This is a genomic window from Enterococcus ureasiticus (assembly GCF_001730285.1).
GTDB classification, from domain to species: domain Bacteria; phylum Bacillota; class Bacilli; order Lactobacillales; family Enterococcaceae; genus Enterococcus_L; species Enterococcus_L ureasiticus.
In genome coordinates this window covers 288,357-341,167 of sequence record NZ_MIJZ01000016.1, presented here as the reverse complement: position 1 = coordinate 341,167, position 52,811 = coordinate 288,357, and the positions used below count along the sequence as shown (strand labels likewise).

General features: G+C 35.0%; 46 protein-coding genes and 1 pseudogene (1 of these 47 only partly in view). 31 read left to right on the top strand and 16 right to left on the bottom strand.

Annotation, left to right across the window (positions count from 1 at the left end):
• Positions 1-600 precede the first annotated feature (600 nt).
• The 4 genes from BCR21_RS15750 (at position 601) to BCR21_RS15735 (ending at position 8,130) form a co-directional block, all read left to right on the top strand.
• Positions 601-1,176, top strand: coding sequence for a TetR/AcrR family transcriptional regulator (locus tag BCR21_RS15750; RefSeq protein WP_069647409.1), 576 nt, complete (start codon positions 601-603; stop codon positions 1,174-1,176).
• A 108-nt stretch (positions 1,177-1,284) separates the two neighbouring features.
• A complete protein-coding gene (locus BCR21_RS15745; protein ID WP_069647408.1) occupies positions 1,285-2,979 on the top strand; it encodes an oleate hydratase in 1,695 nt (564 codons plus the stop codon).
• A gap of 252 nt (positions 2,980-3,231) precedes the next feature.
• Positions 3,232-6,237, top strand: a complete 3,006-nt coding sequence (locus BCR21_RS15740; RefSeq protein WP_069647407.1) for a hypothetical protein — start codon at positions 3,232-3,234, stop codon at positions 6,235-6,237.
• A gap of 366 nt (positions 6,238-6,603) precedes the next feature.
• Positions 6,604-8,130: a helix-turn-helix domain-containing protein gene (locus BCR21_RS15735; protein ID WP_069647406.1), complete on the top strand. Its 1,527-nt coding sequence runs from the start codon at positions 6,604-6,606 to the stop codon at positions 8,128-8,130.
• 16 nt (positions 8,131-8,146) lie between these two features.
• Here BCR21_RS15735 and BCR21_RS15730 read toward each other — a convergent pair whose 3' ends face one another.
• Positions 8,147-9,625, bottom strand: a complete 1,479-nt coding sequence (locus BCR21_RS15730) for a helix-turn-helix domain-containing protein (RefSeq protein ID WP_240488105.1) — start codon at positions 9,623-9,625, stop codon at positions 8,147-8,149.
• Positions 9,626-10,036: 411 nt separating this feature from the next.
• Here BCR21_RS15730 and BCR21_RS15725 point away from each other — a divergent pair, with 411 nt between their 5' ends.
• The 15 genes from BCR21_RS15725 to BCR21_RS15655 all read left to right on the top strand — a co-directional run bounded on the left by BCR21_RS15725 (position 10,037) and on the right by BCR21_RS15655 (position 29,256).
• Positions 10,037-13,219, top strand: coding sequence for an L-type lectin family protein (locus BCR21_RS15725; RefSeq protein ID WP_069647404.1), 3,183 nt, complete (start codon positions 10,037-10,039; stop codon positions 13,217-13,219).
• A 385-nt stretch (positions 13,220-13,604) separates the two neighbouring features.
• Positions 13,605-14,321, top strand: coding sequence for a winged helix-turn-helix domain-containing protein (locus tag BCR21_RS15720; protein WP_069647403.1), 717 nt, complete (start codon positions 13,605-13,607; stop codon positions 14,319-14,321).
• 16 nt (positions 14,322-14,337) lie between these two features.
• Positions 14,338-17,466: an L-type lectin-domain containing protein gene (locus BCR21_RS15715; RefSeq protein ID WP_069647402.1), complete on the top strand. Its 3,129-nt coding sequence runs from the start codon at positions 14,338-14,340 to the stop codon at positions 17,464-17,466.
• Positions 17,467-17,481: 15 nt separating this feature from the next.
• The gene (locus BCR21_RS15710; RefSeq protein WP_069647401.1) at positions 17,482-17,874 is read left to right on the top strand and encodes an LPXTG cell wall anchor domain-containing protein; all 393 of its coding nucleotides are present in this window, start codon (positions 17,482-17,484) and stop codon (positions 17,872-17,874) included.
• Between the two features lie 3 nt (positions 17,875-17,877).
• Positions 17,878-18,684: a WxL domain-containing protein gene (locus tag BCR21_RS15705; RefSeq protein WP_069647400.1), complete on the top strand. Its 807-nt coding sequence runs from the start codon at positions 17,878-17,880 to the stop codon at positions 18,682-18,684.
• Between the two features lie 30 nt (positions 18,685-18,714).
• Complete coding sequence (locus BCR21_RS15700; RefSeq protein ID WP_069647399.1) at positions 18,715-19,461, top strand: WxL domain-containing protein; 747 nt, start codon at positions 18,715-18,717, stop codon at positions 19,459-19,461.
• Between the two features lie 80 nt (positions 19,462-19,541).
• Positions 19,542-20,612 carry a WxLIP family cell surface protein gene (locus tag BCR21_RS15695; RefSeq protein ID WP_069647398.1) on the top strand — a complete coding sequence of 357 codons (1,071 nt, stop codon included), beginning with the start codon at positions 19,542-19,544 and terminating at the stop codon, positions 20,610-20,612.
• Positions 20,613-20,633: 21 nt separating this feature from the next.
• A complete protein-coding gene (locus tag BCR21_RS15690; protein WP_069647397.1) occupies positions 20,634-21,302 on the top strand; it encodes a hypothetical protein in 669 nt (222 codons plus the stop codon).
• A 21-nt stretch (positions 21,303-21,323) separates the two neighbouring features.
• Positions 21,324-22,016, top strand: coding sequence for a signal peptidase I (gene lepB, locus BCR21_RS15685; RefSeq protein WP_069647396.1), 693 nt, complete (start codon positions 21,324-21,326; stop codon positions 22,014-22,016).
• 28 nt (positions 22,017-22,044) lie between these two features.
• On the top strand, positions 22,045-22,680 hold the full coding sequence (gene lepB, locus BCR21_RS15680) for a signal peptidase I (RefSeq protein WP_069647395.1): 636 nt from the start codon (positions 22,045-22,047) through the stop codon (positions 22,678-22,680).
• Positions 22,681-22,707: 27 nt separating this feature from the next.
• Entirely contained in the window at positions 22,708-25,302 is a 2,595-nt protein-coding gene (locus BCR21_RS15675; protein ID WP_069647394.1) for a YfhO family protein, read from the top strand.
• Complete coding sequence (locus BCR21_RS15670; RefSeq protein WP_069647393.1) at positions 25,299-26,276, top strand: DUF5067 domain-containing protein; 978 nt, start codon at positions 25,299-25,301, stop codon at positions 26,274-26,276. Before BCR21_RS15675 ends, BCR21_RS15670 begins: the two co-directional genes overlap by 4 nt.
• The gene (locus BCR21_RS15665) at positions 26,273-27,022 is read left to right on the top strand and encodes a hypothetical protein (RefSeq protein WP_069647392.1); all 750 of its coding nucleotides are present in this window, start codon (positions 26,273-26,275) and stop codon (positions 27,020-27,022) included. Before BCR21_RS15670 ends, BCR21_RS15665 begins: the two co-directional genes overlap by 4 nt.
• A 104-nt stretch (positions 27,023-27,126) precedes the next feature.
• Positions 27,127-28,812 (top strand): glycosyltransferase family protein, encoded by a 1,686-nt coding sequence (locus tag BCR21_RS15660; protein WP_069647391.1) that lies wholly within the window; start codon positions 27,127-27,129, stop codon positions 28,810-28,812.
• A gap of 222 nt (positions 28,813-29,034) precedes the next feature.
• Entirely contained in the window at positions 29,035-29,256 is a 222-nt protein-coding gene (locus BCR21_RS15655) for a hypothetical protein (RefSeq protein ID WP_069647390.1), read from the top strand.
• Positions 29,257-29,317: 61 nt separating this feature from the next.
• Here BCR21_RS15655 and BCR21_RS15650 read toward each other — a convergent pair whose 3' ends face one another.
• Positions 29,318-30,055, bottom strand: a complete 738-nt coding sequence (locus BCR21_RS15650) for a class A sortase (protein ID WP_069647389.1) — start codon at positions 30,053-30,055, stop codon at positions 29,318-29,320.
• Positions 30,056-30,322: 267 nt separating this feature from the next.
• On the opposite strand from BCR21_RS15650, the gene BCR21_RS15645 reads away from it, so the two are divergent.
• Entirely contained in the window at positions 30,323-31,105 is a 783-nt protein-coding gene (locus BCR21_RS15645) for a hypothetical protein (protein ID WP_139125680.1), read from the top strand.
• A 69-nt stretch (positions 31,106-31,174) separates the two neighbouring features.
• Here BCR21_RS15645 and BCR21_RS15640 read toward each other — a convergent pair whose 3' ends face one another.
• Positions 31,175-31,942 carry a MurR/RpiR family transcriptional regulator gene (locus BCR21_RS15640; RefSeq protein WP_069647387.1) on the bottom strand — a complete coding sequence of 256 codons (768 nt, stop codon included), beginning with the start codon at positions 31,940-31,942 and terminating at the stop codon, positions 31,175-31,177.
• Between the two features lie 200 nt (positions 31,943-32,142).
• Here BCR21_RS15640 and BCR21_RS15635 point away from each other — a divergent pair, with 200 nt between their 5' ends.
• The 3 genes from BCR21_RS15635 to BCR21_RS15625 are packed head-to-tail and all read left to right on the top strand — an operon-like array spanning position 32,143 to position 35,129.
• Positions 32,143-33,525: a glycoside hydrolase family 1 protein gene (locus BCR21_RS15635; protein ID WP_069647386.1), complete on the top strand. Its 1,383-nt coding sequence runs from the start codon at positions 32,143-32,145 to the stop codon at positions 33,523-33,525.
• A 23-nt stretch (positions 33,526-33,548) separates the two neighbouring features.
• Positions 33,549-34,874, top strand: coding sequence for a PTS sugar transporter subunit IIC (locus BCR21_RS15630; RefSeq protein ID WP_069647428.1), 1,326 nt, complete (start codon positions 33,549-33,551; stop codon positions 34,872-34,874).
• Between the two features lie 12 nt (positions 34,875-34,886).
• Positions 34,887-35,129 carry a hypothetical protein gene (locus tag BCR21_RS15625; protein ID WP_069647385.1) on the top strand — a complete coding sequence of 81 codons (243 nt, stop codon included), beginning with the start codon at positions 34,887-34,889 and terminating at the stop codon, positions 35,127-35,129.
• 23 nt (positions 35,130-35,152) lie between these two features.
• Here BCR21_RS15625 and BCR21_RS15620 read toward each other — a convergent pair whose 3' ends face one another.
• The 5 genes from BCR21_RS15620 to BCR21_RS15600 all read right to left on the bottom strand — a co-directional run bounded on the left by BCR21_RS15620 (position 35,153) and on the right by BCR21_RS15600 (position 38,169).
• Positions 35,153-35,551 carry a DUF1622 domain-containing protein gene (locus tag BCR21_RS15620; protein ID WP_069647384.1) on the bottom strand — a complete coding sequence of 133 codons (399 nt, stop codon included), beginning with the start codon at positions 35,549-35,551 and terminating at the stop codon, positions 35,153-35,155.
• Positions 35,552-35,867: 316 nt separating this feature from the next.
• Positions 35,868-36,602: a class I SAM-dependent methyltransferase gene (locus tag BCR21_RS15615; protein WP_069647383.1), complete on the bottom strand. Its 735-nt coding sequence runs from the start codon at positions 36,600-36,602 to the stop codon at positions 35,868-35,870.
• A gap of 141 nt (positions 36,603-36,743) precedes the next feature.
• Positions 36,744-37,127, bottom strand: coding sequence for an ACT domain-containing protein (locus tag BCR21_RS15610; protein ID WP_069647382.1), 384 nt, complete (start codon positions 37,125-37,127; stop codon positions 36,744-36,746).
• Between the two features lie 23 nt (positions 37,128-37,150).
• A complete protein-coding gene (locus BCR21_RS15605; protein WP_069647381.1) occupies positions 37,151-37,618 on the bottom strand; it encodes a GNAT family N-acetyltransferase in 468 nt (155 codons plus the stop codon).
• 74 nt (positions 37,619-37,692) lie between these two features.
• Positions 37,693-38,169, bottom strand: coding sequence for a GNAT family N-acetyltransferase (locus tag BCR21_RS15600; RefSeq protein ID WP_069647380.1), 477 nt, complete (start codon positions 38,167-38,169; stop codon positions 37,693-37,695).
• Positions 38,170-38,499: 330 nt separating this feature from the next.
• Here BCR21_RS15600 and BCR21_RS16755 point away from each other — a divergent pair.
• A pseudogene (locus BCR21_RS16755) lies at positions 38,500-38,688 on the top strand (transposase); the annotation flags it as partial.
• 92 nt (positions 38,689-38,780) lie between these two features.
• Here the strand turns inward: BCR21_RS16755 and BCR21_RS15595 are convergent.
• On the bottom strand, positions 38,781-39,146 hold the full coding sequence (locus tag BCR21_RS15595) for a hypothetical protein (protein ID WP_069647379.1): 366 nt from the start codon (positions 39,144-39,146) through the stop codon (positions 38,781-38,783).
• Between the two features lie 241 nt (positions 39,147-39,387).
• On the opposite strand from BCR21_RS15595, the gene BCR21_RS15590 reads away from it, so the two are divergent.
• The 3 genes from BCR21_RS15590 (at position 39,388) to BCR21_RS15580 (ending at position 41,781) form a co-directional block, all read left to right on the top strand.
• Positions 39,388-40,152: a C39 family peptidase gene (locus BCR21_RS15590; RefSeq protein ID WP_069647378.1), complete on the top strand. Its 765-nt coding sequence runs from the start codon at positions 39,388-39,390 to the stop codon at positions 40,150-40,152.
• 243 nt (positions 40,153-40,395) lie between these two features.
• Entirely contained in the window at positions 40,396-41,094 is a 699-nt protein-coding gene (locus BCR21_RS15585) for a glucosamine-6-phosphate deaminase (RefSeq protein WP_069647377.1), read from the top strand.
• 111 nt (positions 41,095-41,205) lie between these two features.
• A complete protein-coding gene (locus BCR21_RS15580) occupies positions 41,206-41,781 on the top strand; it encodes a DNA-3-methyladenine glycosylase I (protein WP_069647376.1) in 576 nt (191 codons plus the stop codon).
• 50 nt (positions 41,782-41,831) lie between these two features.
• Here BCR21_RS15580 and BCR21_RS15575 read toward each other — a convergent pair whose 3' ends face one another.
• Positions 41,832-42,371, bottom strand: coding sequence for a DUF4865 family protein (locus BCR21_RS15575; RefSeq protein ID WP_069647375.1), 540 nt, complete (start codon positions 42,369-42,371; stop codon positions 41,832-41,834).
• A 103-nt stretch (positions 42,372-42,474) separates the two neighbouring features.
• On the opposite strand from BCR21_RS15575, the gene BCR21_RS15570 reads away from it, so the two are divergent.
• Positions 42,475-43,287: a LysR family transcriptional regulator gene (locus BCR21_RS15570; RefSeq protein WP_240488104.1), complete on the top strand. Its 813-nt coding sequence runs from the start codon at positions 42,475-42,477 to the stop codon at positions 43,285-43,287.
• A complete protein-coding gene (locus tag BCR21_RS15565) occupies positions 43,280-44,038 on the top strand; it encodes a MurR/RpiR family transcriptional regulator (protein ID WP_069647373.1) in 759 nt (252 codons plus the stop codon). Before BCR21_RS15570 ends, BCR21_RS15565 begins: the two co-directional genes overlap by 8 nt.
• A gap of 129 nt (positions 44,039-44,167) precedes the next feature.
• On the opposite strand, the gene BCR21_RS15560 is transcribed toward BCR21_RS15565, so the two are convergent.
• The gene (locus BCR21_RS15560) at positions 44,168-45,631 is read right to left on the bottom strand and encodes an AcpB/EbpR/MafR family transcriptional regulator (protein ID WP_069647372.1); all 1,464 of its coding nucleotides are present in this window, start codon (positions 45,629-45,631) and stop codon (positions 44,168-44,170) included.
• 389 nt (positions 45,632-46,020) lie between these two features.
• Between BCR21_RS15560 and BCR21_RS15555 the strand changes: the two genes are divergently transcribed.
• A complete protein-coding gene (locus BCR21_RS15555; RefSeq protein WP_069647371.1) occupies positions 46,021-47,499 on the top strand; it encodes a lytic polysaccharide monooxygenase in 1,479 nt (492 codons plus the stop codon).
• A 95-nt stretch (positions 47,500-47,594) separates the two neighbouring features.
• Here BCR21_RS15555 and BCR21_RS15550 read toward each other — a convergent pair whose 3' ends face one another.
• Positions 47,595-47,945 (bottom strand): DUF4260 domain-containing protein, encoded by a 351-nt coding sequence (locus BCR21_RS15550; RefSeq protein WP_069647370.1) that lies wholly within the window; start codon positions 47,943-47,945, stop codon positions 47,595-47,597.
• Between the two features lie 2 nt (positions 47,946-47,947).
• The gene (locus BCR21_RS15545) at positions 47,948-48,370 is read right to left on the bottom strand and encodes a MerR family transcriptional regulator (RefSeq protein WP_069647369.1); all 423 of its coding nucleotides are present in this window, start codon (positions 48,368-48,370) and stop codon (positions 47,948-47,950) included.
• A 138-nt stretch (positions 48,371-48,508) separates the two neighbouring features.
• Between BCR21_RS15545 and BCR21_RS15540 the strand changes: the two genes are divergently transcribed.
• Positions 48,509-49,129: a GyrI-like domain-containing protein gene (locus BCR21_RS15540; protein ID WP_069647368.1), complete on the top strand. Its 621-nt coding sequence runs from the start codon at positions 48,509-48,511 to the stop codon at positions 49,127-49,129.
• A gap of 60 nt (positions 49,130-49,189) precedes the next feature.
• On the opposite strand, the gene BCR21_RS15535 is transcribed toward BCR21_RS15540, so the two are convergent.
• The 3 genes in view from BCR21_RS15535 to BCR21_RS15525 are tightly spaced (at most 55 nt apart) and all read right to left on the bottom strand, a layout consistent with a single transcriptional unit that may run on beyond the window.
• A complete protein-coding gene (locus tag BCR21_RS15535) occupies positions 49,190-50,863 on the bottom strand; it encodes a glycoside hydrolase family 13 protein (protein WP_069647367.1) in 1,674 nt (557 codons plus the stop codon).
• A gap of 55 nt (positions 50,864-50,918) precedes the next feature.
• Complete coding sequence (locus BCR21_RS15530) at positions 50,919-52,568, bottom strand: glycoside hydrolase family 13 protein (RefSeq protein ID WP_069647366.1); 1,650 nt, start codon at positions 52,566-52,568, stop codon at positions 50,919-50,921.
• Positions 52,489-52,811: the final stretch of a glycoside hydrolase family 13 protein gene (locus BCR21_RS15525; protein WP_069647365.1), read on the bottom strand. It continues 1,543 nt past the right edge of the window; 323 of the gene's 1,866 nt are visible here — the last part of the coding sequence; its start codon lies off the right edge, out of view; the stop codon is at positions 52,489-52,491. The genes BCR21_RS15530 and BCR21_RS15525 overlap by 80 nt, the downstream gene beginning before the upstream one ends.

Sequence of the window (52,811 nt, the reverse complement as noted above, 5' to 3'; positions counted from 1 at the left end):
AAAAATGGACAAACAATAAAACAGGATTAGAATTAAGCGTGTATTCCCACAAAGTCTATCAAACAGGAAAATACACGGCCTCTATTTTATGGCAAGTAGAAACAACGCCTTAAAGTAAATCCAAAAAGAAAAAAATGATTGGGAGAAATTTTTCTCTCAATCATTTTTTTCTTACTATTATATGTACAGAAATCACGCTTGTTTTTAACTTAGAATATAAGAAATAGAACGAAAATAAAAAGGCACTCTACTAGAAGATTGGACGTCCTCTCACGGAGCCTCAATGATCATATAATGGGATGCTATCTACCAGAATAACATAGCATTCAAGTGAAGAAGATGATCCAAGGCGACTGGTTCTCTGTTATTATTTTAGTAAGATATTTAGGAAAAATCAAGCTTTATTTAAACTACGTTCCGCTAAAAATTCGAACGAAAAATACGTTATTGTCGTTATCATTTCATAATAAATAGGTGAGGAAAAAATGAATACCGCCACGTCACCAACCATTAACAATCCCTAAAAATCTCTCAAAACCTTATATTTCCTCCCGATTTTTTGGTATGATGTACCTAACTAAAAAAAGCGAGGCAAAAACCATGAGCGAAGCACAAATAACCAAAAAGGCAATTTCATCCGCATTGATCGAATTATGTGATCGAAAACTATTCAGTAAAATCAGCGTTCAAGATATCACAAAAGAAGTTGGCCTAAACCGCCAAACCTTCTACTATCACTTTACCGACAAACAAGATCTCTTACGCTGGATCTATACCCATGATGCATTGATTTACCTAGATTCACCAGATGTCAGCATCGATAATTGGGAAGAACAAGCTTTAAAAATGTTAAAAGCGATCCAATCCAAAAGTGATTTCTACTATAATACAGTCACTTCAGATTCAGATATCTTAAGGAAATGTTTTTCAGCGATCACCAATAAACTCTTCATTAATTTATTCGATCAAATGGACAAAGAAAACCAGCTACTTCCAGAAGATAAAATATTTTATGCACGTTTTTTTTCATACGGATGCAGTGGTGTCTTGATTGATTGGATTCTCGGCGGTTATAAAGAATCACCGCTAGAAATCGCCACACAGCTATTCCGTTTAGCAAAAGACACTGAATTTTTCTCTTATCGTCTATATGCGCAAGAAAATGAACTATTGTGACAAATTGTCCATAGTGTCTAAAAAGAAGACGGAATGGTAATGCTATCACAAGACATTTACATGGAATCATTGTACGCTAGATTCATAAATTGAATCGGGGGGATTTTCATGAAAAAAAGACATATTGGATTAGCCACAGCAGGAGCATTAGGTGCAGCTTATCTTGCTAAAAAAGTAGCTGCTGAAAAGAAAGTAGAAAAAGTAGCTGAAATAGAAGAAGAAATCAACAGCCGATATTACGGAGACAAACAGGTCTACCTTATCGGTGGCGGCATTGCGACTATGGCAGCAGCAGCTTACTTGATTCGTGATGCAAATTTCAGTGGTAAAAATATCCATGTGATCGAAGGTATGAAAATTCTCGGCGGAAGCAATGACGGAATCGGTACAAATGAAAAAGGCTTTGTCGCACGTGGCGGCCGGATGTTAAATGAAGAAACCTATGAAAATTTTTGGGAATTATTCAATAGCATCCCTTCTCTTGAGTGGCCAAATCACAGCGTAACAGAAGAAATTCTAAATTTTGATCACTTACACCCTACCCATGCACAAGCGCGCTTGGTCACAAAAGACCAAGAAATCCTTGATGCACATACAATGGGCTTTGATAATGAAGATCGTCTAGCGATGACAAAATTATTAGCCGCTTCTGAAGAAAGCTTGGATGATGTAACCATCGAGGAATGGTTTGGTCCGCATTTTTTTGAAACAAACTTCTGGTATATGTGGCAAACAACCTTTGCTTTCCAAAAGTGGAGTAGTGTGTTTGAATTGCGCCGTTATATGAACCGAATGATTTTAGAATTTTCTCGCATCGATACCTTAGAAGGCGTAACGCGAACAGCCTTGAATCAGTACGATAGTGTAATTCTACCGTTGAAATCATTTTTAGAAAAACATGGAGTAGACTTTACTTTAAATGAGGATGTCGTCGATTTAGATTTCAAACCAGGATCTGAAATCACTGTAACGGCGATGAAACTTGGCAATGGTGAAACAATCGAGTTGAGTGAAGAAGATATCGTGATCATGACCAATGGAACGATGACCGACAGCTCTACAGAAGGTGACTGGAGCACTCCTGCACCGGCGGTTACAGAAGAATCACGTTCTGCTAGACTTTGGCGTAATATTGCAAAGAAAAAAGTTGGACTAGGGAATCCCGAACCATTCTTTGGCAATGAAACGCAAACCAATTGGGAAAGTTTCACAGTAACGTGCCACGGTGATAAATTGTTAAAACGAATCGAAGAATTTTCAGGTAATATTCCAGGTTCAGGTGCTTTGATGACCTTAAAAGATTCAAGCTGGCTGATGAGTACTGTTGTTGCAGCACAACCTCATTTTAAAAATCAAGATCCGGATACCACTATTTTCTGGGGCTACGGTATTTATACAGATAAAGTCGGTGATTATGTGAAAAAACCAATGCGTGATTGTACAGGTGAAGAAATTTTATATGAATGGATCTGTCAAATGGGTTGGCAAGCGGATTGGGATGAAATAATTAAAGATGTTGTGAATGTGATCCCTGCTTATATGCCTTATATCGATGCTCAGTTCCAACCGCGTAAAATGACGCATCGTCCTCAAGTTGTTCCTGAAAACAGTACTAATTTTGCGATGGTCAGCCAATTTGTGGAAATACCTAAAGATATGGTTTTTACAGAAGAGTACTCTGTACGTGCGGCTAGAATTGCTGTTTATAAACTATTCGACATTAATAAAGAAATTGCTCCTGTGACACCATATAATCGTGATCCAAAAGTTTTAGCAAAAGCTGCGCAAACCATGTTTAGGTAAGAATTATTGTCATAGGAAAGCTAAGAAAAGTTAATAGAAAAACAAGACCTTCGGGGATTTCATGAAAACCGCACAATACGTATTGTGCGTTTTTTAGTTTTTTCAAAATAGTTCTTATAATAAGTAAAAAATGGCGTTATAATGTCTATGTTATTGAAAAAATTACTATATAATTAAAATAGATTGTACGCATACAAATGCAAAAAATATATTGATTACAGTAAATAAAAATTGAAATGGGAGTATTATGATATGAAGAATAAAATAAGAATATTTTTTACTGGATGTATAATTTTATCAGGATTTTTATATACATACTCACAAAGTACTGCTATAAAAGCTAAAGAAAAAATCAATCAAGATGTCAGCGTAAAAGAGATACCAAAAGAGACGAATTCTACAATAAAAAAAGTGCAAGGTCCTAAAAATAAAGCAAGCTCAAGTTATAGAAGAGATGTATTTACTGAACAATTAGACAGTCTTGATTGGGTAGGGAGGTCTAAAAAGGATATAGTACGTAGTATTTCCGACAAAGCGATCTTAACTGGTGGATATGGAAGAGTAGCAGAACAGTCGGACAGGTTTCATACAGCAAACTCAGCTCCCGATAAACCATATTACGCAACATATCGCAGTTATAAGCCTAATGTGAGTCTGATAATGAGTAAAGTCGGAATTGGCTTTAATAAAAACCCTCAAGGTCCCATATACAGAGGGGTTGAACAGAATGAAGGTCCTGAATGGCAAAGAGATGACTTTGAAACAATGTCGCCGCTCATTATTTCTCAGACATCTGAGTCAGGCACTAAAGTAATTGATGTTCTTAACATGTATGGGCTAGGAGGGGAAAAAGATCCTGAAACGCCACCATCACTTATAGAACCGGGTGCAAGCTGGTATGGCATAATGGCTCCAAATGAAATTCCTGTTAGATTTCTTTGGTCAAAAATCGTATACAATGTAAGAAATAATCCTGATGCACATTCTGAAAATGCATTTGATTACTATTTGAGAGTAGAATATCTAATAGGAATGGACTCAAACACTGCTGGTAGCGTAATCACTGGAATTCGAGTAACGAATATCGGAGAAGAGACACTGACTGGATTTTCTATAGGTGGTCGATATAGTATTGCCTTTAAAAATATTCCTGAAAGTATGTACCCAACGAACAAGCGCCCTGTAAAATATATTGGTGGGAATAGAGGGCTAATTTTTTATAGTCAAAATCAGGATCCAGACTCGGATGTCGCAACACGATTTTCTTTTGACTCACCATCTAGGCCTGATAACTGGTCGGCAGGACAAATTACTGAATTGGGACACCCAGAACAATTTTTCGATCCCAAATATACCAGCTTCAGTGGTCCAAATTCTAGTGGACAAGAAAAAAATAATGCTGCGTACGGAGAAATAGCCTATTCAGAAGACAGTTATAAAGAAAACGGATTTACTAAGCCATATACCACGGGTTTATATGTTAAAAATACACCAAAAGACTTAGCACCAAACGAATCCACTGTATATAGTTTCAATCTAGGACCTTCTGGGGTGATATCACTTAGACCAGAAATAATGTTGGATGAAAACGAAGTTTCTTATGAAGGAGGCCCTCATACTGTTACAGGGCATGTCTTGCAATATAGTGAAAATAGTAAAGAATTTAGCCTACAGTATTCGTTTAAAGAATCAGGTCCCTATACTGACGCTACGAAGGTTTTAAATAAACCGGGGGAAGAAGTCCCATGGTCATTCGAAATACCTGAAGAAAAACTTCAGCAAGGCGTTACGCAAGATATCTATGTTAGAGCAAGAGATACTGGTACTGATGCTATTTCAGTACCGCTGCGTCAAACGTTGATCTACAATTTGAAACCAGTAATCACAGTTGAAAAGCCTAGTTGGTTCTTTACGGGTTCAGGATATACAATAAATGGGACTTGGAAGGAATCAGAAGGTGAGACCGTCTCCCTGTACTATTCACTTGATAACGGACCTCGAAAACTAATCGGGAAAGATTTAGCGAATACGCCAGTAAATACAGAGATAAACTTTAGTAAAGAAATTCCTGCAACGGAGCTAGGAAGTAGCAGTCACGAACTAGCGGTTTGGGCAGAAGATGTGCGTGGCGGATTATCTAAAGAGGAGATTTGGTCTATAGGTCCCCATAATAAACCAGTTATATCAGCTGACTTAACCATTGATAAACCAGAAATTGATGAAGGAGGAACCGTTTTATTTACCTCCACATTCAAGAATACTTCAACACATTCATTATGGGATAAGGTTATTTATGAGACAACAAATGCATTTCCGAAGAATGTGTCAGTAGATACTAGTTCAGTGAAGCTAGTCGCTGATGGTGTTGCTGTTATACCTGATAAGGTTGAGTTTGGCGTAGACAGGAAGCTTAAAATAGAATTGGGAATGGTGAAAGAACAAACTGAAATGAAACTAACGTATAATGTTGTTTCAGAAAATGGGACACCACCAATCAAAACACCAATAAATGTGGAGCAATCCTATAAATTAAGTGGGCAAACTGCGGATACAATTTTAGTAGAAAGTAAGTCAAATCTTCAGTCATTTACAATTAAACCAAGAATTGCTTCTGTAGAAATTCTCTTTTTGGAGGCTGGAACAGAACTACCGCTAAGAGAAAAAGTGACACTTCCATTGGGAATAATTGGAGATTTAACACCAGATGTTTCAAGTGAAGTAATTGAAGGTTACGAGCTGACTCAACTTTACTTTGATTCTGTTCAGCAGACACCTCTTCCGACAAAACCATTCCAAGTGGAGTATGGCAAGGTGGAACAAGTAAAGTTCTACTATAGCGGAAGATTAAGTTTCAAGACAGTTCCAACTTCATTTGACTTTGGTATTCAATACGCCGGAGTAAACAGGAAACGTTTCAAACCAGAAATCAAAGGTTCCAATTTAGTAGTTTCTGATATGCGTAATGAAAAATCTGGATGGTCTTTGAAGGTTAAAGTCACCAATCCCTTGAAAAATGCCGACGGGATAATTATACCTGATGTTATCAAATATAATAATGGCAGCGATGAATTAGTTTTAAATGAAATGGATACAATGATCTTCCAACGTAAAGATAACACCAAAAATGAGTATGATCTGACAAAGGAAAAATGGAATAAAGACGAAGAAGGATTTATCCTTGATTTTCCTTCAGGTTCTGTAAAAGCCTTAGGAAAATATCATGGAGAATTAGAGTTTACACTGGAAGATGCTAAGTAAATAAAAAAACATTTTTTCGGTCGAACTCCAAGTGACTAATATATGACTATTTCAGTCGTGTATTAGTCACTTTTTTTTGGAATTAAAGTAAAAAAATAAGAGAAAATATTAGTTTGTGAAAAAAGCACTAAAAGAAGGGTAGATCAATGTTTATAATTTTTATCTTTTTTTGATAAAAAAAATTCTAAAAAAGAGTAAAAAAAACAGGAAAAATCTTGCATAATAACTCTTGTCAATAAAAACAATTTCAAAAATTAACGAAAAAAAAGTAAAAAAAGAGATTTAAAAGAGAATATAAACGATATATTTATAAAATGGAGTTATTTTAGGAGAAGAACTGAGATGTAATTTGTTTAGGAGGCAATAATGAGAGTATTTTTAGATGAAACTTATGATAGAAAATTGAAAGTGCTAAGCTACATAGACAATAAAGAAAATGTTGTTAGTGTAAAAGAAATATCTGAGAGTATAGATCTTTCTGAAAAAACAGTCTTACAAATTATTCGACAATTTGAGCAAGAATTTTCTTTTTCATCTGAGCAATTCCAAATCTTTTATGCAAATAAAACAATTAAAGGAATATTTGCAGAAAATCTAGATTTAATGACGATTGCATCAGGATACTTAAAAGAATCAATTCTATATAAAATTATTTATAATATTTTTTTATATGAAAAAGTGGATGTAAAGAAGTTTTGTGAACAGGAATATATGAGTCCATCAACATTTTCGCGCTACCGTCAAAAATTAGCCTTATTGTTAAAAAAATTTGATTTAAAATTATCTCGAAATAATAAAATTTATGGTGATGAATTAAAAATAAGAAATTTTTTCTTTTTGTTTTTTTCTCAAGTATCAAATGAATGGGTATTTAAAATGGAAGAGTACAGAGAAATTGAAGCGTATATTTTTAAATACGTTAAAAAATGGTCTTTACTAAATGAAGTAAAACAAAGAAAAATCTGTTTGTTAATCTTTATGAGTAACATACGTTCTTCTAGAAAACACAATTGTGACACTGGGGTCTTAATGCAATTGGCCAAAGAATCTGACTTCGAGTATAAGGAAGTTTTGCTTGATTATTTTCGTTCCAGAAAAAACCGATCATTGGATCAAGTCTGGCAAGAACTAAGCTTTATTCAATTTTTTATGTATAAAGAAGATATAGTTACAGAAAAAATCCAATATGATCAATATCTTTCTTATTTTAATGAGGACAATTTTTCGTTCATTAGTGCGAGCAACATATTAACGGGAAAAGTCATCGATACATTTTTTCCAAATGCTATTAATGACTCGTCCAGATTATTTCTTAGAGTGAGACAAGAAATAGACAAAATGCACTTAGTTTTATCTACCTGTTACATTAATATAGATGTGTTCAAATATGTTTATGATTCAGAAAACTTCTATTATAAGGATGAAGCAGAACTAAAAATAAATGAGCAGATTAAAACCATTATTGATGAATTACTACTATCTACTGAGTATAAACTGTTGTGGCTTGAAATGAAAAAAAATACAAACAAAACTAAATTTATTGAATATATTTACCTAGTAGTATATATGCTATTAAATGAAATTCAAGAATATACCTATCCATCTGTAAAAGTAATGGTTCAAAATTCTAAAATATTTGAAGAAACAATCATTATCAACAAAATATCTTTAATGTTCTCTGATCAAATAAAATTAGTATCAGACTTCCGTGATAAACCAGATATACTACTTACGGATGTTCCACTACCAGAGACAACAGTAGATACAAAAGTGGTGTATGTAAATTCCTTCTCAGATTTTTGCGATTTCAAAAAAGCTGTTAATGGAGTGAAAAAAGAAGTTTTTAAAAAATACAATAAACGAACCGTCGTGCCTAAGTTAATTAAAATTTGATGGAAAACTTGTACTTTTAAAACGTAACATTATATAGTTTAGAATTCACAAAAGCAAAGAGTGCTCGCCAAGTGTGTCGATCAAAAGCATTATCAAAATAGAAGAATTTTTCATTATCAATAGGACCTTCATAACAATCCGAAATCACCAGATCAGCCTCATGGATCGTTTCTGCATAACGGATAACTTTACTACCGAAGATAGTCAACAGATTACTTTTAATTTCATTAACGGTATAAAAATTTTTAGAATATTGACAAAAGATAGTTAAAGGTTGGATTTTTTTAGAGCTATCTACAATACAGAAGAGTACGTTGGTCATATAATTCACTAAGTTATCTGGTAAATCTATTTTAAGACTGTCTTCATTTTTTCCGAAAGAGCGAATCAGTGTATTAAGTTCCTGTTCCATTGTATAAAAATATTTCTTTTCGACATCCAGTAAGGATAGATGTTTTTCGTATTCTGAAATAGAGTCATGATCGATACCAATATATTTTACGTAAAGAAAAGCAATCATTAAATCGTAAAAGAAAATAAGATAATCATCTTCATCTATTACTAAATTATATTTTTCTTTCAATAACGTAAGCAGATGTTGACCGCTGTTAGCTAATGGTAAATTAGATTCAATGAACAACTGGGCGGTTCGCTTTTTCATCTCTTTTGTATCAATGTCAGCTATAAAAAATCTTGCCAAAAAACTAAAGTAAGCTTGCTCTGTCATAATTTCATCAGGAGATAAGGTGCTTTTCAAATCTAAAGTGAATACTGTTGGATTTACTTCATTCAAAATCATCAAATAAGTAAGGAAATCTTCATCAATTGATACTTGTTCTTGTAAGTATAAGATTCGCCAATAGGTAATATTTTGGAAATAGCGAAGTCGAGTATGTTGCGACGGTGATAAAGCAGTCGAGATCGGAATTGGTAAATTTTTGAAATGCTTAGGAGATCGGTTGAATGGCCAAACTAAGCCTTTAAGAATATCCCAATAAGCAAAAAATAATAAAAAACGAATGTCAGATTCGGCACCATAAATATTTGTTTTTTTGCTAGGGTCACCAAATGCGGTCTTTATTTTAAAAGGTTTTAGTAATGCATTTAAAGATTTTATGTTTTTATAAGTATACGATGGACTTAGGTTAATGCTTTGGGCAAGGGATTCCGAAGAACTAAAATTTTTATCTGCTGCAGCAGAAAAAACAGCATATTCAGGAGACACGGTAATATAGTAGAATCTTAAAAAATCAATGACATAGGCAAAACTCATTGTTTCTGGAATGGAAACATACAATAGTGATTTTGTTTGCTGGATTGTGAGCGTTTCTTCTGGGAATGCAAGCGCAAGGTCTTCATTTATCTGTTGAACGTATCGATAGAGGGTACTTTTAGAATCATTGCACTGAGGAATGATTTCTTGTATTCGGATACCATTCTCACTAAAAAGAATTTTTTTAAATAAATCAAATTTATTCGCTTCATTTTTTTTCATAAACTTCTTATTCATATAGAAAAGTACTCCTTTTTTTAGCTAAGTAGAAAACGAAAATGTACACAAATTCATCTAATAGAAATATAACACGAAACTACATAAAAGTTAAAAAAAATAGCTGGACGCTCTTTTTTTAAAATTATTTTTCAATTTTTTCCGAAAAAAAAGGAAATTTAGGGAATGGAAAATATATATAAAATATATAATTAAGTTGGTTATCTAGTTGGAAGTCAACTCTAATTAAGGAGTGAAGTCTAAATAAATGCTACTTAATTGGTGAAGAGAGGGAAGAATAACTAGTTTGGCAACAAATTACTTTAGAAGTAATGCTAGGATATTATAGTTAAGCAGCATTTTCTTACGGAGTATGTATTGGTAACATAAAAAACGCAAGTAAGTTGGGAGAGAAAAATGAAAAAAATACTATTATTTGCTGGGTTAGCATTGTTTTTAACACCGGTAACTGCTAAAGCAGATCAAACATTTGTGGATCCAAAAGGGATTCCTTTGACGGATATTTTAAGTATACCGGATGGTTCAGATACTATAGTTGAAAATGGTGAAGTAAAATTAACATCCTTTGGTGAAAACTTTGAAAAAAAAAATCAAGCCGGTGCAATATTTTCCAATGAGGAGAATAAGCTAGATTTAAGAAGAGACTTCTACTCTGAAATGTATGTTTATATGTGGGGACGTGGAGAAGGGGTGACATTTGTCCTGCATAATGACCCTGCATCGATTAAGCAATTTTCAGGTCTGTGGGGACCATCACTGGGCATTTATGGAGACAAATTCATTAATGAAAATGGTAAATGGAAGCTTGATCCTAATGGCCCGCAATTAAAGAAAAGTTTTGCAATAGAGATGGATATTTTATGGCAAGGTACTGGGCTTGATCAAAAAGAAGGCTGGGCACTTAATGTGGGGCATATGGCACATACTTTCCCCGACAAGACGTCTACCTATTCTAATGACGATGGGAAGAATCCAATAGGCCCTGAAGTTAGATATGTAAACCATTTGAATGTGGCCAACCCACCATTACACACATGGTATTTCGGAGATGGAAAATGGCGAGTGTTGAAGGTCAAATGGAAATCGTGGGATGCTTCAAATAATGGGAAATTAACATATCAGTATGGAGATATGCCACCTGTTACAGCTACTATAAATAGAGATACATTTGGCACTGACAATGTCTATTGGGGCTTTACTGCTACTACTGGAGATAAGCATGATGAACTTACGACTATTCTTGAATCTAAAGCCATGTTCAAGACAGTTCCTGGATTAGTGTACTATGATGATCAATTAGAAATTTTAAACAAAAATGGAGATGTTATAGAAAGCACGAAACAAAACTCTGAGGTAACCATTCAATACAAAGGTAAGTATTCAGGTGGTAAACAAGATTTGTTGAATCCAACATACAAGTTTACATTATCACCAAAACAAAAATATCAGACGGGAACCTTTTATTTAAACAACCAACCCGTTACACCCACAATTAGTGGGAATGATATAAGTATCCCTTTGAAAAAAAATCTAACGTTGCAAGACAGTGAAATTGATATCAAGTTTAACGTAAAAGATAGCGGTATAACTGCAGATACTGAGTTGCCAGTAAATATGAATTTGGCGGGTGATAATTTCATATCAGATGCATCAACCTCTTATAACATAAAGTATACAACAGACAATACAGCACCAACTGGAACAGGAAAATTAACATTTGTAGATAAAGGTGACACGGATGTTTTGGAGAAAGCACTGGATTATAAGAGCTTCTTAACAAGCTATCAGGATAATGTCACTCCAAAAGATAAAATTAAGGTTACTTTGAAAAAAGGGCAAGACTTCGCTACTATTGTGGGTTCCTTAGGACCTAGTAGTTTCGATGTGATATTGACGGATGAAGCGGGTAATTTCCAAACTGTAACAGTCCCTTTGTTTATCCAAAATAGTCAGGTCGCTAAAAGCAGCCAGTACTTGATATATGGAGAAGATTTTAGTGTTACCGAGAAAGAGTATCCTAAAACAGAAGCCGCACTTCTCACCATGATTAGAGAAAAATCTGGTTTGAAACTGTGGTCTTATACGGAACAGGCCGTAACCGTAATGGATAATAAATTAGCGGATGTAACGTTAGAGAAGTTGCCGAGTCCAGTTGCTTCTGGCGTATACGAAGTGACTGTTTCTTATGGACAAAGTACAGCAAAAGTAGAGAAAAAAATCAATATTACGATTAGTCAAAGCTTCGCTACGGTGAAAGTACTACATTTAATCGATGGTGGAATCGGAATAGAAGTACCAGGTGTGACCAATCCACCAACTGTGACAGGTGAATTTGGAGAAGCCTACTCAATACCTAAATTTGATAGTCCAGATTATTTATTAAGTAAGGTTACAGTTGATGGAGTGGAACAACCAACATCTAACGTTCCAGTTACAGGAATATACGGCGATACCAAAGAAGTAATCTTCTATTATCAGAATAAACCGAAATTGTCTGCAAGTTTAGCAATTTCTAAACCGAGTATTTTAGAAGGTGAAAAAGTAACCTTCACCTCTCAAATTAAAAATACCGCTGAAGATCCATCACTATTGACTAACGTTGTCTATACGACAACTAACGCCTTTCCTGAGAACGTGAATGTGAATCTAGACACCGTTAAAGTGAATGATAAACCCATTACAGCTGGTAAAGCTAAATTGGGTACAGATAGAAAACTGACTATCGACTTAGGGGATTTAACTCCAATGACGGACTATAAAGTTACCTACGAGGTTGAATCTAAAAAGAAGGTCCCTCCATTGACTACAACGGTAAAAGTCGAACAAGCATACACACTCAAAGGAGAAAGTATCGGTGGTACGGAGGTTACAGGCGATTCTGGAGCAGTAAAATCCTTTACAATCAACCCTGGAAAAGCCATTCTTGATGTTTTCTATTATGAAGAGACAGATAACGATATCGAATACATTGACCAAGATGATACTAGAGAAGCTACAGCAGGGGAGAAAGTGACGATTTATCCCAAAGATATGCCAGGGTATAGGATGACGAAGGTAGTCATTAATAATGAAAAAACGATTCTTGCCGAAGATTTACCTGTGACTAAAGAAGTAGAGGTGGAGTATGGTAAAGCTACTTTAGTTGAGTATTATTATGTCGGTTTACTGGAATTCAAGTCAGCTCCAACCATGTATGATTTTGGGGTAGTAGAAGGCAGCATACAAAAATCTAAATTCCAACCACAGTCAGTTGAGGGCTCGTTAATTGTTTCTGACTCACGAACCGATAAACAACCATGGACTCTGAAAGCTAAAGTAACAACGCCGCTACATCACACTGAAAAAGAAAATCTTATTTTACCAGAAGCAATCAAGTATAAAAATGTGGATGATGTTGTCGCTCTAAATGACAGTAGTAGAGCAATCATTCAGCAACAAAACACGTCCAAAGAGTATGATGTTACGAAGGAGCGTTGGACAAAAGGAGAAGGGTTTTTCCTTGAGTTTTCTGCTGGTGAATTAAAATCTCATGGAAAGTATCAGGCAGAGATAGAAATCACGCTAGAAAATGCAAAATGACGCAATAAAATAATCAAGAAAATATTTTATTTTTAAAGTAGAGTTTTCTGGAAATCGAGTAAATAATTCCTTCAAAGGTGATGCAATAACACATGTTTCATCTTTGAAGGACACTATACTCGTGTATGTAATTATGCTATAAAAAGAGAAAAATAATAATAAAACTAAAAAATATAGAGTAGAAAAGTTTTTTTATTATAAAAAAACGAATGATTTAAATAGAACGTAAAACGCTGAATATATCTAGATATATCGAAAAAAATTTCAATATTTGCGGAAAAAAACGTAATATCCGAAAAAAATAATGAGATATAAAATATATAATTAGGAATGTAGCAGAAAGATAAATATGAAAATAATCAATTAAAAGAGAGGATAAGTAAGTATGTACAACATAGGAATAATATCAGCTAGTGAACACCAAAATAATACATATGTACAGCGACTAAAAAAAACTACTTATCAAGTATATACATTAGACAAAGATGAGGTGGTTACCAAAGCATCTCAGATGGATGCCTTAGTAATTGAGGAAACTTCAGAACTCAGCTTGCAGAGTACCTGCGAGATAATCTTAGAACTTAGAAAAAGTGTTAAAGGACTAATTTGGGTGTTGTCTGAGAATCTTTCTAAGACAAGCAAACTAATTTACCTTCAATTAGGTGCAGATGGTGTAACGGATAAAGAAGAAGAACAAGAAGAATTTATCTTGCAACTTTCAAATATATTGAAGAGAGTAAAAGAAGAAAAATTACCAATAAGTAACCCAAATTCCATTTTTGAACAGAAGATTTCTGAAAGTTCTTTAGAATTGATTCCTAATAACTTGAGTGTTTTGCTTGAAGGAGAGTCCGAAATAAACTTAACTAAATTAGAGTTTCAGACAATTTCATTTTTAGTTAAGCATACTGGTCAAGCTGTTACATATGAAGAGATTTATCAAAATGTATGGAAGGATGATTTTAATAACTGTGAAGAAGGCAACAAACAGTATCGTGTAAGCAATCTGATTTTTCATTTAAGAAAAAAATTAGAAACAGATACGACTAAGCCTAAGTATATCAAAACAATTCGTTCAAAGGGGTATATGCTGGCAATGTAGAGGAGTATATGTACAAATGAAAAACGTAAAAAGTATAATTGTTGTTTTGGGAATATTAGTATGCTGTGCGCCGCTGACAGCAGATGCGATTGACGCGCCGCAAAGTGTGCCATTGGATGGTATCTTTGCTACACCAAGTGGTGCAAATAGTAAGGTTGATGGGAATAGCGTGATCATAACTGAAAAAAAGGCAACCCAAGTAGGTGCTATCTTTTCAACTGAAGCTAACAAGATGGATTTGACGAAAAATTTCCGTTCTGAAATGTATATTAATATTGATGGTGATGCAGATGGTGTGGTTTTTGTCATGCACAATCACCCAGAAAAAACGATCACTTTTAGCGGGAATCAAGGTAAGGGATTAGGTATATATGCGGATAGATTGTATGGATCAGGTAATAATTGGATTGTAGATCCTGGGGGAGATCAATTGAAAAAAAGTTTCGCTATTGAATTCGATCCCTATCATAACGGAGATAATTATGATGAGAATGTCTCGAAAAATGATGACAAAGGTCATGTAGCTTATGCCTTTCCAGATAAAGCTAGCACTTATACGCGTTCTAGTAGCACGGGAGCAATAAGAAACGTGATCCATTCAGGCGTTCAGTACCCATCCTTTAGACTTGGAGATGGGAAGTGGCGGTTGTTGAAACTTGACTGGGAATCTTGGGATGCTTCGAAAAATGGAACGTTGACGTATGAATATGGGGATTTGGGTCCAGTCAAAGTTACTATTAATAGAGATACATTCGCAACAGATAATGTCTACTGGGGTTTTACTGGTTCTACTGGTGCTTCAATGGAACAAGCTGTCGTTGCCTTTAAGTCTGTTCCAGGTTTAGTAAACTATGACGAATCTATAGAATTTTTAGATGCTGGTGGAGAAGTTGTTGAAAGTACGAAACAAGATTCTGAGGTTACTGTTCATTATGCTGGTAAATATATAAGTGGAAAGCAAAACTTCTTGACGCCAACATTTAAATTTACATTACCACCAAACCAAAAATATCAAACAAATACATTCTATTTAAATAATCAACTTGTCACACCAACTGTTGTTGGCAATACGTTATCAGTACCATTAGGAAAAGATTTATCGTTACTTGATAGTAAAGTTGATATTAAGTTTAAAGTGAAAGATATTAATGTTACTGGGGACATGACACTGCCCGTAAATGCTGAAGTAGCTGGATTGAATTTTATATCAAATCTATCAGGTTCTTACAATATAGATTATGTAAAAGATACTGAAGCGCCAACTGGAATTGGAAAAGTAACATTTGTAGATAAAGGAGATACTTTTGCAATAGAACATGCGCTTGATGATAGGGATTTTCTACTAGAGTATCAAGACGATATATCACCAACAGAAAAGATAAAAATTGATGTAAAAAAAGGACAAAACTTCGCTGCCATTGTTGGAACTGTTGGACCTAGCAGCTTTAATGTAACATTAACGGATGAAGTTGGGAATGCTCGAGATATAACAATACCGTTGTTTATCATAGACACTCAAGTTGCTTTAGGAACTGATTACTTGATATATGGGCAAGACTTTAGTGTCATCGAGAAAGAGTATCCTAAAACAGAATCAGAATTGCTCACCATGATCAGAGAAAAATCTGCTTTGAAACTCTGGTCATATACGGACCGAGCTGTAACAACAATGGATAATAAATTAGCGGATTTAGATATAAAATTATTGCCGAATCCTATTCTCCCTGGGGTCTATAAAGTAGGAGCTTCTTACGGACTAGGAACGAAAAAAGTTGAGAGAAAAGTTAATGCTACCATTATTCAAAGCTTCGCTACGGTGAAAGTACTACATTTAATCGATGATGGAATCGGGGTAGAAGTACCAGGTGTGACCAATCCACCAACTGTGACTGGTGAACTTGGAGAAGCCTACTCAATACCTAAATTTGATAGTCCAGACTATTTATTAAGTAAGGTTACAGTTGATGGGGTGGAACAACCAACATCTAACGTTCCAGTTACAGGAATATACGGCGATACCAAAGAAGTAATCTTCTATTATCAGAATAAACCGAAATTGTCTGCAAGTTTAGCAATTTCTAAACCGAGTATTTTAGAAGGTGAAAAAGTAACCTTCACCTCTCAAATTAAAAATACCGCTGAAGATCCATCACTATTGACTAACGTTGTCTATACGACAACTAACGCCTTTCCTGAGAACGTGAATGTGAATCTAGACACCGTTAAAGTGAATGATAAACCCATTACAGCTGGTAAAGCTAAATTGGGTACAGATAGAAAACTGACTATCGACTTAGGGGATTTAACTCCAATGACGGACTATAAAGTTACCTACGAGGTTGAATCTAAAAAGAAGGTCCCTCCATTGACTACAACGGTAAAAGTCGAACAAGCATACACACTCAAAGGAGAAAGTATCGGTGGTACGGAGGTTACAGGCGATTCTGGAGCAGTAAAATCCTTTACAATCAACCCTGGAAAAGCCATTCTTGATGTTTTCTATTATGAAGAGACAGATAACGATATCGAATACATTGACCAAGATGATACTAGAGAAGCTACAGCAGGGGAGAAAGTGACGATTTATCCCAAAGATATGCCAGGGTATAAGATGACGAAGGTAGTCATTAATAATGAAAAAACGATTCTTGCCGAAGATTTACCTGTGACTAAAGAAGTAGAGGTGGAGTATGGTAGAACTACTTTAGTTGAGTATTATTATGTCGGTTTACTGGAATTCAAGTCAGCTCCATCTATGTATGACTTTGGTGTAGTAGAAGGCAGCGTACAAAAATCTAAATTCCAACCACAGTCAGTTGAGGGCTCGTTAGTTGTTTCTGATTCACGAACCGATAAACAGCCATGGACTCTGAAAGCTAAAGTAACAACACCACTACATCACACTGAAAAAGAAAATGTTATTTTACCAGAAGCAATCAAGTATAAAAATGCGGACGGTGTTGTCGCTCTAAATGACAGTAGTAGAGCGGTCGTTCAGCATAAAAATACGGAAAAAGATTATGATGTGACGAGTGAAGAATGGTCAAAAGGAGAAGGTTTTTTCCTTGAAATATCCGATGGAAAGCTAAGCTCTCTTGGAAGGTATAATGCGGAGATAGAAATTACGCTAGAGAATGCTAAATAATAAGGAGGAGGGGAAATGATGAAAAAAAAGGGTTGGATGATTCATTTCACACTATCATTTGTTTTGATTGGAGCATTTTTGCTAATAAGCAATGAAAAAATGAATGCTGCCGATGGAGGAGAAGCTCCGACACAAGGAGAAATTATCTTATTCGATGATGATTCTTCGAACGACTCTAAACCAAGTGAGACATCCGACAGTCGTGAAGTACCAAAAACATCAGGAGGGGCAACCAATACCCCTGATGCACCTACTCCTACAAAACCTAAAGGACGATTACCTTCAACTGGTGACTTAGTGAAGGCTGGTATATCAGTTGGAGGACTTGCTCTCATTGCCACAGTGTTCATTTTCTTTCTTATTAAAAAAAGAAAAACAGCACATGAAAATGGTGGGGAAGGAGAATAACAAATGAAAAATAAATGTTGGATGCCCGCAGCGTTAATCCTCATAACTGCATCACTGAATATGTCTGTCATATCAGATGCAAAAGAAGATTCAGCTACTGGCGATATGGATATAAATCTTAAAATAACCGACCCTAATCTCGGTGTATTGGATCCTGAAAACCCAAGCGAAGAATTACCCCTTCAAGAAGGGACTTATGGTAAGACTAGTGGTCCATTACGTATCGATTTTGTTCCTAATCTTGGGTTTAACAGCAATAAGATTTCGGCTAAAGATATTAGTTATTCTGCTGATGCACTTCTTTTTAAAGGGCAAATCGCTCCCCGAGGAAGCTTTATACAAGTCTCCGATTACAGAGGGAATGCGAACGGTTGGACATTACAAGTTCGTCAAGAAACACAATTTAAAAATCAGAATAAAGAGAACAGCCAACTAAATGGTGCTGTCATCTCTTTAGATAAATCTTGGATCAATACCTCTAATGGTATGGGCCAGACCCCAGATATCTCAAAAGAAGTGATTCATTTGAATAATATCGGTGAAACGTACACATTGGCAGAAGCAAAAAAAGGAACGGGGACAGGAACATGGAGCATCATCTTTGGTGCATCACCTGATAATCAAGTGGGTCAGAACTCCACTTTGAATCCTAGATTGGACAATGAAGGAAAACCAGTAACAAACCCTTCATTAGATAACCAAGCCGTTTACATGAATGATGCGGTTAGCCTAACTATCCCAGGATCTACTAAAAAAGACCCAGGGACTTACTCAACGGTGTTAACTTGGATTATATCTGAGTTGCCATAAATAAAAACATATTCTTAGGAGGAAACACAAATGAAATTAACACACAAATTATGCGGAGCAGCTTTATTAGCAGCCGTAGGAGTATCTTTAGCTATTCCAAGTACTACGAAAGCTTTGGAAGATACAAACAAAGGCGGAATGGATATTCAATTCGCTCGTAAAACAACTGGAGATATTGATCCAGGTCATTCTGAAGAAGTGGTTTCATCTGGAAAAACAATGTCAATTCCTGGTGGAACATACAAAGAATTTGGAGTTGAAGGTGTTACACCTTTAAGCTTTGGTGAAGTAACTCTTGCAGCAAATGCACGTACTTTCTGGGCGAAAAACTGGACACAAGAGGGCGTGGGTTCTTCTGCAAACTACGTACTAATCAACGATGAGCGTTTAACAGAAGATCATAACTATTCAGTATCAGGACAAATTACTGGTAAATTAAAAGCTGGTGAAAAAGAACTTTCTGGATCAACACTTATGTATTCAAATATCCACTTGCAAAGCAAAGCTGATGCAAGTATTGCCTTACCTGAATCAGCAGTTGCTGACGGCAAAACTGTAACAATTACAGAAGGCGAAACTACACCAATCATCAATAGCAGAGCAGACGCTGATAAAGCAAAAGGACAAGGTAGAACACACATTACCTTTGGTTACATTAAAGCAACAGATGCAACTGCTTCTGATAAATCTGTAGCATTATCAATCGGTAATGACCAAACAGTTACACAAGGTGACTATACAGGCGAAATTACTTGGACTATGTCTACTACAAAATAAAAGTATAGAGTAATTTTTCACCGATCCGCTTTAATGGTGGATCGGTGCTTATTTTATCGATGAAGAGAAGGGAAAATAATATGAAACAATATTACAAAGCAGTGGTTATTTTAATTTTTTACATAACTTGTATGGTAGTAGCTCCACAAGTATCATACGCAAACGAAGTGCCAAGTAAGGCAGATGTTGGTTTTAGTTACTACATAAAACGACCCGCAAATCAAAATAATGATGCCGGATATTTTGATTTGCGCATGGAACCAAATCAAAAACAAATGGTAGAAATAGAGTTATATAATGATTCAGATCAAGATATGGTCATTAATTTAGCCGTCAATAGTGCGAAAACAAATAGTAATGGTGTTGTTGAATATGGTCCAACAGAACTAAAAAATGATTCATCTTTAAAATATGATATTAAAGATATTGTAAAAATTCCTGAAAAAACTACTATACCTGCTAAGGGGCAAGTAAATGTTCCTGTAGAGATTGCTATGCCAAGCGAAAAGTATGATGGTTATGTGTCAGGTGGTATCTATATGCAAAAAGAAGAGACGAAAGAAGAAAAAGAAGCAAATGAAAAAGCAAAAGGAGTAGTAAATAAGTATAGCTTTTTAGTAGGTGTCTTGTTAAGTGAAACCGATCAAAAAGTTCAGCCAGAACTGAAATTAAATAAAATTTCCGCAGGATTAACAAACTATAGAAATGCGATTGTAGTGAATTTTTCTAATACAGAAATGGAATATTTAGAAGCAATGTCTGTAGATGCTCAGATATTTAAAAAAGGTTCAGATGAAGTAATCTATGAATCGAAGAAAGCTAATTATCGAATGGCGCCAACATCTTATATAAACTTTCCTGTGAACTTAAATGGTGAAGCGATTGAAGCTGGGAATTATGTTGGTCACGTGTTAGTGACATCAGGCGATAAAAAATGGGAATGGAAAGAAGATTTTACAATAACCCAAGAAGAAGCAGATAAATACAATTCCCAAGATGTTTCATTGATTCAAGAAAGAGGAATCAATTGGAAATTAATTGCTGTGATTGTCGGCGGAGTATTAGTTGTATTTATTGGATTGTTTGTTCTTGTTCGTGTTTTATCTAAAAAGAAAAAAAAGAAGAAAAAAAAATCTAAAAAGAAGAAATAAGATTAAAGGAGGCTAGTGGATATGAGCGTATTGGAGTGGGTTTTTGTTGGGAGCTTATCATTAGCATTTCTTACATTTTTGTTATTTATAGTATGTATTATTTTGTTTTTTAGTACAAATAATCAATTGAAAAAGATGAAACAAAAACGACCTAAAAATAAAACCAAAAAAAAGCGTTGGTTAAAGATGCGTCGACAATTAGACAAGAAAAAAAAGAAGTATCTTGGTAGAACTTTTATTTTACTAGTTATATCTGGAATTTCTGTCGCTAGTGGAGCCTATACACGTTATTATCAAATGACTAATTTAACTACAGAAGATGGCAACACATTGATTCAAAGCTATTTCTTAACAGATGAAGTAGAAAAAAGCTTAGTAAATCTTCAAGAGGGTGCTGATCCTGAAAAGACTAAAAAAACATTGGATGATCGTACCTCGTTACTTGCTTCTTATGCTGCAGGTGTTGGGCCATCTAATGGGTTATCAAAAGAAGGACAAAAGTTATTAGTACGTTATTATGCAAGAATTCGTGATTTTAGTATAAATACGTATTCATTATCAACAGAACAATTAAGTAATCCCGAAACGGTATCTTCTTATTTGGACACATTGAATCAGATAAAAGCGATACAAAAGAAAATATTCAAACAGTTTAGTGTAAATGAAGCAGCGCTGAAACAAAAGAAGTAAGCGAATGAAAGGGTTTCTTATATGAGTAAAAGAGTAAGTCATATAAAAAAAAGCTCATATTCTAAGAAGCGACGAAATCAAGAGCAATCTGTTCATCTTAGCAAAAAAAAAAAGTCCACCTTGAAGAAAAAATCTGAACGACGACCTGAAAAAAGGCGAGGGTTAAAAAAGAAGCAATGGCGTTTCAAAATAAAACGAACATTGAAAGAATTCTTGATTGCTTTGGCTTTATTAGGTGTCGTTTTATATGTGGTGTCACTATTTACGTTTTCTTTTGTTAAAATTGAAGGCTATTCTATGATGCCTACAGTGAATGATGGTGAGTGGACATTTGTTAATAAATTAGCCAATATCAAACGATTTAAAATGGTTTTGTATAAAGAGCCGAAAAGTAATGAATATTCTGTTCGTCGTGTTATTGGGTTGCCAGGGGAACGAATTAGATATAAAGATGATAAGTTATATGTCAATGACATTGATATGTATGAGCGTTTTTTGTATGAGCAGTTAGATCGAGCGAAGAGTAGTCAAACAGTTTTTACTGAAGACTGGGGAGATGGAACGGTGACTATTCCAGAAGGAGAATATTTACTTTTGGGAGATAATAGACCGTATGCAATAGACGGTCGTGATTATGGCTATGTTAGTAAACATGAAATCATAGGTGTTGTTGAGATGCGTCTATTCCCAGTTCATAAAATCCAACAATTTTAAGGGGAATAATAGAAGAAGGAATGAAGCTATGTTTAAAAAGAACAGACAAAAAAAAAATGAGAATACTGATTTAAATATAGAAAAATTAGAAAAAAAGACAAGTTCAGAAAAACGGCGTACTTTTCTAAAAGGAATTTGTTTTTTTATCTTTCTTTTGTTAGGCGTGCTTTTGCTTGTGAAAATCAAAACTCATGTTGTTAGTGGAGACTCTATGATGCCAACTTTAAAAAATAAGGATCGTATACTAGTAGTGAAAGGGAAAGAACCTTCCCGTTACTCCCTTATAACGTTTAAACCTAACAAAAAAACAAGTGATTTTTTTGTGAAAAGAGTGATGGGATTACCTGGTGATCGAATTTGGTTAGACGAAAATACTGTTTACTTAAATTATCAGATGGCAGAGACAAACCCAACTCCTGAAAATGAATTGAACTTGGCAGGAACTGAATTACCAGATGGGACTTTAAAAGTACGTGTCTCATGGAATGTAGCAGCGAAACTACAAGGAATGGAAAAAATTCCTGAAAATCAATTTTTTGTTTTGGGAGACAATAGAAATAATTCAACAGATAGCCGACAATTAGGATTAGTTGATACAAAGCAAGTAGAAGGCGTTGTCTCTTATAGATATTATCCACTTAATGCATTGGGTTCGATTGATTAAAAACAAATAAGGAAGTGACTACATAGAATGAATTTTATAAAAAAATATGCACTGGGTTTTATTATTAGTTTTCTTATCCCGGTTAGCATTGTGGCAATCAGTTATTTTCGTTTAGGAATTTATCCGACAAGTGATTTAACGATATTAACGAGTGATGGTTTTGGACAGCTGGTGAATTTTTACTCAGGCTTTAATAATGCTCTTCACGGGGAGCAATCACTTTTATACACTTGGTCCGGTTCATTAGGGCTGAATTTTATTTCCCTAATGAGTTATTATATCAACAGTATTTTTAGTTTTTTGGTTTATTTCTTTGATAATGTACATATGCCAGATGCCATGTATATCATTTTTTTGACAAAAATCGGTGCAATGGGCGCAAGTTTTTGGGTGTATGCTCGCAATTCTTACAAACTACCTGAATGGGCAAATTTGATTTTAAGTACTTGTTATGCGTTACTTAGTTTTACAATCGCCTACTCTATCTTTTTAATGTGGATGGATGCATTGATCTATCTACCGTTAATTTTATTAGGGATTCAAAGGCTGATGGATAAGAAGAAAATGAGCTTGTTATTTGTCAGTTATTTTCTTCTATTTATTAGTAATTACTACATAGCATTTATGGTAGGTGTATTCTCTTTTCTTTATTATTTTATCCGTTTGTTTACGGATTCTAAACGGTATAAGTCATCTATCCTATCATATTTATTGACTTCTATACTTGCAGGTGGCGCTTCCATGGTGATCATTCTACCCTCTGTTATTGATTTAAAATCAAACGGCGAGAAAGTGGACTCAATTACTAGTTTTTTTACAAAAAATGTTGGGCCGTGGGATCTGATTATCAAAAATATGGTTGGAACATATGACACATCAAAATTCGGTTCTGGTCCGTTTGTCTATATTGGGTTATTGCCACTGATCTTTTGTATTTTTTATTTTGTCAGCAAAAAAATTACGCTAAAAAATAAACTTCTATACGGTAGTTTATTCCTGTTTTTAATTATTAGTTTCTATATAGAAACTTTGAACTTGTTTTGGCAAGGATTTCATTCGCCTAATATGTTTCTGTTTCGTTTTAGTTTTTTATTTTCTACGCTGGTAGTTATTATGGCTGGATATGGTATGGAGAAGTTTGAAAAGAAAGATTTTAATCTATTAGTTAATATTTTTCTAATGGTAGGAGGACTTTTCTTAGCAGCAGTTATTTTGTCTAATAAAAAGAGATATGATTATATTACTTCAAAAACGTTAATAGTTACTTTTGCGTTGCTTTTTGTATATGTTATTCTTTTCGCGTTGAAAGATAGTGATAAAAAAGGAGCAAAATTTATTCCTTATATTTTACTCGCTATTGTTTGTTACGAAGTATCTTTTAATACCCATCAACTATTTCTGGGCATTAACAATGAGTGGGGATATATTTCAAGAAAAAACTATGTAAAACCGTATAAAAAAATTGATAAATTAGTAGAAAAAACGAAAATGGATAATGATGGATTTTATCGCTTAGAGAATCTAAATCCGGTTACTAGAACTGACAGTTTTAATCATAACTATTCAGGTGTAACAATGTTTTCTTCTATTCGTAACCGACATTCATCACAGTATATGAACACGCTAGGTTTTCGTTCGCCAGGGACTAATTTGACCATCGCCTATGACAACAATACACTTTTGATGGACTCCTTGTTGGGGATAAAATACAACATAGCGAAAAATAATCCTCAAAAATTTGGCTTTAAAAAAATTCAGTCGAATGGAGAATATTCGTTATATGAGAATGAATATTCCATGCCTTTGGGGATAATTACTGATAAAGATATTTACAAGAAAGAGAATAATAGTAATCAAACAACATTGATCAAACACTTATCTGGAATAAATGACTCTATCTATCAATTTACTGATGTAAAAGAAGTAGAGCGGAAAAATATGCAGATTCGAGAAGAAGGGGCATTTACTTATTTCTCAGAAGAAATAAATAATGAAGCTCAAGTGATTACATGGGAAGTAAATGTTCCAGCTCAAACACAAGCTTATTTGACTTTAGATGTTGGATTAATGGATGGATTAGGTCAAGGGGTAGCTGAAGTTAGTGTAAATGGCGGACGTAAAGAGTCAAGTAGTCTGATGGAGACAGGAAAATTCTATAATCTAGGACATTACAATAAAGAGACTAAAGTGAAGGTTACAGTCTTCTTTAGAGGTCAGCCAGTAGTCAGAGTGGTGAGACCTTCTGTAGCTCTCTTAAAAACAAATGAGTTTCAAAAAGCTATAAAAGAAATGAAGAAAAAAGAAGTTGCCTTTGATGTAAAAGGAAATCATGCACAAGCAGATATGAAATTGGAGAAAGAGCAAGTTGTATTTACAACAATTCCTTATGAGGAAGGTTGGAAAGCGACACTAGACGGAAAATCTGTAAATATCAAGCCAGTTCAAGATTCTTTGATTGCAGTTAAAGTTCCAAAAGGACAGCATACGTTACGTTTAACTTATTATCCTAAAGGATTCAAGTTGGGTGTTCTTCTATTTGTAGGTTGTATAGTATTATTTATTTTTTATGTGTATTGGAATAAAAAGAAACTGTTGAAAATTAGTTCGGAGGAATTTAAATGAAACGAAAAAACGTAATCAGTATATTTTTGTTAGTTACGATAATTCTTATTGCTGGCTGTGGAGAAAAGTTGAGCGAAAAGAAAAAAGAATTTGAAGGTCAAGGGATATCTTATGAAATGCAATTACCAACTAATTGGGAAGTAGATAAAGAAGATAAATCAAATGAATATGGGCTTCAGACTGTTTTTAGTGCAGAAGATAAGAAAAGTAATTCTAATATGTTTGTGGCGATTACACCAGTAAAGGATGTGCCACATCAAGGCTTTTCTAAAAAAACAAGAGAACAATTTAAAAAACGCTATGGTTATAAAAATATCAAAGATGTTTACATGAAGGAATTTAAAGTGAACGGAAAACCGGCGAGTAAATATACGTTGTATACGATGTTCAACGAGAAAAAAGTTTGGGCGCATCTTTACTATATTTGGACAGACAATGGATTTGTTCAAGTAACATTTTATTCGGCAGATGATAATAAATATGAAAAACGCTCTGAAGTGATTGACGCTTCCATAGAAACACTTGTAGAAGTTGGATTTGATACTAAAAAAGCTAAAAAAGCCCAGGAGAAGCAAGTGGAAGAAGAAGGAGATATAGTTACATTAGAAAATGCACAAATGAAAATTCAAATGACAGCTACACGTAAGGTTACAGGAAAAGACAAAAAAGATTTATTAGCCATTCGTTATACCTTTACTAATTTACAACCAGAACCAGCTGCACCTTCTGTAGTTGATGCTCTTATTACAGCTAAGCAAAAAGATAAACAATTGGATCTGGGAAGCTTACCAGAAGATACAACTTTTCTTGATGTAAAAGATTTAGAGAATACGCACAATGAAATGGTTTCACAAGGGAAAAGTGTCGAAAGTGTTCTTTTCTTCGAATTAAATGACAAGACCCCAGTGGAGTTAATGTATTCGCAAGATGCATTTCCAGGAACCAAATCTACAATGGCGGTGGTACCAGAATGATAAAAAAACAGAAAAAGTTAATATCTATTCTTATAGTAGGGTTAGTTTGGGTGTTTGTTGGTTGTTCAAAACCCAGTATTCATGAGAAGTTATCAAAAGACGATCAAACACTTTCATATATAAGTGAGAGAGAAAAAAACTTTAATAATGCTGATTATTTAGATTTGAAAACCGAAGATGAAGCACTTGAAATAGTGAAGGACAAGTATAAGTTAAGTATTCCAAAGTCGTATGAACAATTTAAAGAAGTTTTAACCAGGACATTTGATTCTGAAGGAGTAGAGGCTGGAGAATCAAAATATAGTGTATTTTCAAAAGATGGTGAATTAGAATTCCGTACAATATATCCATTTTATGAGAAAGAAAAGCTTCGCTTTATAACAAGAGTTAGTCTAATTTATGAATTTTTAGGACAGACAAAACAAGTACGCTTAAAAAGACAAGAGGTCAATGTGGTATCGGCAATTGGCAATGATCCCTTTCTTCAAAAAAAATTATATCCATTGACGCAAGATATAGCTGGAATTATGAAGCTGCCTGAAGGTCTGACGAAGGATGGTATCGCTGGGTATGAGAAGCAAATCAAAGAATTGCAGGACCCGATTAGGAACGATTCTGTTGCAATTGTGACTAACACCGTAGGGATAAATGAAAATGAAGAACTAGCAAAATCTATTTCAGCAATTTACAATAATTTAGGTGAGTTTAAAGAGGTTAATGCGGAAATATCAGACAATACGAAATAATTATTGTAATCCAATTATATATGACGGAGTGAGCTATGATTGTGTGAAAGATAATAAAATCAGCCCTTAGGAATTAAGTACATTTAAAAGGAAATGGGTAAAAAATGTTAAAAGTAAAAATGAAAAAGTTGTTTAAGGAAATCCCAAAACTTCCAATAGGTTATCTATACTTTCTATTTTTTGTGATAAGCTATATCAGTGTTTATGTTCCATATATTCAAGGAATGAAAATAAATCTGGGACATGATACTTATTTTCATCTTAATAGGATAGAATCCTTGTATAATGCAATAAGTGCTGGAGACTATTTCCCAAGAATCGCTCATTTTTTTGCTTTTGGAATGGGCTATGCGTCCAGCATATTTTATTCGGATATATTTTTATATCCAGCAGCTTTACTTCGTTGCGTGGGTTTCTCTTTAGGATTATCGTATATGTATTATATGTTGCTAGTAACTTTTTTGACTTTTGTTGTAGCGTATCATTCATTCCATTCAATTAGCCATAGTAAACAAAAAAGCTTATTTTTTGCTATATTGTATGGATTATCTTCTTATCGAATAGCAGATGTGGTTGTTCGGGGAGCGTTAGGCGAAATTTTGGCTTTGATGGTATTGCCAATTGCTCTAGCGGGGCTTATTCAAATAGTTAGAGGAAACGAAAAGAAGTTTTATGTTCTATCTACTGGAATGGCGAGCCTATTTTTTTCGCATACGTTGTCTACACTTATTTTTTGCTTGTTCATTGTAGGTTACCTACTGTTGAATATTCCTATATTAGTCAAAGAAAAAAGAAGAATAGTGTATTTAATTTATGCAACACTTCTTACTATACTAATGGTAATAGTGAATTTGTTGCCAACAGTTGAACAGTTGATATTTCAAAAGTTAAATGTCCAATCAGATCAGATTTTCGATTTGCAGACAAGTGCTGCTTCTATTGTAGAATATATTCAAAATGCTATGCTTAATAAGGGATTTAACAATTTAGGATGGTTAATTATTGTAGCAATATTATTTTTATTAATAAGAATAAAGAGAATAACAGTTCAAAATAAGCAACTGCTATTATTGGGAATAGTGTTTTTTGTTTTAGCAACAGACCATTTTCCACATTATTTATTTCATGATACTATGTTCAATACAATTCAATTTCCATGGCGGTATTTTATAATCGTAACAATCTCTATCACGTGGGTATTGGCAGATAGTCTTTCAGTAATATTTCGAAATAAACGGTATCAGTCTTTTGTTGTGGCGTCGTGCGCGGTTTTATTTTTATTAGGTAGTGTTATCCATTTTGAATTAGTAGAAGGTAAGAAATATAAAATGGAGTATAATTCCTTTTCCAAACTAGATGGGTATGATTTGGGTGTTGGAAAGGAATATCTTCCTGCTGGTATGAACTATCAAAAAACAGTGAATGAAATTTCAGGTATTTACACAAGTTCGAAAGATATAAAAATTAATGATGCAGATCGCTCTTATAATATGATTACTTTCAATTATACTGCAAATCCACCAACAACCGTTACACTACCAATCATTTATTATAAAGGATATGTTGCCGAAGTAACTGGTTCAGGCAAAATTAGTAAAGTTGAAGAAAGTAAAGAATTTAAAGGGTTAAGTGAAGTTACTGTTTCTGGTGAAGGTACGGTGGAATTCTGGTATAAAGGAACAATTATCCAAAAAGTATCATTTGGGGTAAGTTTGGTCACGTGGATTTCTTTAGCAGGATACCTCATAAATAAGCGTAAAATAAAATATCGTACTAATAACGAATTATAGATAATAAATATAGTTATATAAAAAAGCAATATTTAGAGATGGTTTATCCAATCGAGTGACTATTTTTCACATGTTAAAATATAAATGCATTAGACAATATTCAATATCTCAGACTAAAGATGGATGTTTTTCTCAACTAAAAACTCTACAATAGAAAAGTAGAGAACAACGACAAAGAGAAAAAATCTATTAGATAAGTCAAAGAGATTGGGGAAATGAATCATGAAGCGTTTATATAAATCAGTAGTATTTGAGATGAGTTTGTATTATGGGTTATTGGCAATCGTTCTGCCATTGATTTATGCTGTTACTTATTATCTATCTTTTATGTCTGTATTTAGTGTTGAATGGTTCGCTGTGACATTGTTCATGTATCCAATCGTATTGATTTTATCAATGATTCGTTATGGTTATCATAGGATGAGAAAAACAAGTCATTTATAAATGACTCGTTTAGAAAAAGCTGACACACAAATGAAAAATTTTGTGTGTCAGCTTTTTTATTTTACAACGTCAACTGTTCCATTTGGAATGCATCCGTCATTGCTTGTGTGGCATCTTTCATAGGTGTCACAGATCCCAGTTCTCCTTGAACCGCAATCCGAGTCGTAGCATACATATCTCCACAAGTGATCAATGTAATCATCTTCTTACCAGGGACGTCATCGATCAACTCCACACGAGAAGGATCGATTTTTTCAACATAAGTGATTTTATATGTATAAACATTATTTAAATCAGTTGTATAGATTAATTCTCCAGGTTTAGAATATTCCAATGGCGAAAATAAAGAAATCATATCCTGTACACGGTGACTTGCTAGAGCGTAATTGCCTTTACCCATTTCTTGGTCAGGTTTCATCGTTCCAGCCCCAGTTAGTAAAACAACATTATCCAATCCTCTAAAAATCGGTAAATTGATTTTTACATCAGGAAGTGCAACTGCTCCAATAACAGGCAAGTTTTTATTTTCAAGTTGGGCTTTTAGCACGGCTTCTGTACTAAGAGATTCAACTGCAGCAAAGTCAAAAGAAGTATCTGTCTGATTATTCTTTTCAACGATTTCAGGTGTTAATTTGTCCACCGCATAGGCTTTACCATTTTGCTGGATCAGCATATTTCTAATTTGTGTATTGAAGATTAAGGCTAAACCAACAATAAGTAATAAGAATAGGAAGATATTGATCAGCCAATTTCTTTTTCTTGATTTTTTCTTTTTAGGGCGTTCTTTTCTTGAGGCCATAAGCTTCCTCCTTTTTTCTTTAAGTGTATCATAAATCATTTTGAAACCCTAGTTTAAAATATTTATTTTTTTATAAACATGACTATTTAAAAGGAACCTTAAAAATACGGAAATCGTATATTATTTTTAGCGGATATTTGCTATTTTGTATAGGAAGTGTCTCCTTTTAACTCTTTGTAACTGAATCTTAAAATAAAAGACACAAGCTTTTCTTACAGAAATATTGTAGAATGTAATAGAAGACATATGAGAGGGGTGATGGAACAAATGTTGGACTTGATTTATGTACATATTGATATGACAAGTAATGCAGTATTATCAAAAGGAATTACACATACAGACTTTACGCGCTCCATTGTTCATCACCCTAAGAATCTGTTATTGCTGAATCCTTCTACTGAAGAAGGAGAGTATGATATGCACAGTGGACTGAAGATTATTCGCGGACAAGAGAATGTAGACCAATATTTTTCTACAGCTCATCGTCGGAAAATGAACGAAGAAATTAAATGGATCGATTTCTCAGATGTTATGATGCTCAAAGAATTAACGCCTTTGGAGATTTCAGAGTTACTTTATTTTGGACATATGAAAACCAGTCTGCATTCGCCGTTCTTTTATAAATTACAGAATGATTTTGTTTTTTTTGAATTCGTTGATCATATGACTAGGGTTTATTATCGTTATATTGATGAGTTTTATCGAATTCTAGCAGATAAAATCACTCGAGTAATCTTGGAGAAAGTTAATGATCGGAAAACGTTTTTTAAACGTGGCATTTCAGTTGAGAAACTGGATGTAGAATTGTTGAAAGAAATGAAGCCGATTTTACAAGAAGGTGTTGTTTTCTGTTTTGATCAGATGGATATCAAAGGTAAAGAATATCATATTCCCATTCATGTAGTAGAAGATTCTTTATGGAAAACAAAAAACTTCGCTTATCGCAACGAACCAGTAATAGCAATATTGATTTACAATACAGCAAAACGCACGTGGCGTTTAATGCAAGAAGATGAATTTGGATTTACCGAATTGCCAAGACAAGCATGAGCATGATATATAATAGAAGAAAACAAGCAGAAGAAAGTGCAACACTTTTTCCTGTTTGTTTTTTTTATGTTAAATATTTTTTTGTAATCTTAGACGTTTTGCAATTTTTTCAATTAGAAAAAGTGCTGGTAGCTGTGAGGTTAGTTCAATCGTTTTATCATGATTATCACTAGTTTTATAAATGGTTTCCCGATTGATCGTATAAGGAATATTCAAATCAGACATGCGGCTGATCGTGGAACTGTCACTATTTGTGATGGAAATGATCGGGCATTTTTTTGTATTCAGGCGTTTGATATAGTGAATGATTTCTTTGGTTTCACCAGTGACGGACAACGCGATCACACAGGTACGTGCCAGTATGTCATCTGGAAACCATTCGATTGGGTAATTAGAAGGATCTTCAATACGTAAGGCAGTTTGAGATAAGTTTGTAAAATAAAGTGAACCGTAAGCAGCAATTGGTTCAGAAGAACCGGATCCGAGAAAAAGGACCAAACCTTTATCCGCTAAAAGAGTAACAGCTTGCTCGATTTTGTTATCAAGAAAAGGTTCGTTGACACGTTCTAAAAAATGAATGTGCTGAGTCTCATCAACATCGGCGATTTGGGCTTGGTTGATGGATTCATAATATAATTGAAGTTTTACTTTGAATTCAGAAAAACCATTACATTCAAATTTATGACAAAAACGTAAAATACTAGCGGTACTCGTGTGCGTTTCATCTGCTAAATCTCTGATCCGCATATAGGTGACGATTTTTAAATGATTGGCGATATAATGATAAATCTCATATTCTAAAGGGTTTAAATCGGGAATATAATCTAAAAAAAGCATAGCGTCCTCCTTGTGGTTACAAACTGTGACAAAATTGTGAGAAATGACAAAAGCCGTCACTTATCACAAAGGAATGAAAGCGCATAACAAAACATTATAATCAATGCTATACTCCAATTATAGAGCGTGAAAGCGCAATCTGCAAGAGAATTAAAATTGTTTGATACACGAGTTTAGTCTGAAAATTGGAGGAATAAATAATGAAAGTAGAATTTCCAAAAACGTTTTTCTGGGGAGCGGCATCAAGTGCGACACAAGCGGAAGGCCGTGTTGTAGGAGATGGAAAAGGGGAGAATATCTGGGACTATGCGTCAAAAGAATATAATCATCGTTTTTACGATGGTGTCACGACAGAAAATACTTCTTTATTTTATCGCGACCATCAACAAGATATTCAAAAAATGCAGGATATTTCATTTAACTCATTTCGTACATCGATTTCATGGTCTCGTTTGATACCGAATGGTACAGGAAAAGTTAACTCAGAAGCGGTGCAGTTTTATAATAATGTGATTGATGAATTGATTGCTAATAAAGTGGAGCCGTTTATTAATTTGTATCATTTCGATATGCCGATGGTGCTTCAAGAGAAAGGAGGATTTGAAAATAAAGAAGTGATCGAAGCGTATAAGCAGTATGCTAAAACATGTTTTGAATTATTTGGCGATCGGGTGAAGTATTGGTTTACCTTTAATGAGCCGATGATTCCAGCAGAAGCAGGCTATCTGCATGATCGTCATTATCCTTATGTCGTTGATTTTAAACGAGCCGCAACGGTTTTACACAATATTATTTTAGCCCATTGTGAAGCAGTAAAAGTGTACCGTGAAATGAAATTAGCAGGTAAAATTGGGATCATCATGGACGTGATTCCCGTTTATCCACGCAGTCAAAATCCAGCCGATCTATATGCTGCTGAAATGGCCGACTTATTTTATACGAAAAGTGTTAATGATGCGATTTTAAAAGGGAAATATCCAGAACGGCTGAGGGAAGTTTTAGAAGAATATGATCAACTTCCAGAAGTAACTGAAACGGATATTCAGTTAATTGCAACCACAAGTATTGATTTGTTAGGCATTAATTACTATCGGCCTAGAAGAGTGAAGGCAAAAGAATGTCTACCGAATCCACAAGGTGTTTTTTCGCCAGAATGGTTTTTTGATGAATATGTGATGCCTGGTAGACGGATGAACACGTCACGTGGAATCGAGATTTATCCAAAAGGAATTTATGACATTGCTAAAAAAATTCAGACAGAATATGGAAACATAGATTGGTTTGTTTCTGAAAATGGAATCGGGATCGAAGGAGAAGAAGCGTTTATTGAAGAAGGTATTGTCCAAGATGATTACCGTATTGATTTTTTGAAAGAGCACTTGATGTATTTAAATCAAGCGATGGATGAAGGTAGCAATTGTTTAGGCTACCATATGTGGACTTTTGTAGATTGCTGGTCTTGGGGCAATGCGTATAAAAATCGTTATGGTTTTTATCGGTTGGACCTTTCGACAGGCGCAAAAACAGTGAAAAAATCTGGTTTATGGTTTAAAGAAATGATTGAAAACAACGGGTTTGATTAAAGAAAGGAAGAGTGGTCCTTATGATGAAAACTCTCGATAATTTAGCGATGAAATTGTTGCCGATTGCAAATGCGATCGGTAACCAGCGGCACTTACAAGCAATTAGAAATGGCTTGATATCGATCTTGCCTTTAACAATTGTTGGTTCGTTTTTTACGATTTTACTGAACTTGCCGATTCCCGGCTATTCTGAAATGATTGCACCGTATTTGGCGGCCTTAGATGTTCCGTTTCGTTTTACTGTTGGTTTGATGTCTCTATATGCAGCGTTTACAATCGGTTCATTTCTTGGAAACACGTATAAATTAGATAAAATCACCAGCGGCTTTCTTTCGATGCTAGCAACGCTTTTAATGGTTATGCCGGTCAATCTTCAAGAAGGTGTAGATATCGCTGGAAATGCGGTTGCAGGCGGTCGATACATCCCGATTACACCACTTGGCTCACAAGGATTATTTGGAGCGATCGTGGCAGCGCTGATTTCTGTTGAAATTTATCGTTTTACTAAAGAGAAAAAGTTGGAGATCAAGATGCCAGAAGGCGTTCCGCCAGTTGTAGGAGAATCATTTGCGGCGCTACTGCCGACCTTATTAGTGATTTTGGTTTTCTGGATTCCACGTCATTTTTTCAATTTCAATTTGAATGATTTACTAAGTATAGCAATTTCACCGTTAAAAGTCTTTTTGACAGGAAATAATCTTTTTGGCGGTATTATTACACAATTTATGATTTGTTTATTCTGGGCTTTGGGTATTCATGGTCATGCGGTTCTTGGACCGATTATTCGTCCTTTTTGGGATCAAGCGATTTTAGAAAATGCGGAATTATTTCAAAATGGTACTAGCGCTTTTCAACTACCCAATATTTTTACAGAGCAATTCTATCAATGGTATGCACAGATGGGCGGAACCGGAGCAACGTTAGCACTTGTTTTCTTATTTCTATTCTCTAAATCAAAATATTTGAAGCAGTTAGGGAAACTATCGATTTTACCAGGGATTTTTAATATTAATGAACCTGTGATTTTTGGGACACCGATCGTGATGAATCCGTTGCTTGCGATTCCTTTTATCATTGTTCCGATCGTCAATACGATTTTGGTGTACATTGTGACAGCACTAGGGTGGATGCCCAAAATGATGGTCAAACCGCCGTTTTCGATCCCGGCACCTTTGGGAGCGTTGATTACCTCTAATTGGAATTGGGTGGCCTGTGTGATGGTTTTTGTTTGTTTTGCAGTTTCATTAGCAATTTACTATCCATTCTTTAAAATGTTCGAAAAAATCCAAGTGGAGCAAGAGCAGCAGGTTGAACAAGAAGACACTGTTGCTGTCAGTCAAGGAAACTAGGAGGGTGTGAAGATGATTTATATCATTAGCGGATTTATTATATTCGGTACACATTATCTATTAAAAGAAAATCAATGGCTTATTCAAAGAAAGTTATGGTCGTTGCTTTTAGGCTCGATTTTTCTGGTTGGTATTACAGTGATGATCAGTACGTGGATCGGTTCACTGATTCCAGTTATGATAGCAACGTTGATTTGTGCCACCATGTTGCAAATTAAATATACACATCAAGTGGCTGTTCAACGAATGATGTAAAATAGCAAAAAAGACGAGCTCAGTCAGCTCGTCTTTTTTGCATCATTTTCATTTTCCTTATCTTTCAAGGCATCTTCAATTTCTTTATGCAAGAAGTAAGAGATCACAGTTCGGATCACTACTAAAATGGCTAATTTTAAAATATCTTGAAATGTTGGCTTAATGATCGATTCAATAATGTCAGCGGCAATTAGTATTTCTAAACTCAGTAGAATGTAGCTACCTAGAAAGCTTTTAATAAAATTATTTTGCCGAGCCATGACGATCCGATTTCGATCGTTTTTTTCACTTTTCAGAAAATCAATACCGGCCATCACAACGCCCCAAACCAAGACGATAATCGAAAATATATTTAACGCCAAAATAAACAAATCAAAAAAGGGAATCAAATTATCCATGATCATTTGTGCTAAATCGTGCATGTTGTGTTCCTCCTTTTGTGTGTGAGTCTAGTATAGCAGTTCCTAATTTTTATTTCCACGAAGTTTATTCTGTGTGGATTGGGAGATATGTTTAATAACTATTTTATTTACGGACAGTTTGAATATAATGAAGTTGGACATTGATTGTTTTTTCTAGTTTTGGCTATACGTACTTTTTATCGAGAAGGACATCTGCTTTTAGGGAAGTTGTTTTCAAAAAGGTTAGGAAAAATGAAATAGCAGATGAAGGTTAAGCGAAAGGAAGCAAAAAAATGCCATTGACTTAGTGTATCAACTAAAGTCAGGGCATTTTTTATTAGTTATTTTTTTTAGCAGAAACTAGCAACATCATAGGTCTGCGTAGTTCATTACGCATTTCAGCGCTTGTTTCCAGCATTTCAGGAGCAGGCATAGGCTCAACTAAACGAGTGATTTGGAAGCCATTTGTTAGTAAGCCATCTAAATAGGTAGTCAATGTTTTGTGGTATTTCATTACAGTTTCCCCTAAAAAGGTTGTTTCGCGAATACTTTCATCAAAATAACGGTCAACAGGCCAATAGAGTGGTTGCCCCTCTTGATCGTAGATCCAGTCTTCTGTTCCTTGTGCTGTGAAAATCGGATGTTCAGCAGAAAAGATAAAATCACCGCCAGGTTTTAAACAGTGATTGACCTTCTTGGCAATCTCGTCGAATGACGGCACATAATGAAGTGCTAATGAGCTGATTATAATATCAAATGTTTCGTTCAATCCATCAATTTCTTCCATGCCCATTAAGTGATAACTGATTTTCGGAGAATCGGTCATTTCCTTCGCTTTTTCAATCATTCGTCCAGATAAATCAATTCCAATGACTTTTTCAGCACCGTTTTCGACTGCATACCGACAATGCCAACCGTAACCGCACCCCAGATCCAGTACAGTTTTTCCAGCGAAGTCAGGTAGTAGTTTTTTTAGCTCATGCCATTCACCAGCACCTTCCAGCCCCTTTTTTGAACGATCCATTTGGCTGTATGCCGCAAAAAAATTAGGGTTGTCATATTCATTTTTCATTACATATCTCCTTTTAATAAATGTACTTTCTGTCTTCTTTATTGTATCAGATTGCTAGGATAATACCCATAAAAGGGAAATCAACAAGAGATTAGCAGAAAAAGGGTAACTCTGAACTATCATAGCTCGCTCATTAAAGGTTTAGTGAAAGGTATGACCGCAATCACGTAATACTTGGGTGGCTTTTTCTTTGTCTTTGTTTTTGATTAAAAGGTAATCCGTATTATAAGTAGATAAGGCAAAAATAGAAATCTGATTTTCAGCTAATGGATTAGCTAGTTGAGTTAAAATACCAACTAGTGAAAAATCCAATTCACCGACGATTTGAATGATAAGCCAATCTGTATCGATAGAAAGTGCTTGATTGGTCTCTAGTGTGCCAGAAGGGACAACAATAGAGCACTCATCTTCTGTATAGGTAATACTTTTGAATGCTTTTATCTCATGAAATGAGGTAGGGATTTCAGTATGAGCAGGAAATTTCATGATCGTATAGTTTAGTTTATCAAGTAGTTTTAATTGCATTGCGTTTCCTCCAGGTATCTTTCTTAAATAGGGATCTCCAAAAGTACTTGAGAACCATAGATATGTGGGAGCTGATGACTGATATCTTTGAAACCCACTTCTAAACATAAGGCTTTAGTGAACGCTTTGTCTTCATTGACAATGATCGTAAGTTGATCGATGTTTGAAAAATGTTGATGAATGAATCTTGGTAGCAATTGAACGGCTTGTTTGACATACCCTTTTCTTAAATGTCGATAGTCAGTTGAAAGGTCTTGAACTAATAGACTGTTCTTATTATCAGAATAGGTGCTGCTGCCTTTTGCTTCAAAAAGGCTCAAAAAAGCAACCAAATGCTCATTTTTAAAAACCAGAACAGCATGACGTCGTGGGTCTTTTTTTGTTAAAGCAATTGCAATTTTTGGTTCACGGACATAGCGCAGTTTTATTTCTGATAAGCAGTAATTATCGACGAGTGTTTGGTGTGTATCATCATACATTTTCAAGTACATGATTGTTCCCCCAATCTCTTGTTTTGTTTTATTTATCTGCAGTATAATAATTTTTTCTGTTTTCATGTAGGTATTTATACCATTTTTTTCATGGGTGTAAAAATAATACCATCTATTTCTTGCTGAGTATCTGTAGGAACAAAACCAATATGTTTATAAAAGTCAAACGCATAAGGTGAAGAATTTAATGTAAGCTTGTTAGTATTGTAACGTTTTTGGCTATATATAGAAGCTGTTTGCATTAGTTGGCGAGCGATTCCCTTTTTATGGAAGGATTTGTCTACAAAAAGCAGAGAGATGTGACTAGGTAATTTGAGTGCAACCATTCCGGTTATTTGGGCTGTGGAAGTGTAGTGTGTCCAAATTATTAATTCTTGATTAACTAATTGTTTCGTGATCTGCTCAAAAGAAATAAATTGTTTAAACTGCTCAATTCCTTCGTTAGAATAATCAGGGGCTTCAAATTCAAAAAAAACATGCTGGACTAGGGCAAGCGTTTCTTTTAGTTCTAGTTCATTTGCATCTGAGAGTCTTTTGATAGATTGGTTCATAGCTATCCTCCAAAATGATTTCTGAGTTTTGAAAACTTTTATTAAGTTTATCACAAAAAAGGGAGTGGAGTATAAAGTTAATGTTTTTTTCATAATGATTGTGTCATTTAGACAAACAAAAAGAGTTTGAGACATAACTCCTAACGAAAAAATCCAAATAGCAGTCAAATTGATTAGCATTTGGATTATTTTTAAAAATTATACTACAAATCAAGTCATTCTTAATCTTGATTTTAGCTTTCAATTAGAAAAAAATGATATTCGTTTTGCCAGTGATCAATTAGTTGAAAGTATTCTTGAGGAACACTTTCGTCCTTAGAAGAAACAGGTAAAACCTATCACCAACGAAAAATTGACGTCGAATCAGCTTTCGGACATTTGAAGGTTTGTTTAGGCACCACTCGGTTCTTTGTTCAAGGGAAACAGCAGACACACAATGGAATTGGTTTCGCGCTAATGGCAGTCAATTTAAGGAAATATAGGCTAAGCAGACTAGGAAACAAGGAGGATTCTCCCTAGAATCTAAAAAATAGAAGACCGAAAATCATTTTTTACGATTTTCGGTCTTCTATTTTAGGGTTCTTGAGACTTATGTATCAAATCCCTTTTGCTTATTTAATGAGTCGTTTGTCGTTTTTAGACAAGGTACTCACTTTTTTTATATGTTCAACAGTAATCATTCGTATTTGTTGACTGTCTGCTTGTAATCGTAACATGATCGAATCACCTATACTTTTAGAAACGATCCAACCGGAAACTGTTTCAAATTTTTGAGAAGTAGGCACTTCTTTTAATTGTAAAACAACTAAACTTTTTTGAGCAGAAGCAACTTGTAATTTCTTAAGAATTTCCTCACGCTCTTTATTTTTGCTCTGTTTATCTTTAGAGTCGTCTAAAAACGCCGAAAAGAAACTTTGGGAAGATTGGCTGATCAATTTTGAAATGCTTTTCATTGTTGATTTGTGGTTATTGTCCATTCTTCTACCTCCTTTACGAATTTACTGCTACTATCAGACTCTGAACAATCAGATACTACTATTCTACCTAAAAAAGCCAAATAGTTCAAGAAAATATGTTCGTAATAATTTTATCAATGATCATTCCTACTTGCTTTTTTCGATATATTCAGTAATATTAGAAGTACTGATTACTATTTATGTAATTTGTTTGAAAGCGAGAAAGTGACATAATCTTTCAACTTAAAAGAGGGAGATACCAATGAAACAAAAACAGACTGATAAATCAAAAGTTTACATCATAGCATTATTAATAGTAACATCATTTGCAGGAGCGATTTTAGCAAAAGTGGCACCGATGGAAGAAGGACACGGCTTTTCAGCGTTATTTAATGATGGAAAAGCGGAGGAGATAAAAGAAACAGCGACAAGTGAAACTAAAAAAGAACCGGAGAAAGTCAAAAAACTAACCTATACTGAACAAATCAATCAGGATCTGAGCGAAGGAAAATTTACTAACCGGATGCCAATCAACTTATTATTACAAACGGATGATAAATGGAAGGCGACACCATATGGTATGGGGAATCCTGATGGGAATACTTTAGAAATCAATGGTTGCGCGATCCTATCTTTAGCTATGGTATCTTCTTATTTGGATAACAAAGCATACACGCCCCAAGATATTCTGAACTGGTCAAAAAACGATTACTTTGTAGAAGGGGAAGGCACGGCTTGGTCGGCATTCTCTGATTTTGCAATGGTAAAAGGCTATCAGTTTGAAGATCTTGAAACGGATATCGCCTCTGTAGAAGAACATTTAAAACAAAAACATCCTGTGATCATTTCGGTAAAACCAGGTTTATTTACAGAAACGGGTCATATTATGGTGCTTAGCGGCACGAATAACGGAAAATTTTGGGTGAACGATCCAAATGATTCTGAAACAAAAGGACATTCGAAAAAAGAATTTACAGTGGATGAATTGATGAATGAGGCGTTGAATTTTTGGGCGGTTTACAAGTAGAGATTTAAGATAAAAAAAGAAATGTAAGAAGTACAAATGATACATTACAGCAGTAAGTAGGAGCTACTTCTTATTGACATATTCACTCGAGTTAAAGTGTAGTGCGAAACTGATTTTTTAGTTTTGACCTACACCCTTTTTTGTTTTTAAAGAAAACGCTTTATTATTTTTTCGAAAACCATTGACATGGGATGGTTCCCACATTATACAATTAAGGTATAAAAAGGAAACGGAGTGAACCAATTGAAAATTATTATTGAGAAAAATTTTGATGCAATGAGCGAAACAACTAAAAATATTTTATTCGGTCATATGAGCCAGGATAAACGTGTCAACTTATCGATCACAGCAGGTAATACTCCTGTTGAAGTCTATAAAAAAATGGTGGAGATCGTAAAAGATTCCCCGGATTACGCCAATGTTCACTATTATAACTTTGATGAAATTCCCGTAGCAGGTCAAACGGAAGGGATAACAATCACTGATTTGCGAAAACTATATTTGACGCCTGCTAACATCAACGAAGCAAATATTCACCCATTGACTGTCGAAAACTATGCTGAACAAGACAAACGTTTGGCCATGGACGGTGGATTAGATGCCATGTTGATCGGTTTAGGCGGAGATGGTCACTTCTGCGGTAATATGCCGACAACGACGAGTTTTGAAAATTTGACTTACAAGATAAAGGTAACTGGCGAAGAACCGTGGTTTGTGCCAGATATGATGGAAAAAGGCCTGGAATTCGTTACAATGGGACCTGTTAGCGTAATGCGTGTAAAACATTTGATTTTGATCGTGAATGGTGAGAAAAAAGCTGAGATGGTAAAAAACGTATTACAAGGGCCTGTAACAGAGGAATTTCCAGCATCTGTTTTACAATTACATCCAAATTTGACGGTTATTTTGGACGAAGATGCTGCAAGTAAACTGGATAAATAAATAGCTAGAAAAGATTAAGGTAATAAATTGCCTTGATCTTTTTTAAACCTAATTTACAAACGTACGTTCTCGTGGTATTCTTAAATAAACGAAACAAGAATGGAGTCGGATATGGAAAAAATCAGGTGTGATTGGGCGCAAGGGAATGAATTAGAAGAGAAGTATCACGATGAAGAATGGGGAACAGCGGAACATGATGATCAAAAGCTTTTTGAAATGTTGATTTTGGAAAGCATGCAGGCTGGATTAAGTTGGTCGACGATTCTCAAAAAGAGAGAGACTCTAACCAGTGCGTATGATCAGTTTGACTATGTAAAAATTGCCGAGTATACCCAAGAGAAGATCGATTCTTTATTAGAAGATCCAGGAATCATTAGAAATAAGCTGAAAATCAATGCAACGATCAATAATGCCCAGGTCTTTATGAGGATTCAAGAGGAATATGGCAGTTTTGATCGATTTATTTGGGCTTATGTGGATGGAAAACCGATTAAAAATCGTTGGAAAGATGTCAAAGAAGTTCCAGCATCAACAGAATTATCGGATAAAATCAGCAAAGAGTTGAAGAAAAAGGGGTTCAAGTTCTTAGGGACAACGACAGTCTATGCTTTTATGCAGGCAACAGGTATGGTAGATGATCATTTGGCGCATTGTTTTAAAAGTCATGATGAAGTCATATCACACTAATCTCTCTAACTATCCTAAAGGGTTAGAGAGGTCAGAACCTCAATATATTTTTAATGTGTAGAAATATGAAGTATCTCGTAAAGAGACGCTTTATTTTGGTCTGGTTTTTCAGCATAAAGTCCAAAAACAACAGCTTGCCATTTGTCTGGATTATAGACGATAAATTTTCCTATACTATTTTCGGGTAAGGTTTCTTGTATGTTCAATAGTTTGTTTGGGACAACGCTTAGAGATTGTTGTTCAGGGATCGTAATCGTATGTTCCAGTAAGTAGGTAGCATCTGAAAAGCAGTCTGCTAAGTTTATTGTTAGAGGGATACCGATTTGAATGGTTTGCCAACCAAAATCGTGAATAATATTGTCGTAAAATCCTGCAAAAATAAATTGATTCATCCCTTCAGAATTTTCCCAGATATATAAAGGGGAGTATGAATTAGAAATTGCCCCTTGTACTTTTTCTGAAATAAGATAAGCTTTAAAGAGTAGACCTTGGAAATTATCTGTTTTTGCTCCGTTTTCTTCGACTCGTTTTCTAACCAGTGACATGTCATAATTATCCGGTAAAATTATTTTATATTGCATAGCATGCATCTAAATCAACTCCTATTCTTGATAAATTCAGTATATTCTTTTTAGAAAGTATTGAATAATACAAAAAAATGATATACGGTATCAGTATTAGTGATAGCAAGAAATGGGTGGGAAGATGGAGCTGAATGATTTAAGAATTTTTCGTTGTGTAACAGTTGCAGGTTCCATGTCAGAAGCCGCTAGAATAATGGGATATGCGCAATCCAATATAACTGAACGGATTAGATTGTTAGAGCAAGAACTGACCGTGAAGCTCTTTGAGCGGACGAATCGCGGTGTTAAGTTACTTCCAGAGGGCGAAAAATTACTAGGATACGCAACTATAATTTTAGCTCAAATTGATGAAATTGAAATGCATTACAAGAAATTACCGATAAAAATTGGTTGCACACAAACAATCGCATCTAATTACTTTGAAATGACAGATATCATTAATTACCAGCCTGCATTGGAGCTGTTAATTTATACAACTGATCGATTAGAAGCAATGTATGGAAAAAAAGAACTGGATGTATTGATTACAAACAAAATGACTTCCTTTAAAAACAACGTTTTACTTAGCGAAACGGTTGGTTGGCTATCAGTAACAGGTGCACAAGATATTTACCTGATGAGCCGAGATAAGGAATGTCCATATAGAAAGATGATGCTATCTTTAATCAATCCGCAGACATGTAAAATTGTCGAAGTTGACTCTATTTACTTGATGATCGACCTAATAAAAAAAGGAGCAGGCCGATCGATTTTACCCAAGCGTTTCTTTCAGGAGAAACAGAATCAATCGTTGTGTTTCACTAAAATAGAGCAACAAGTTCCTATCTATATCGTTGGAAATGAAAGGAACGTTTACCATGTTCGTCTGTTTTTAGAGCATAGCAACGGTTTGAGATGGAGAGGATTTGATTTGTGTGAGTGATATTTATAAAGATATCAATTCAAACTATGAGAAATTGTCAGAAACTGAGCGGGAAGTTATTAATTTTGTTTTAAAATTTGAAGATATTGAAAATTTAAAATTAAGAGATATTAAAGAGGCACTGTATATATCAAATGCTACAGTCATCAGAGCGTGTAAAAAGTTGAACTATGAGACATTTAGTGAATTAAAAGATGCATTCATTCAATCTCGAGAAGAAAAACGAAGTGTGTATCCTGTGAAATCAAACTTTTTACAGGAATTAGACAGGATAAAAAAAGATACTTTGACAACTTTAGAATTAGTGGATGAAAAAAATATCGACCAAATATGTAATTGTTTGATCAAGGCAAGAAGAATTTTTTGTATTGGAACGGGTTCGAGTTCTCGAGTCGCATCTGAATTTAATCATAAGCTAAAATCAGTTGATCTTTGGACAAATGATTTTTCAGATAAGATGTTAATTGAACATATTCCTCAAATCAGTACAGTTGAAGACGTGGTTGTCGTTTTTTCGTTAAGTGGTCAAGTAGAAGAGATTGATGAGACTATTATCAAAATAAAAAGCAATAGAACAACAATAATTTCAATTACTAATATGGCAGCAATCAAACTAAAGTCAATCAGTACGTACTGCTTATTGACTAGTAACCCCAGTGATCAGAAGAGGATTTGTTCAAGCTTGATGCTGTATATGATGAGTACTCTGATTTACGAAAAGTTGATAACCAAAGTACCTAGTTTTGAGTAAAAAATTACACAAGTAGGTTTTATATTAAGGATGTTCTCTAAAAAAAGGAAGAGCTAAAACTAATTTCTAGTTTTAGCTCTTCCTTTTTTTAGTGTGTAACGTTAGTTAATAAATTATAGAAAGAAAAATCTAATTTTTATCAAAATAATCTTCATAAACCAACATCAATTTATCAAAACTCTTAGCATCAGGAATCAACGGGATAACAATGATCGGAATAGAATTATTATAAATTTCAGGGATGTTGGTAATGATGCAATCATATGCAGAAGCCTCTTTTTCAAGTTGATCTAATGATGTGACCTGTAGAGGTGTGCAAGAGAAGCGCCCTCGTAAATAGTAGTTGATTCGCTCAGAAAGCATGTTCATGTAGTCCAATCCAGAGTTAAATAAAAGACAGGCTTTCAAGGTTGGAGTTGAATACTCTAAGCGATCAAGTAAGCTGGGCCAATTAGTGAATAAAATCGAAATCGCTTCGTAAACTATGTATTCTTTATAAGGATTTGAATAAAAAATGGCTTGCAAAGCGTGGCTCAATTCCATTGGTAAATGACCATATAAGTTTTTAATGCTTGTAAGAAATTCTTTATTTTTATTGTGCAAAATATATGTTCGTCCGTGAATCTGACAATCTAGGTTATAGAGGCGCATAAAAATAGTATCGAAATTATCACATTTGCAGTCCATCTTCTTTTCGATTTCTTGTAGAAGCTTTTCGATTTTTTGATACTTTAAGAGAGCATTACGATCGACTTTTATCAGATTACGTAAAGTACTTAGAGAATCGACGTATTGATCACTAAATATTAGATAAAAGAAAATATTTAAATTAGTAGGAGATAAGGAGAGATGAAATTGGCTATAAAATTCATCGCAAGCATAAGAATCATTAAGAATTGCAAACTCTTTTTCAGGTAGATCGTGAAGTTGATTTTCACTATTATGTTTTAAAAGATTGATGACGGTATAAGTGTAAAAACGTAGACGATTCAATAAAGAAAAGTCTAAGTTGTGTGATGGTTCGTTTGAAGTGGATTTTTTAATAATCTGAAGCCCGACTTGGTCTAAAATAGCTAATTGAGAGGTAGTCAAGAGACTTTCAGCTACGCCATACTTCTCATAAAAATAATGCTGCATAAAATTACAAATACTATGTGGGTCGCCGACAAGCTGCATTTTTTTTAAGTTGATTGTAAAGCCTTCTACTTGAAGCAGTTGATTTACTCGGAGAACGATTCGCTTGATTGTCGAGACGCTGGTATAAAGATTATCCGCCAAATCAACGATGGTAGAGAAATTATGTAAGAAAATTTTTTCGATTAGCTGGAATTCAACGCTATTCTTTATAAATTTTTGATAGATGCTTGTTTTACAGAAATCGAAACTTCTTGCAAAGCGAATGCCATATTTTTTTGAAGACTCGATGGTGGCAGGTGCAAGTAATGATTCTAATTCAATAATATCTGATTTCAACGTTTTTACAGGAACGTTTAAAGATTCTGATGCAACGATAAAAGGGACCCAGTCGTTATCAGCTAACAATTCCACTAACTCTAATTGGCGTTTTGATCGTGAGGAAAGAATTTCTTTCATAGTATCAACACTTTCTTTTCTTTATGTTATTTTTTAAATTTGTTCAACTTATAATGAAATAAATTTCAAGATACTTCTTATTTTAACTTGAAACGATCCCTTTTGTCTATATAACGGTAGATAATAATGACTGTTTTCTATAACAAGTTAAAATAGATAGCTCAATTTTTTCTTTTTAAAAGAAAAATCTGACCTTTTAAAAGTCTATGTTTGGATAACGTTTGTAATATTTACTGTCTTTTGTTTGGAATTTATTTTTATTTTCATATGAGAGCTAAATTCAATCAAGTATTCCTTTTTTGTGACGATAAATGACCTTTTTTTTTAAAATATAACGTTTAAACTAATCGTAAGCCACTTGATGGCGAGATAATAGATGGGGGATACATATGAAGAAAAAATTATTAGGATTAGCATTGATGTCAACAATTATTTTAGGTGGAGCAGGTCTGTTAAATGCAGATGAAGCAAATGCCCATGGATATGTAGAAAAACCAGCAGCCCGTGGTTACCAAGGTTCATTAGATAAAAATACGATCGGTTGGGGACCTGCAATGGATAAATACGGAATGGTTATTACGAATCCGCAATCTCTAGAGTTTGATAAAGGATTTCCACAAGCTGGACCAGCAGATGGTCAGATTGCTTCAGCACAAGGTGGGAAAGGTCAAATTACTGATTCCGTAATGGATAGTACTGGCGCAAACCGCTGGACAAAACAAGATATCAATACTGGAGTAAATACATTCTCTTGGCATTATACAGCACCACATAGCACAACTAAATGGCATTACTATATGACAAAAGTTGGTTGGAACCCAGAAAAACCATTAGCAAGAGCTGATTTTGATTTTCTTGGCGAAGTAAAGCATGATGGATCAGCCGCTTCAAACAATAAATCACATCAAATCGTTGTTCCAGAAAATCGCTCAGGCTATCATGTAATCTTAGCAGTCTGGGATGTAGCAGATACAACAAATGCTTTTTATAACGTAATTGATGTAAATGTAAAAGGAAATGGAGAAATCATTCCTCCAGTTGAAGAAGCTCCTATAGCACCGACAAATGTCAAAGCATCAGAAGTAACGACTTCGTCACTAAAATTAACTTGGGATACTGTTTCAAATGTAAAAGAATACAATGTATACCGTGATGGTAAAAAAGTTGCTACAGTTGGCGGAACTCAATTTAACGATGCAAACTTAGCAGAAAACAAAACATACTCTTACCAGGTAGAAGCAGTTGGAACAAACGGTAAAATCTCTGAAAAGAGTGCAGCAATAAAAGTAAAAACACAATCATCAGAAGTAGAAGATAATCAAAAACCAACAGCTCCAACGAACGTTCACTCTATGGGAACAACTGAAAATACAGTTGACTTAATGTGGACTAAATCAACACACTTCTTAGGTGTTAAAAATTATGAAGTATACCGCGATGGTAAAAAAGTAGCAACGACAGAAAAAACAAGCTTTAAAGATACTGGTTTAAAAGCTGATACAACATATAAATACACAGTTAAAGCAATCAGTGCAGGTGGGAACGTATCAGAAACTAGTACCGTATTTTCTGTAAAAACAAAAGAAGCACCAAGTGGCAATTCGACTTGGGATGCTGACAAAATTTATAATTCTGGTGATAAAGTAATCTTTGATGATTTAGAGTATGAAGCAAAATGGTGGACAAAAGGCGATCGTCCAGACGAATCAGATGCTTGGAAACTTCTTTCTGACAAAGTAATGAACTGGGAAACAAGTAAAGCGTATAGTGGTGGCGATAAAGTAATATTCCAAGGTCAAACATACAAAGCGAAATGGTGGACACAAGGAAATCAGCCAGGAACTGCACCAGTTTGGGAATTAAATTAATACCTGTATGACATAGTAATACACAATCACTACGAAATAGCACTAAAAAAGCAACACTGGACAGGATGCCTTGCATCTTATCCAGTGTTGCTTTTTTATAGATTTTGAATGTGTGTATGTTTGAACTCATCAGGATACTTAAGTCCGTAGCTCAACATTCGATCCATAAAAATATGGGCACACCAAACAATAGCAATCGGTAACAAGAGAGCTTCGTGTGTGAAAATATAAATAATGATCAACAATACTGGAAAAACCAAATTATGACCTAAGTTGTAGAGTTTAGCGCCAAATTTTGGACTTCTTAAGTAACCAATCATGGTGACATCTGGTAATAAGAGAAAAATAAAGAAGTAAAAAATAGAGAAGCCAAGGTAAACGAAAAGAATGGACGCTAAAAGAAACAACACCCCGTTTTCTAGCTGTAAAATTTTTTTGTTTGTCATGTCTACTCCTCCTGTAATCCATAGTCAAATAATCGGTCAATCAAGCAGAATAATTCGGCTTGGTTCTCTGCATAGTTATTATCTTTGATCGTCGCTTTTAGTTTGAGTAGAAGCTGATATGCCATTTCGTAAAAAGCAATTTTTTGTTTGATATGGTCAATTTTAGTAGTTAGAAATTCAGTAGAATCATTGTTGCATTGAGTAGAAATTGGTTGTCTTTTTAATTCGAGTAAGTAGCAGATTTCTTTTAACGAAAAATCTAATTCTTTTAAAGCTAAGATGATTTTTAAGTCTTGCTGATCTGTCTCTGTAAATTCACGATAACTATTAGATTGTCTTTCGGGCTGCAGCAAGCCCGAACGCTCATAGAATCGAACCGCATCAGTAGATAGGTTAAATTTTTTGGCGAAAGCTGTTATTTTCATTGATCATCCCTCCTGTAGAGCTAGTGTAACATTGGACATAACTCCGTGGTCAAGAGAGAATAGGGGATCTTTTCGTTGTTTGCTAAAGAAAATTAGATAAAGTAAAATAGTGACAAGGACGACTAGGAGGAAAATGAGATGAAATTTGAGTGGCGAAAACAGGAAAAGGAACTTTATTTACCTAAAGCTAAGCCAGTGGAACTTATTGTGCCAAAACAGAAATTTTATACGATTTCAGGAAAAGGAGATCCCAACGAATCGAAATTTGGGGAAGAAACAGCAGCGCTATATGCAATGTCTTACGGGATTCGAATGATGCCTAAAAATGATGTCACACCAGAGGGGTATTTTGAGTACACAGTTTATCCGTTGGAAGGAATTTGGACATTATCGGATGAGGCGATAGCAGATGGCAGGGAATTCAATAAAGCAGATCTAGTATATAAAATCATGATCCGCCAACCTGACTTTGTAACAGAAGAGTTAGCCTTAGCCAATTTGGAGCAGGTAGCTAAAAAGAAACCGAATCCGAACAACCAAAATGTGAAATTTGAAACGATCGAAGATGGAAAGTGTGTCCAAATGATGCATCTCGGTTCTTATGATGATGAAGTTAAGACATTTGAAGTGATGCAGCGCTATTGTACAGAGCATCAGCTGAGCAGAAGATCTTTGGATCATAGAGAAATTTATCTCTCTGATCCTAGAAAAGTAGCGCCAGAAAAAATGAAGACTGTGTTGCGCTATTTTGTTGAATAGGATGTAAAAAGAGGAGGACGCAAAAGTGTTTACGTTTGCGTCCTCCCTTTTTATATTTGCTTAAACAGTTTTTTTTCGGTAAATATGCGCTTCAAAATTTGACAGGCTCATTTGTTGTTTTAATGGTTTAACGTCTGCTGTTGTCATGATTTCTTCCCATTTAGAGTAATCCCAAGAATCTGGGAAAGAAACGATTGTCTGTTTTCGATCCAGCTGAACTAAAATCAACCATTGCTCAGTTTCAGTTGTGCGCGTGTAACAAAAGACAGTTGGGTGTTCGGGGAAAAGTAACTCGAATTTACCGTGAATAAGAGCGTCTGTCTGTTTTCTTAAACGAATCAAGGCTTGGTAATGATGAAAAATACTACTACTTTCAAGATCTTTTTGCGCCGCATTGATCATTCGATAGTTCTCGTTGACTTTTAGCCAAGGCTCGGTTGTTGAAAAACCTCCGTGTAAGGCATCTTCCCATTGGAAAGGTGTGCGGCTGTGATCTCTGGACCAATTCACTGCAATTGCTAAAGCTTCTGTAGTCATTTTTCCTTGTTCCAGTAATGTTTGGTAAAAATGAATTGTATCAGCTGCGTTGATTTCTTCGATCGAGTTAAAGGGATAATTGGTCATTCCAACTTCTTGTCCTTGGTAAATGAACGGTGTTCCTTTCAATAACAAAAGAACAGTCGCTAATGCTTTTGCGGCTTCTGGAGAATTATCTCCGTAAACAGACACACTGCGAGGTGTATCGTGATTCTCTAAATACAAAGCATTCCAGCCGCTATCTGCTAAACTTGTCTGCCATTGATTTAAGGAATGTTTTAAGTGCAGAATGGAACCTTTTTGTTGGCCGATTTCACCGATACGTTCACAATGCTCCAATTCAAAAATCATATTAAAATACCCGTGATCACCAGTCCATGCAGCTGCTTCTTGATGTGGAACGCCACTGGCTTCACCGACAGTCATAACATTGTATTCATTAAAAATAGCTTTTAGCTCTTTTAGATAGGCTTCAATACCAGCTACATTCATAAACGGTGCCCATTGGTTATCTGTGATCTCAAAATCCCAAGGCTCTTTTTGAATGTGGCTGATCGCGTCAATCCGAAAACCGTCGATCCCGAGATCCAGCCACCAGCGAATCATCTGATAAATTTCATGACGGACCTTTGGATTTTTCCAGTTAAGATCGGGTTGTTCTTTGGCGAAAACATGAAAGTAAGATTGCCCTGTTGTTTCATCGTAGGTCCAAGTGGAGCCGCCGAAAAAAGATTGCCAGTCGTTTGGGGGAAGTTCTTTTGTGGCGTCAGCCCAATGATAATAGTCGCGATATGGATTATCCAGTGATTTTTTTGCTTCTAGGAACCAAGGATGTTGATCGCTCGTATGGTTGACGACTAAATCCATAATGACGTTTAAATCCAGTGCATGTGCTTCTTTTAACAATACTTGGAAATCCTCCATTGTACCAAAATCTTCATGAATAGCTTGGTAATCAGAAATATCATAGCCGTTATCAATATTTGGTGAAGCATAGATCGGGTTTATCCACATAAAATCGACCCCTAGTTCTTTTAAATAAGGTAATTTTTGTCGAATCCCGTTAAGATCACCGATACCGTCGTGATTGCTATCTTTAAAGCTGCGAGGATAAATTTGATACCCTATAGCATTTTTCCACCAACTGCTTTTTTCTGTTTGGCGTATTTCTTGTGCTTGGATTGCTAGATTAGACATGTTTATTTCCTCCAAGAGTTGAATTGGTATAACTGTGCCGATAGACAAATAGTAGTTAGTCCGTGAAACTCGATAATTTGACTACAAAAGCTTCATAAGGCCCTAGTGTTTTGTCGGAAAGTTGGTTATACGTTTTTTCGGTATTTGTGATGATTGTTTCTGTAGCTGTTTTATCCAATGAAAATCGTTGCGCTCGATCTGAAAAATTACACACAACCAACCAGCTTTCTCCTTGGTAATGGCGATAATAAGCAAACACGTCTGTCGCTGTATCTTCTATTAATTCAAAACTGCCCCAGACGATCAATGGATAGGATTTACGAAGTTCAATCAGTTTTTGGTACGTGTAAAAGATCGAATTTTTATCTGCCAAAGCTTGAGTAACGTTAATTTCATGATAGTTTTCGTTAACGACAAGCCAAGGTTCTCCTGTTGTAAAACCGGCATTTTCGGTATTATCCCACTGCATAGGCGTACGTGCGTTATCTCGTCCTTTGACGTTGATTGATGCAAGGATCTCTGGTTTTGGATAGCCTTTTTCGAGTCGATCAGCATACATATTCTTACTTTCAATATCTTCAACTTCTGCGATGTCGTGGATTGTCCGATTGGTCATGCCGATTTCTTCGCCTTGATAAATATAAGGTGTTCCTTTTAGCATATGCAGCAAAATCGCCAACATTTTAGCGCTTTCTACACGGTAGCGATTGTCATTGCCCCATCTTGAAACGATGCGAGGCAGATCATGATTGTTCCAGAAAAGTGAATTCCAACCTTGATCACCCAGTTCTGTCTGCCATTTTGAGAAGACCTTTTTAAGTTCTGCTATCTGTAAGGGACGCAGATCCCATTTGCTTTTTCCGGGTTGCTCATCTAAGCCGACGTGTTCGAATTGGAAGACCATTGATAGTTCGTTTCGTTTTGGATCAGAATATAATTTGGCGATTTCTGGTGTGGCGCCCCAAGTTTCGCCAACTGTTAGTAAGTCTTTACCACCGAAGGTTTGCGTATTCATTTCTTTTAAATAGTCATGTAATTTTGGGCCATTACCAGTGATTTTTTGATCTGGAATTTTGCCGACAAGATCGATCACATCCATTCGGAAACCGCCGATGCCTTTATCGATCCAGAAATTCATCATGTCGTAGATTGCATTTCGTACAGCTGGATTTTCCCAATTTAAATCTGGTTGTTTTTGACTAAATAAATGCAGATAATATTCACCGGTCGGTTCATCCAATTGCCAAGCAGGTCCTAAAAAGGTTGATTCTAAGTCATTTGGTGGACCGTCATTGATGCCTTTACGCCAAACATAAAAGTCACGATAAGGATTGTCTTTAGAAGAGCGGGATTCGATAAACCAAGGATGTTCGTCGCTAGTATGGTTGACCACAAGATCCATAATGATTTTTATCTCTCGTAGCTTGGCTTCTTGGATCAGTTGCTCCATATCATCCATAGTGCCGAATTCCGCCATGATTTGTTCGTAATCACTGATATCATAGCCATTATCGTCGTTTGGTGAACGGTAAACGGGACTTAGCCAGATGGCGTTGATGCCTAGCTCCTGCAGATAATCTAAACGCTGGATAATACCAGCTAAATCACCGATCCCGTCGCCGTTGCTATCTTGAAAACTCCGTGGATAAACTTGATAAACGACGGCTTCCTGCCACCAATGGTTGTTCGTTTCGTGTTGAGTCATTCTTTTCAATCCTTTCTGTTGAGTCTACTGATACAGCAAATCCGTATGGTGCAAGTTCGATGATATTTTTATCTAATGCCTGCATTTGTGTTGAGAATAAAACATGTTCTTTTTCAATATAAACAGGAGACTGACCTGTATTGAAAATACTGCGGATCATTTTTCCTTCATGTTCGTAAGCGAAGTCGATGATTCCTGTTTGTTCATCAATTTCGTTCCAACGTAGTTTGCCCTCTGATAGAA

What these genes read in the sequence shown, in the direction of transcription:
- BCR21_RS15570 (WP_240488104.1), top strand. Translation starts at nt 42,475, where the DNA reads ATGGGTGGGAAGATGGAGCTGAATGATTTAAGAATTTTTCGTTGTGTA.
- BCR21_RS15750 (WP_069647409.1), top strand. Translation starts at nt 601, where the DNA reads ATGAGCGAAGCACAAATAACCAAAAAGGCAATTTCATCCGCATTGATC.
- BCR21_RS15640 (WP_069647387.1), bottom strand. Translation starts at nt 31,942, where the DNA reads ATGCTTTTTTTAGATTATATTCCCGATTTAAACCCTTTAGAATATGAG.
- BCR21_RS15645 (WP_139125680.1), top strand. Translation starts at nt 30,323, where the DNA reads ATGTTGGACTTGATTTATGTACATATTGATATGACAAGTAATGCAGTA.
- BCR21_RS15555 (WP_069647371.1), top strand. Translation starts at nt 46,021, where the DNA reads ATGAAGAAAAAATTATTAGGATTAGCATTGATGTCAACAATTATTTTA.
- BCR21_RS15560 (WP_069647372.1), bottom strand. Translation starts at nt 45,631, where the DNA reads ATGAAAGAAATTCTTTCCTCACGATCAAAACGCCAATTAGAGTTAGTG.
- BCR21_RS15630 (WP_069647428.1), top strand. Translation starts at nt 33,549, where the DNA reads ATGAAAACTCTCGATAATTTAGCGATGAAATTGTTGCCGATTGCAAAT.
- BCR21_RS15695 (WP_069647398.1), top strand. Translation starts at nt 19,542, where the DNA reads ATGAAACAATATTACAAAGCAGTGGTTATTTTAATTTTTTACATAACT.
- lepB (WP_069647395.1), top strand. Translation starts at nt 22,045, where the DNA reads ATGTTTAAAAAGAACAGACAAAAAAAAAATGAGAATACTGATTTAAAT.
- BCR21_RS15600 (WP_069647380.1), bottom strand. Translation starts at nt 38,169, where the DNA reads ATGAACCAATCTATCAAAAGACTCTCAGATGCAAATGAACTAGAACTA.
- BCR21_RS15530 (WP_069647366.1), bottom strand. Translation starts at nt 52,568, where the DNA reads ATGACTCAACACGAAACGAACAACCATTGGTGGCAGGAAGCCGTCGTT.
- BCR21_RS15535 (WP_069647367.1), bottom strand. Translation starts at nt 50,863, where the DNA reads ATGTCTAATCTAGCAATCCAAGCACAAGAAATACGCCAAACAGAAAAA.
- BCR21_RS15720 (WP_069647403.1), top strand. Translation starts at nt 13,605, where the DNA reads ATGTACAACATAGGAATAATATCAGCTAGTGAACACCAAAATAATACA.
- BCR21_RS15715 (WP_069647402.1), top strand. Translation starts at nt 14,338, where the DNA reads ATGAAAAACGTAAAAAGTATAATTGTTGTTTTGGGAATATTAGTATGC.
- BCR21_RS15710 (WP_069647401.1), top strand. Translation starts at nt 17,482, where the DNA reads ATGATGAAAAAAAAGGGTTGGATGATTCATTTCACACTATCATTTGTT.
- BCR21_RS15625 (WP_069647385.1), top strand. Translation starts at nt 34,887, where the DNA reads ATGATTTATATCATTAGCGGATTTATTATATTCGGTACACATTATCTA.
- BCR21_RS15675 (WP_069647394.1), top strand. Translation starts at nt 22,708, where the DNA reads ATGAATTTTATAAAAAAATATGCACTGGGTTTTATTATTAGTTTTCTT.
- BCR21_RS15545 (WP_069647369.1), bottom strand. Translation starts at nt 48,370, where the DNA reads ATGAAAATAACAGCTTTCGCCAAAAAATTTAACCTATCTACTGATGCG.
- BCR21_RS15540 (WP_069647368.1), top strand. Translation starts at nt 48,509, where the DNA reads ATGAAATTTGAGTGGCGAAAACAGGAAAAGGAACTTTATTTACCTAAA.
- BCR21_RS15670 (WP_069647393.1), top strand. Translation starts at nt 25,299, where the DNA reads ATGAAACGAAAAAACGTAATCAGTATATTTTTGTTAGTTACGATAATT.
- BCR21_RS15550 (WP_069647370.1), bottom strand. Translation starts at nt 47,945, where the DNA reads ATGACAAACAAAAAAATTTTACAGCTAGAAAACGGGGTGTTGTTTCTT.
- BCR21_RS15705 (WP_069647400.1), top strand. Translation starts at nt 17,878, where the DNA reads ATGAAAAATAAATGTTGGATGCCCGCAGCGTTAATCCTCATAACTGCA.
- BCR21_RS15575 (WP_069647375.1), bottom strand. Translation starts at nt 42,371, where the DNA reads ATGCATGCTATGCAATATAAAATAATTTTACCGGATAATTATGACATG.
- BCR21_RS15635 (WP_069647386.1), top strand. Translation starts at nt 32,143, where the DNA reads ATGAAAGTAGAATTTCCAAAAACGTTTTTCTGGGGAGCGGCATCAAGT.
- lepB (WP_069647396.1), top strand. Translation starts at nt 21,324, where the DNA reads ATGAGTAAAAGAGTAAGTCATATAAAAAAAAGCTCATATTCTAAGAAG.
- BCR21_RS15665 (WP_069647392.1), top strand. Translation starts at nt 26,273, where the DNA reads ATGATAAAAAAACAGAAAAAGTTAATATCTATTCTTATAGTAGGGTTA.
- BCR21_RS15615 (WP_069647383.1), bottom strand. Translation starts at nt 36,602, where the DNA reads ATGAAAAATGAATATGACAACCCTAATTTTTTTGCGGCATACAGCCAA.
- BCR21_RS15690 (WP_069647397.1), top strand. Translation starts at nt 20,634, where the DNA reads ATGAGCGTATTGGAGTGGGTTTTTGTTGGGAGCTTATCATTAGCATTT.
- BCR21_RS15660 (WP_069647391.1), top strand. Translation starts at nt 27,127, where the DNA reads ATGTTAAAAGTAAAAATGAAAAAGTTGTTTAAGGAAATCCCAAAACTT.
- BCR21_RS15590 (WP_069647378.1), top strand. Translation starts at nt 39,388, where the DNA reads ATGAAACAAAAACAGACTGATAAATCAAAAGTTTACATCATAGCATTA.
- BCR21_RS15700 (WP_069647399.1), top strand. Translation starts at nt 18,715, where the DNA reads ATGAAATTAACACACAAATTATGCGGAGCAGCTTTATTAGCAGCCGTA.
- BCR21_RS15745 (WP_069647408.1), top strand. Translation starts at nt 1,285, where the DNA reads ATGAAAAAAAGACATATTGGATTAGCCACAGCAGGAGCATTAGGTGCA.
- BCR21_RS15595 (WP_069647379.1), bottom strand. Translation starts at nt 39,146, where the DNA reads ATGGACAATAACCACAAATCAACAATGAAAAGCATTTCAAAATTGATC.
- BCR21_RS15610 (WP_069647382.1), bottom strand. Translation starts at nt 37,127, where the DNA reads ATGCAATTAAAACTACTTGATAAACTAAACTATACGATCATGAAATTT.
- BCR21_RS15650 (WP_069647389.1), bottom strand. Translation starts at nt 30,055, where the DNA reads ATGGCCTCAAGAAAAGAACGCCCTAAAAAGAAAAAATCAAGAAAAAGA.
- BCR21_RS15725 (WP_069647404.1), top strand. Translation starts at nt 10,037, where the DNA reads ATGAAAAAAATACTATTATTTGCTGGGTTAGCATTGTTTTTAACACCG.
- BCR21_RS15740 (WP_069647407.1), top strand. Translation starts at nt 3,232, where the DNA reads ATGAAGAATAAAATAAGAATATTTTTTACTGGATGTATAATTTTATCA.
- BCR21_RS15580 (WP_069647376.1), top strand. Translation starts at nt 41,206, where the DNA reads ATGGAAAAAATCAGGTGTGATTGGGCGCAAGGGAATGAATTAGAAGAG.
- BCR21_RS15655 (WP_069647390.1), top strand. Translation starts at nt 29,035, where the DNA reads ATGAAGCGTTTATATAAATCAGTAGTATTTGAGATGAGTTTGTATTAT.
- BCR21_RS15605 (WP_069647381.1), bottom strand. Translation starts at nt 37,618, where the DNA reads ATGTACTTGAAAATGTATGATGATACACACCAAACACTCGTCGATAAT.
- BCR21_RS15730 (WP_240488105.1), bottom strand. Translation starts at nt 9,625, where the DNA reads ATGAAAAAAAATGAAGCGAATAAATTTGATTTATTTAAAAAAATTCTT.
- BCR21_RS15735 (WP_069647406.1), top strand. Translation starts at nt 6,604, where the DNA reads ATGAGAGTATTTTTAGATGAAACTTATGATAGAAAATTGAAAGTGCTA.
- BCR21_RS15620 (WP_069647384.1), bottom strand. Translation starts at nt 35,551, where the DNA reads ATGCACGATTTAGCACAAATGATCATGGATAATTTGATTCCCTTTTTT.